Genomic DNA, 56,077 nt, shown 5'->3' on the forward strand with positions numbered 1-56,077 from the left:
ACGACAGCCCCAGGGGTGCGGCCTTCATTCAGCGGATGAACGCTATCCACGGCCACTACGCCATCGCCAATGAGGACTTTCTCTACGTGCTGTCTACCTTTATCTATGAGCCGATTCGCTGGGTCAATCGCTTTGGCTGGCGGCCCCTGGGTGAAGCAGAACAGTGGGCTTGCTACTACTTTTGGGTGGCGGTGGGAGAACGCATGGGTCTGCGAGACATTCCCCCTAGCTACGCCGACTTTGAGCGCTTTAACCGCGATTATGAAGCCCAGCGGTTTGCCTATGATCCCAGCAACCAGCGGGTGGCCAACGCCACGCGGCGCATGATGCTGTCCTGGTTTCCGGTTCCGCTGCGGCCCCTGGTGCAGGCTGGCATTCCGGCCTTACTGGATGAGGCGTTGTTGACCGCCCTAGGTTGGGAACCCGCCCCGGTTTGGCTTCAGCGCACCGCCGTCATGGCCCTCACGAGCCGGAGTCGCCTGCTCCAACGCCTGCCGCCAAGCACCAAATCCGATTTTTTCATCGATCAACCCATCCGCACCTACCCCAATGGCTACACCCTAGAGGACATCGGCCCCGATGCCCTGCGGGATCGCCTTTCGCCACCCACCTAGTGCCGGAGGCTTGTAGGTCAGGAGGCTTTCAGGTCAGGGGGCTTTCAGGTGTCGATGAATTGTGTACCCAGGCTGACTGAGGGCGAGTGAGGGATTCGGTTCGCCGCAAGTGTTAACTTAAATGAAGCAATGAGAGGGCGCGATGGTAACTGCGGCACTGGCCAATCCCCAAATCAAAACCTGGCAATGGCAGGGGTTTTCCATTCGCTATCAGCAGGTGGGCGAGGAGGGCGTACCGATCCTCTGTATTCACGGTTTTGGGGCCTCCAGCGACCACTGGCGCAAGAATTTACCCGTCTATGGCCAACGGCATCAAGGCCAAGTCTATCGGGCCTACGCCATCGACCTGATTGGCTTTGGCTTGTCCGACAAACCCACCCCCGGTCAGCCGCTCCCCTACCGTTTTGAAACCTGGGGCCAGCAAGTTCTCGACTTTTGCCGCGAGGTGATCGGTCAGCCCGCCTACCTGGTGGCCAACTCCATCGGTTGTGTTGTGGCGATGCAGGCGGCGGTGGATGCCCCAGAATGGGTACGGGGCCTGGTGATGATGGACTGCTCCCTGCGGCTGTTGCACGAACGGCGGCGGGATCAAATTCCTTGGCACCAGCGGGTGAGCACGCCGATCATTCAACAACTGCTGGGCTATCCAGCGGTGGGGCGCTTTTTCTTTAGCCGCATTGCCCGCCCCCAGGTGGTTCGCAACCTGCTGAAGCAGGCGTATCACGATCACACAGCCGTCACCGATGAGTTGGTCAACGCCATCCTCACCCCGGCCCAAACCCCCGGAGCCGCCGAGGTCTTTTTGGCCTTCGTGCGCTACTCCCAGGGGCCGCTGCCGGAGGATTTGCTGCCGCACCTGTCCTGTCCGGCTTGGCTGATTTGGGGACAGGCCGACCCCTGGGAACCCGTCGCCCTGGGTCGTACCCTGGCCCACTATCCCGCCGTAAAGGCCATGGTAGAACTGCCCAACGTGGGCCACTGCCCCCAAGATGAGGCCCCCGACCAGGTGAACCCCCTGGTGATGGACTGGATTACGGCGGACTGGGCCAAGCAACAGGCTGGGCCGGATACTGAGTCGAGCGATCAGCCAGACGCTGGGCCGAACGCTGGGCCGAACGCTGAGCCAGACGACCAGCCGTGACCATGGCAGAAGAACCCTCGCATGCCGCCACTCCAGCCCGCCCGGTATCGTCGCCACCGACAACGGGCGAGCAGATTTCCGGCACCGTTTTGGCCCAGTGGCGCGAGCGGGCCATGGCTGAAGCCCAGGCCGCAGGGATCGACCCCCTAGAGGTGGACTGGTTCCTGCGGGCCATCAGCGACCTAGATGGCCTGACCCTGCGGTTGGGGACGCTCGCCCAGCGGCCCAGTGTCGGGCTCAGCCTCTCCCTGGCCGACCTAGAACAGCGTTGGCAGCAGCGGATTCAGCAACGGGTTCCCGTGCAGTACCTCGTTGGTGAAACGCCTTGGCGGCAGTTTTCTTTGCGGGTGTCTCCAGCGGTGCTGATTCCCCGGCCCGAAACGGAATTGATCATTGATCTGGCGATGGATGCGGTGAAGCGCAGCCCCCAGCAGGACGACCTCGCTACAGGGCTGTGGGCCGATCTGGGTACGGGCAGCGGGGCCATCGCCATCGGGTTAGCCGACGCCTTTCCCCGGGCGCACATTCTGGCGGTTGATCATAGTGCCGAGGCCCTTGCCATCGCCGAGGAGAATATTCAGCGCTATGGCCTCACTGACCGCATCACCCTCTGCCACGGGTCTTGGTTCCAGCCCTTGGCACAGTACCGAGGCCAACTCAGCGCCCTGGTGTCTAATCCGCCCTACATTCCTTCGGGGCTGCTGCCCAGCCTTCAGCCAGAGGTGATTGGCCACGAACCTAAAGCTGCTCTCGATGGCGGCGACGATGGCCTTGATGATCTGCGTACCCTGGCTACCCAGGCCCCGGATTACCTGATCTCCGGTGGATTGTGGCTGGCGGAAATGATGGCAGGACAGGGGCAGGCAGTTGCCGACTTACTCGCCCAAGGAGGGGCCTATCGGGATATTCAGGTCATTGAAGACCTAGCCGGACGGGATCGCTTTACGGTGGCATGGCGGCGATGAGCAAAAGAACGGCGACGGGGACGAAGGCCCGTGGGGGCGCAGTTGTGACGTTCCCGTGGAACTGAGGACCCCTGCCTTGTTAGAGGGGAGAATAGCAAGGCCAGGTATTCGGTATCCAACGTCACAATTAGCCCTGGCTAAGCCGCTAAGCTGGCTATGGTTTTGCTGGTGGAACTGCCTCAATGACGCGCTTTATTTCCGCTGATCCCTACCCCTATCCCTACGATGGCGACCTGCGCCCCGACAATACAGCCCTGATTATCATCGACATGCAGACGGACTTCTGCGGCAAGGGGGGCTATGTAGACAAAATGGGCTACGACCTCGCCCTCACCCGCGCCCCCATCGCACCGATCCAGACCGTGCTGGGGGTGATGCGAGACCAGGGATTCACGATCCTCCACACTCGCGAAGGCCATCGGCCCGACCTGTCTGACCTTCCTGCCAATAAGCGATGGCGATCCCAGCAAATTGGCGCAGGCATTGGCGACCCCGGCCCCTGCGGACGCATTTTGGTGCGGGGAGAACCGGGCTGGGAGATCATTCCCGAATTGACCCCCAGGGACGGCGAAATTATCATCGACAAACCGGGCAAGGGATCGTTCTACGCCACGGATTTAGACTTGATTCTCACCGTCAGGGGCATTCGCAACCTCATCCTGACGGGCATCACCACCGATGTGTGTGTTCACACCACCATGCGCGACGCCAACGACCGAGGCTATGAATGTCTGCTGCTGTCAGACTGCACCGGAGCCACCGACTACGGCAACTACCTCGCGGCCCTCAAGATGATCAAAATGCAGGGGGGGGTGTTTGGCTCGGTGGCCACCTCTGCCGATCTCCTGCAAGGCTTGGCCTAGGACTGGGCTGACGTTGACAATCTCCTCCCTGGAGACTTGCTGAATCCCCTAACCGTGGTCTATCGTGCCTGTGCCTGCCTTTAGTGCAGGTTAATAGTTCGGTTTGGCCGTTTATCCCAGGACGCTGCCCCTATGATGCTCCCCCTTCTTCCCCTCCCTCCCTTCCCCTTGGCGGTTGAGTCAATGCTGGAGGATCCCAGCATTGAGGCCCATCTGCGCCAGTTTTGCCTGGTGTTGTCGGTATCCTTGGGGGTGGCCACCCTGTCGCGGGTGTTTAGCGTGCTGCGGAATATTCCCTACACCCTGCTGCTGCTGCTAGTGGGGCTGGGGTTGGCCCTGGTGGATGTGCGGCTGATCAACCTGTCGCCCCAGTTGATTTTGTTTATTTTTTTGCCGCCCCTGCTGTTTGAGGCCGCCTGGAACCTGAACTGGAAAAGTCTGAAGCAGTACGCGGTGCCCGTGGTGCTCTACGCCATCTTTGGGGTGGTGATCTGCGTGGGCAGTTTGGTGTGGGGGCTGCAAGCCTTTGCCGGAGCCTCCCTCGCCACGGCGCTGCTGGTGGGGGCCAGTCTGTCGGCCACGGATCCGGTGTCGGTGGTGGCGCTGTTTCGGGAGTTGGGGGTGGATAAAAAACTAACGACCATCATGGAGGGGGAGAGTCTCTTCAACGACGGCGTGGCGGTGGTCGCCTTCAACCTACTGCTGGGGCTGGCCCTGGGGCTAGAGCAACTGGATGCAGCGGTGACGGTGGCCCGATTTTTGGTGTTTGTGGGCGTGGGCGTCAGCATTGGTGGGCTGATTGGCTTTGGCCTTTCCTTCCTCACCCAGCGCTTTGACATTCCCCTTGTGGAGCAGTCCCTCACCCTGGTGTCGGCCTACGGCACCTACCTGGTGGCGGAGGAGTTGGGCGGGTCTGGAGTCATCGCCGTGGTGACAACGGGGCTGATTTTGGGCAACTTTGGTTCCCGCATTGGCATGAACCCCCGCACCCGCCTGGTGGTGTCAGAATTTTGGGAGTTTGTGTCGTTTTTTATCAACTCCATTGTCTTTTTGCTGATTGGTGATCAGGTCGAATTCGCCGGACTGATGGCCAACCTAGACAAAATTTTTATCGCCATCGTGATTATGCTGACGGCCCGCGCCATCAGTGTCTACGGCCTCGGAGCCCTCAGCAATGCCGTTACCGGGCCGAATATGGATCTGCCGCTGGCGGGGCAAACGGTGCTGTGGTGGGGCGGGCTGCGGGGGTCGGTCTCTGTTGCCCTGGCCCTCAGCGTGCCCGCTGTCCTGGGTGATCGGCAGGAGGTGATCGGCATTGTGTTCGGGGTCATGCTGTTTACGCTGCTGGTGCAGGGATTGACCACCAAGCCCCTGCTAGAGGCCCTCAATCTCCTGGGCGACCAACCGCTGCGGGTGGAGTATCAGCAAATGAGTGCCCATCGGGTGGCCCTCACGCGGGTGCTGAAGCGCCTGGATGAGGCCGACGACAATCAGGAGTTTGACTCAGAGTTTGTGGCCTATCAGCGGGCTTTGGTGGAGGGCCAGCTCAAGGACGTGCAAGAAAAACTGGCCAAGCTAGAGCGTCAGCATCCCGAAATTCAGCACTATGCCTTTGAACAACTGCGGGAGGAGCTGCTGGCCATCGAATCTGACACCTACGCCGAATTTATCCGGGCCGGACAACTCAAACAAGACCTTGCTCCGCTGCTGGAGGAACTGCCAGATCGGGGCGCGGAAACAGCCTAACCCAGAAATTCTGTGCGGTTTCGCGGTTCCTCGGCTATACTGACCCTGAAAATTTGGCCCGTCCATTCCGCTCGGCCCATTCCATCCAGCCCGTTCAGCTCACCATGGAGGGACAATCCGTTGAAACTCACCCACGTCATCCCCTGGTTTGATGCCACGGTGCCTGAATGGTCGGCGGAGGCGCGTTGGCTGCGTTGGCTCACCTTTTTGTGGCTGGGCTTTGGGCTGCTGATTCTGTTCTCGGCCTCCTACGCCGTCTCGATGACCGAGCAAGGCCATGGGCTGCACTATGTGCTGGTGCAGGGGATGTGGATGACGGTGGGCCTCGTTATCTTTAACCGCATTGTCCACACGCCCCTAGATCGGCTGCTGCGGGGGGCGGGCATGGTGCTGTTGGTGATGTTTGGCCTGGTGCTGCTCACCCTGGTTCCGGCCCTGGGGGTGACGGTGAACGGCGCTACCCGCTGGCTACCCTTGGGGCCATTCATGATTCAGCCGTCGGAGTTGCTCAAACCCTGCCTGGTGCTGCAAGGGGCACGACTATTCGGGCGGTGGGATCAACTCACCTGGCGCAACCGCCTGACCTGGCTGGGTATCTTTGTGGCCATTGTGGCGGCGATCTTGCTCCAGCCCAACCTCAGTACCGCTGCCATCTGCGGCATCATGCTCTGGCTGATTGCCCTAGCGGCGGGGTTGCCCTATTCCTACATTGGCCTCGCGGCTGTCAGCGGATTAGCCACCGCCACCCTCAGTGTCAGCCTCAAAACCTACCAGCGTCAGCGCATTGTTTCCTTCCTCAACCCCTGGGCCGACCCCGGCGATCAGGGCTACCAGCTCATTCAAAGCCTTCTGGCCATCGGATCGGGCGGGCTTTGGGGCCAAGGCTTCGGGCTCTCCCACCAAAAGCTCTACTCCCTCCCCATTCAATACACCGACTTCATTTTTGCGGTCTATGCCGAGGAATTTGGCTTCATCGGCAGCTTGGCCTTGCTCGGATTCCTCTCAATCTATGCCACTGTGGGCCTGGTGGTGACGCTGCGTCTTACCCATCCTCTCCACAAACTGGTGGCAGTGGGGGCCATGGTGGTGCTGGTGGGGCAAGCCCTCCTCAACATTGGCGTGGCTAGTGGGGTGCTGCCGACCACAGGGTTGCCCTTTCCCATGGTGAGCTATGGGGGGAGTTCCATGGTGGCTAGTTTGGCCACAGCGGCGCTGTTGGTGCGGGCCGCCCGCGAAATCCATGCCGATGATCCCCTGACGCTGCCCCTGCCCCGCCAGTCGCGTCTACGGCTGATGAACCAGCCCAAATCTTCGTCCCAAGGATGATTCCGAACAATCCATACAATCCATCCCCCGATGAATCTTGGGCGGCCCCGATCCATCCATCACCATCGTCTAGGGCTGGGTCTCATCGTCAAAGCACTTGCCGTGACGTCATGGGGCATAGTTCTAATTCTGCCCCTGACCTAGCCACTGTTGCAGTTGATTCCATAGCTCCGCAGGCCCAACGCCCCAAAGGACGTAGAGGGCGGTAAACAAAAAAGCCACCAGCAGAATGGTTTTGACGGTATTTTTAATCAGCTTAAACACCCAGCCCACAATCAGCAGGGCCAGGATGATGGCTCCCAAAACAATGGCCCATTCCATCGGAACCCTCCCTAGCGCAATGGATGTTAGTGGGATACCACCGTGGCCCTCGTGAGGGACTGGCTGACGCTGATGGCCTCAGATCTGGCCCATTGGTCAGCCGCCAGAATATCGGCCAAAACAGGCTGATCGACGTTGTGGGACTGGTGCCGCTCACAGACCCCTTCGATTACCTTGGGAATATCCAGGAAGCGGATTTTCTCATCGAGGAAGAGGGCGACGGCCTGCTCGTTGGCGGCGTTGAGCACGGCGGTCATGGTGCCCCCGGCCCGTCCGGCGGCGTAGGCCAGTTCCATGCAGGGATATTTGGCGTGGTCGGGCTCGCGGAAGGTGAGGTTGCCTGCTTTCACCAAATCCAGCGGCTCCCAGTCGGTGTAGATCCGCTCTGGCCAGGAGAGGGCGTAGAGCAGGGGCAGGCGCATATCCGGCCAGCCCAGTTGGGCCAGCACCGAGGTATCTTGTAGCTCAATCAACGAGTGAATAATGCTCTGGGGATGGATGACGATGTCGATGTGGTCGTAGTCCATGCCGAAGAGGTAGTGGGCTTCGATCACCTCCAGCCCCTTGTTCATCAGGGTGGCAGAATCAACGGTGATTTTGCGCCCCATCGACCAGTTGGGATGCTTGAGGGCATCGGCCACGGTCACTTGAACCAGCTTTTCCACGGGCCAATCTCGGAAAGCACCGCCAGAGGCCGTCAGCAAAATGCGCCGCAAACCGCCCTGGGGCACCCCCTGCAAACACTGGAAAATGGCAGAGTGCTCCGAGTCGGCGGGCAGCAACTTTACCCCATGCTTTTCCACCAGGGGCAGCACCGCTGGGCCTCCGGCAATCAGGGTTTCCTTATTAGCCAGGGCGATGTCTTTTCCGGCCTCAATCGCCGCCAGGGTGGGCAACAATCCGGCACAGCCCACAATTCCGGTGACGACGGCTTCCGCATCGCCGTAGCGGGCCACTTCCACCACGCCCTCTTCCCCGGCCAAAATTTGGGGCATCGGGTCTAGCCCCGCCAACGCCTCCCGCAGTTCGCCCACCCGTTCTGCATTGCAAATCGCCACAATTTCGGGCCGAAACTGGCGCACCTGCTGGGCCAACAGCTCCACATTATTCCCCGCCGCAATCCCCACCAGGCGAAACTGGTCGGGGTGGTGCTCCAGAATATCCAAGGTCTGGGTACCAATCGACCCGGTCGATCCAAGCAGGGTGATAGCTTTCACAGGCGTCCTCAGGGCTAGGTGGGCAATGACTCTAGAATCTCATGTTCCGGGATCAGGGATCACCACCCCGGAGCTTTCCCTAGGACGTTAATCGTCGTCGTCGAAAATGCCCCGGAAAAATTCCAGGGTGTCCTTGAGGGCGGCGATGAACTTATCCACCTCGGCCTTGGTGTTGTAGAAATAGAGGCTGGCACGGGCGGTAGAATCGACCCCCAACAGACGGTGTAGGGGCTGGGTGCAGTGGTGGCCAGAACGAATGGCGATACCCGACTGATCCAGCAATGTCGCTAGATCCTGGGCGTGAACGCCGTCAATCGTAAACGTGGCCAGGGCCGCCCGACCGCTGCCGTCAGCCTTGGGATCGGGGCCGTAGAGCTTTACCTCAGGGATGGCCCGGATTTGCTGATACAGGTAAGCAGTCAGTTCGTGCTCATAGGCGGCAATGTTGTCCATGCCTACGGAAGCCAGGTAATCCACCGCTGCACCGAGGGCAATGGCTTCGGCAATGGCCGGGGTGCCGGCCTCAAACTTGTGGGGCAGGTCGGCGTAGGTGGAGTGATCGAAGTACACGTCGGCAATCATTTCCCCACCGCCCAAAAAGGGAGGCATTTCCTGGAGCAGAGCCAGCTTGCCGTACAAAAAGCCGATACCCGTGGGGCCACACATTTTATGCCCAGAGGCCACAAACCAATCACAATCCATCGCCTGCATGTTCAAGGGCAGATGGGGCGCACTCTGGCACCCGTCAATCAGCACCTTGGCCCCGTGGTGATGGGCGAGGGCGATAATCTCTTCTACCGGGTTGATGCAGCCTAGGGCGTTGGAAACATGACCCACCGCCACTAGGCGGGTTTTGTTGCTGACCAGGGAGCGGTACTGTTCCAGGTCAAATTCCTGGGTGTCCGTCAGCCCTACAAACTTCAGCACCGCTCCGGTGCGCTGGGCCACAAACTGCCAGGGCACGAGGTTGCTGTGGTGCTCCATCACCGAAAGGATGATTTCATCCCCCGCATTCAGGGCGCTCATCCCCCAGGCGTAGGCCACTAGGTTAATGGCCTCGCTGGCGTTGCGGGTAAAGACAATCTCATCCCGGCTGGCGGCGTTGACAAAGGCCGCGACCTTATCCCGCGATCCCTCGTAGGCATCCGTGGCCCGCGCACTGAGGGCATGGATCCCCCGGTGGACGTTGGCGTTGTCCAGTTGGTAGTAGTGGTTCAGCGCCTCCAGCACCGCCCTCGGCTTTTGGGAGGTGGCCGCATTGTCCAGATACACCAGCGGGTGATCGTTCACCTCCTGATGCAGAATCGGGAAGTCGGCACGAACCTTAGCAGCCAGGGAAAGTTCTTGGGCGACGGTCATAGGAGGGCAGGGGGTAGTGGGTAGGGTGGGCACCGCCCACCGGGATCAGCATTCAGAGGGATAGCTTGAGGGTTGTTGTCCGACTCCCCTCTCCCACGGGGAGAGGGGCTGGGGGTGTAGCTTGCTTCCCGCAGGGTGGGCAACCTACGCCCATTGAGTAATCCGTTCGGCCAAGGTGGCACGAAGCGATTCTAACGGGATCCGCTCTAACATTTCCATGGCAAAGGCGTAGATCAGCAACCGCTGGGCCTGGTTGGCGCTGATGCCGCGACTTTGCAGATAGAAAATCTCATCGGCCTGGAGTTGGCTGATGGTGGCTCCGTGGGCGCATTTCACGTCATCGGCCACGATTTCAAGCTGGGGCTTGGTGTCCACCCTGGCCTTGTCCGACAGCAGCAGGTTGCGGTTAAGCTGACTGGCGCTGGTTTGTTGGGCCTTTTGGGACACCACCATGCGCCCGTTAAAGACACTGCGGGCCTTGCCGTCCACGATGGCCTTGTGTTGCTGCTCCACGGTGCCGTGGGGATGGCTGAGGGCCACCAGGCTGTGGGTATCGGCGTGCTGGGTGTCGGTGATGGCTCCTAGGCCATAGAGTTTGGTGGTGGTTTGTTCCCCGGTTTGGTAGGTTTCCCAGTGGTGACGGGCTAGCTTCGCGCCAAAATCTACCGCCGTACCGAGATACTGGCTGTCGCGGGCTTGGGTGACAACCGTTTTGCCGATGTGGTAGGTGCCTGTTCCCTCCCGCTGAATGCGGCTGTGGGTGATCTGGGCGTTGGCCTCTAGCCACAGTTCGGTCACGGCATTGGTGAATCGGACTGCCTCACCTGTGCCCCAAAAGTCTTCTACCAGGGTCAGCGCACTGCTCGTTTCCGCCACCACCAGACAGCGGGGCTGGGTCAGGGTGTCTTGGCCTTGGTGGACGTAGAGAATCTGCACCGGGGTATCCAAGACCACGTTGCGGGGCAGGTAAATCACCACGGCATCCTGAAAACCGACGGTGTTGAGGGCGGTGAAGACCTCGTGACTGCCGCTGGCTTGGCCCAGGCGTTCCTGAAGTTTGGCCATCAGGTCAGCATCCTGGCTGAGTTGACGCAGGCTACCCAGCGTTGCGCCTTCCGGCAGTTGCTCTAGTTGGGACAGTTCAGCATTAAAAACGCCGTTGACCACCACGATTTGTGCCCCGGTGGTTTCGGGCAGACGCAGGGCATTGATGGCCGTTTCCGTGATGGTGGAGGACTCCGCCACGGCAAAATTCACCGACAGCAGGGCCGACAGGTCGGTAAAACGCCAGTCTTCTTGGCGGGTGGAGGGGAAGGTTTCTTCCTTCAGCAGAGCTTCGGCGCGGGTGCGGAGATCGGCGAGGGCCAAGTCGGCGGGGACAGCGGCTTTGGCAGTGGCGATCAGCGCCTTCAGGTAGGCATCCCGTTGTTCGGTAAGGCTAGTTGAAGTGGGAATATCTAGGGTTGCATTCATCTCAGAAGAGTTTGCCATTACGCCACAGCCTCCGCACGGTGTTCGGCCAAAATCCACTCGTAGCCGCGAGATTCTAGTTCCAGGGCCAATTCTTTGTCGCCCGTGGTGATGATGCGGCCCTCGGCCATGACGTGAACGTAGTCGGGCACGATGTAGTCCAGCAGCCGCTGATAGTGGGTGATCAGCACCACGGCGTTATCGGGGGTGGTGAGTTGATTCACGCCGTTGGCGACGATTTTGAGGGCGTCAATGTCCAGGCCGGAATCGGTTTCGTCTAGGATGGCGAGGGCGGGTTCTAGCAGCGCCATTTGCAGAATTTCGTTGCGCTTTTTCTCGCCACCGGAGAAGCCTTCGTTCACGCTGCGGTCGAGGAAGGAGGCATCCATTTTCACTACGGACAACCGTTCGTCCAGCAGGTCGTCGAAGTCGAACACGTCGATTTCCTCTTCGCCCCTGGCCTTGCGGTGGGCATTGTAGGCCACGCGCAAAAAGTCGCGGTTGCTGACCCCAGGAATTTCGAGGGGGTATTGAAAGGCCAGAAATACCCCAGCGGTGGCGCGTTCGTGGGGTTCCAGTTCCAGGATATTTTCACCCTTGAAAATCACTTCCCCAGCGGTCACTTCGTAATCGGGATGACCCGCCAGAACTTTAGAAAAGGTGCTCTTGCCAGACCCGTTCAGGCCCATGATGGCATGGATTTCTCCAGCCCGTACCTCTAGGTTTAGCCCCTTGAGAATTTCGGTACCGTCCACGTTGGCACGGAGGTTTTTGACGGAAAGAATAATGTCGCTGTTTTCGTTAATCATGGTGGTTCAATGGGTGGGCCTGGTTGGCAATGTCCGGTAGGCTTCAGGGCAAAAAATAATCGGAAATATCCTTCATTCGTAGGGTGCATTCGCGAAGCAATGCACCATCTTCGAGGGATTCGGCGGGGTGGTGCATTGCTGGCGCGAATGCACCCTACGGTCTTTTCGGCTCCCCTCTCCTCCCTGGGAGAGGGGCTGGGGGTGAGGGCTACCCCACGGAGTTCTCCAGCTTGAGGGCCAGCAGCTTGTCGGCTTCGGCGGCAAATTCCATGGGCAGTTTGTTGAACACATCACGACAGAAGCCGCTGATGATCATCGACACCGCATCTTCGGGGGAAATGCCGCGCTGGGCGAAGTAGAAGAGTTGGTCTTCCCCAATCTTGGAGGTGGAGGCTTCGTGCTCGACCTGGGCGGTGCTGTTTTGCACTTGGATGTAGGGGAAGGTGTTGGCGCTGGAGGTGTCGCCGATTAGCATGGAGTCGCACTGGGAGTAGTTGCGGGCACCTTCGGCTTTGGGGCCAATTTTCACCAGGCCTCGGTAGCTGTTTTTGGACTTAGCCGCCGAAATACCCTTAGAAATAATGGTGCTGCGGGTGTTTTTGCCCACATGCACCATCTTGGTTCCGGTATCGGCCTGTTGCAGGTTGTTGGTTAGCGCCACGGAGTAGAACTCACCGACGGAACCTTCGCCCACCAGCACGCAACTGGGGTACTTCCAGGTGATGGCGGAACCCGTTTCTACCTGAGTCCAGGAAATCTTGGAGTTCTTCCCGGCACAGAGGCCGCGCTTGGTGACGAAGTTGTAGATGCCGCCCTTCCCGGTTTCGTCTCCGGCGTACCAGTTTTGCACCGTCGAATAGTTGATGGTGGCATCGTCCAGGGCGACCAGTTCCACAATGGCGGCATGGAGCTGGTTGCTGTCGTACATGGGGGCGGTGCAGCCTTCCAGGTACGTCACCGAACTGCCGGATTCCGCCACAATTAGCGTGCGCTCGAACTGGCCAGAGTCGCCGTTGTTGATGCGGAAGTAGGTGGACAAATCCATCGGACAAACCGTGTCCTTGGGAATGTACACAAACGATCCGTCGCTAAACACCGCCGAATTCAGGGCCGCAAAGTAGTTATCGCCGATGGGCACCACGCTACCCAGGTACTTTTCCACCAGTTCCGGGTGTTCCTGAATGGCTTCGGAAATGGAGCAGAAAATCACTCCGACTTCCGCCAGCTTTTCCTTAAAGGTCGTCGCCACAGAAACGCTGTCGAAGATGGCATCCACCGCCACGTTGGCCAAGCGCTTTTGCTCGGAGAGGGGAATGCCCAGCTTCTCGAAGGTTTCTAGTAGGGTGGGGTCAACCTCATCTAGGCTGCCCTTTTTCTCTTTAACCTTGGGAGCCGAGTAGTAAATGATGTTCTGGTAGTCGATGGGCGGATAGCTGACGTTGGGCCATTCCGGCTCCTGCATGGTCAGCCATTTGCGGTAGGCCTTGAGGCGAAACTCCAGCATGAATTCCGGCTCGTTTTTCTTGGCCGAAATCAGCCGCACCACGTCCTCACTGAGGCCACGGGGGATAACATCGGCCTCAATGTCGGTGGTGAACCCGTACTTGTAGGGCTGGCTAACGAGGGACTGAACAGAAGCACTCATAGACTCGACTCTCTAGGACTGGCCGGGAACGGTGGATGGATGGCACTGGAGACGTTCCGCCAGCGCCACCGGGATCTATTGATACTTGTTGGTCTCGGTACGAATGGTCTCGAAGGCAATCTCTTGCTGATCTCCCGCAAAGGGGTTATCGGGCGTGAGGAAGAGCATACAGTGACACTCTTTGCGCTCCTGCATGGGCACACAGGGGCAGTTCCAGTAGATGGACTTCACCTCGGCCTCTTTGTCCTCGTAGTGGCGGCAAGGACACAGGGGGGAACCCAGGTCATCCTTGTGCTTGGCCAACCCTTCCAGCACCACCGCCGTCACGCCGGGATCCGCACAGAAATAGGTACCCGTGCGCTTGGCGTAGCTTTGGGCAAAGCTGCGCATCATTTCGAGGTTTTTGTCGGAGGCTTGGGTGGGAGGGGTGACAGTCATCGCAGGACAAAGATATGGCTACACAGCCCATTAATTCTATACAATTAAAGCAACATTTAGGTTGTCTAACTCAATCTTAGGGTAGTTTAGCAACATTGATGTTGTCAAAGTATAGGCTGTTAATGTTTGCAAGTCCTTCACGTTGGCCGATGCCATGACCTTTGTGCAGCAACCCTCCTCTACCAAGGACGACATCCTGATCTACCTGCTAAAACGGGGCGAGGCCACCGCCCAAGCCTTGGCAGAACATTTCGAGGTCAGCGCCCAGGCCATCCGTCGTCATCTCAAGGATTTGGAGGCTGAGGGGTTGATCGAACACCGGGCCGTCCACGAGGGTATGGGTCGCCCCAACCATCTCTATCGCCTCAGTGCCAAGGGCCGCGACCGTTTCCCCGCCCAGTACGACGAGTTTGCCATTTCCCTGTTGGATACCCTGGCGGAAACCGTGGGCCGAGATCAGGTGGGCACCATCCTCCGTAAACAGTGGGAGCGCAAAGCTTTGGAATATCGAGCCCAGGTGGGGACGGGCACCGTGGCGGAACGGGTGGCGAAATTGGTGAACCTGCGGCAGGCCGAGGGCTACATGGCCGAATGGCACGAGGTTGATCCTGCCGAAATGCAGCCCCACATCGCCGTAGATCATCCCGGCCCCTGCTACATCATTACGGAATATAACTGCGCCATTTCCCACATCGCCGAGTCCTTCCCCAGTGTCTGTGGCCACGAGCTAGAGATGTTTCAAATCGCCCTGTCGGACTGTGCCGTGCAGCGCACCCACTGGATTGTCCAGGGAGAACACCGCTGCGGCTACCTCATCTCCCAACGCTGAATCTCAATCCTCGTCTCCCCAAGCACAGCCGCTCCCCACGGTTATTCATAGATGCTTTACAGATCACCCTACGGCGGAGAAGGTTGCTCCGTGTCAGTAGGAATCGGTCGCCGAGGCCGCATTCGGTAGCCGCCGTAGATTAGCAGCGCTAGGGCAACCCAGTAAGGACTGTAGGCCAGCAGCCAGAGGCCGATTTTCAGTCCGCCCACGGTGAACGCCTGCACCGATTGGGTGGCCGTTTGCCAGGTATTGCCCAGGGTTTCCCGGACGGGGCGTAGGGGGGGCACCGCTGTCATCGGGCTTTGCAGGGTGAGGTCGATGGTGGAGTAGGCCACTTGGCGCTTCAGGTTTTGCTCCTGGGCCGACAGCCGCTCGATGGAGTCGCGCACGGTGCTGAGTTCTCGCGCCACCTCTAGCACATGGGAAATTTCCCCCGACCGCTCCATGATGCCTTGCAGGGCGACTTCGGACTGACGCAGATTTTTAATTCGGGCGGATAAATCCACCAACTGCGACGACACATCCTCAGCGCTGAGGGCCTGGGATTGCACCGTGCCGAGCTGCCGCAGAGCTGTGAGGGTGGGCTCAAGCTGGGCCTGGGGCACCCGCAGGGTCATGTACACCTGGTGGGCGGTGCCTTCAGGGTTACGGATATCCTCCATGCTGAGCAGATCCCCCTGGGCCTGACGCACCACGGTTTGCACCTGGGCTATGGCTCCATCAATATCCGTAAGAGTCAGCACCAGAGTGGCCCGTTTGACCAGTTGGGGGGCAGCTTGGCCAATTTCGGTTCCTGGCATCGGGGGAGACTCTATTCCCCGCTGGGACTCCATCATCATGTCCGCCGCCGGAGCCGCCATCTCTGGGCTAGGAGCCTCCATCGCTGCTATGCCCGATTCGTCGGCCTTGCCCCCGTCGCTGGTGGTTTCCATCACCGAGGCCCCGGCACAGCCACCCATCAGCACTAGCCCCGCCAGCCCCAAGCCCAAGGTCAAGGGCCGAAAGTCTTGCAATCTACAACGCCATATCCAACTTGCCATGGCCCGTCTACTAACGCGATACCTTTACTATCGCCAATCCCTATGGTCGTTGGGGGCTGGTTACACAATGTGCAACGAGGGGGCCGAGGCAACGGGCAAAACATTAGAGGCCGTCGCTAAAGGCCTGAATCATTTGATCAAGGTAGCCGTTGATCATCAGGGCTCCTTCGGCGGGAAAGGTGGCCAGAACTTCCTGCTGCAAGGTGCGATAGGCGTCAATGGCAGAGGTTTCCTTGTGCAGAGCGCGGGTGATGTTCTGCATCCACAGCACATACTCTTCCATGAAGCCCTTGGGGTTATCCATCAAAATAGCCTGGGCAATGCACTGTAGGGTGTAGGTCATGTCTCGCTGACATTTTGAGCCATGCTCGGTAATGACTTTGCGGTGGGACGTTTGCATCAGGCGTCGCAGACTATTCAACACCAGACTCTTGCCCTTTTCCTTGAGGATGGCGTAGGTGGTAAAGCGGGTTTCATAGGAGGCCACAAACTGAGCAAAGGGACGTAACTCAATGTCGCTCAGGTAGCGACCGTCGGACTCTTTAATGGATTCGAGCAGAACTTTGTTCATAGGTAGGTGGTGAGAGTGAGAAAAGAGAGTGTTGACGGTGAGTCCCGGACGATTACAGTAAACTTTTCTAACCTTCTCAAATTTTCCAGAAAATAGAACCGTAAATCTACCTTTTGGAGGATGCAGTAGACTACCGACAATAGGGGACGTTGGTAGATGATCTCCCGGAGTTGTGTCCCCTCACCCCATCGGACTCCACGGACTCAAGGTTCCCTTGGGGGGCTTCTGAAGCGCCATAGGTGGAAGTCTAACGTAGCTAGTTTCCCTTCAACACCGGGGCAAAATTGGCTGCGCCCCCAAGCGATCACCCAGACGCCAATCCTAGACCGTGCAGGGGAACCGCAGGGCATTGGCGCTATCCTAGGCAAAGAGGCCGCCGGGGTCTGCGGCGATATGACATTAGAGGAGCCCGCCATGGTAAAAATCGTTAGCCGTCAATCTTTGGGGGTGCAGCCCGTCTACGATATTGGCGTCGCCCAGGATCACAACTTTTTGCTGGCTGATGGCATGGTAGCCTCCAACTGCTTTAACAAGTCTCACTCCACCGCCTACGGGTTTGTCACCTTCCAAACCGCCTACCTCAAGGCCAACTACCCCGTGGAGTACATGGCGGCGCTACTGACCTCCAACAGCGGCGACCAAGACAAGGTGCAGATGCACATTGCCAACTGTATCTCCATGGGTATTGAGGTGCTGCCGCCGGATATCAACCGTTCCCTGGTGGACTTTACTCCAGAGGATCGCAATATTCTGTTTGGTCTGTCGGCGGTGCGCAATGTTGGCCTAGGGGCGATTGAGTGCCTCATTAAAGAGCGCGATCAAGACGGCCCCTTCCAATCCCTGGCTGATTTGTGTGACCGCATTGACCTCCATGCCGTCAACCGCCGAGCGTTGGAGTCTCTGATCTTGGCGGGAGCCCTGGATAAAATTAACCCCAATCGCAACCAACTCATTCAACACCTGCCCCTGATGATCGACTGGGCGCAGGGGCGAGCCAAGGATCGGGCCATTGGCCAGGGTAGCCTGTTCGATATGATGGGTGGCGGCGCAGCTTCTTCAGCTTCGGTGCCTGGTAGCCATGAGGGGTCTCCCGACGCCCCCAAGGTCGCAGACTTTGATGACCAAGAAAAACTTCGCCAGGAAAAAGAAATCCTTGGGTTCTATATCTCCAACCATCCCCTCAAGTCTGTGCAGCGTCCGGCCCGCATTTTGGCCCCCATCAGCCTCTCAGAATTGGGGGAACAGCCCGATAACGTGACCCTCAGCGCCATTGTGCTGCTGTCGTCCGTCAAGCCTGTGATCACCAAAAAGGGCGACCGCATGGCCATCGTGCAGATCGAAGACCTGACAGGACAGTCGGAAGCTGTCGTCTTTCCCAAGTCCTTTGAGCGCATTGGCCAACACATCGTGGCCGACAAGCGCCTGATGATCTGGGGCAAGGTAGACCGTCGAGACGACCGGGTACAGTTCATCATCGACGACGCCGAACCCATCGAAGACGTGCGGATGGTCATCGTCGAACTCGATCCCAAATGCGCCGATGACATTACCCAACAACACCGCCTAAGAACCGTCCTCCGCGATCATCAAGGGGAGGATGCCCGATCAGCTCACGTCCCCGTTATTGCCAACATCAAAACCGCCCATCAGTCCAAGCTCGTTTGCCTGGGGGCTCAGTTTCGGGTCAGCGACCCAGAAGCCGCCGTCAACGCCCTTGTCAAAGCTAACTTCAATGCCAAAGCCACTCCCCTTGTCTCTACCTAGACCTGGCTATGGATAGCCTAAAATCCCCGTCACAGTGATGGATAGGAGCTTGAGTAACACCCTTGACAGGCCCACCAGGGGCACAAATGGCTTCATTGGTGTAACGAAATGTAAAGAAAATGACGTCATAACGTTAAGCTGGCTTGACAGCATCGGGAGGCCGTCGCTAAGGTAGCTACATACCTGGGTCATCCCTACCTAGACCTCACTAAAAGCGCGTTATGGAAGAGCAAAAAGCGACCAAAGTTACCCTCTATCTACCGCCAGAACTGCATCGTCAACTGCGGATTCGCTCCGCCGTTGAGGGAGAAGCAATGTCTTCCATTGCCAAACGCGCCCTTGATTTCTACCTCGCCCATTCTGAATTGGTGGATGAAGGTCTTGAGGTAGCCCACGGACATTCTCACCAGGTCTACGACTGCCCTAGTTGTTCAACGGCGGTGGTCGTGCGAGAAGGGGAACTGGTGGAGTTAGCTCGCATGGCCGCTTTGTCGGCATCCAGCAGCGCAACCCTCGACGATGCTGATCTCCCTGAAATGGTGGGTGCCCCAGGGCAGCGAGGTGAAGGCGAACTAGTCGTTTGCTAAAGCCAACTCTTTTTTGCTTGGATTGTTGTTTGGAACTCTCTCGAAAAGTGGCCTAATGCTTTGGCTGCTTAGCTTCTAGCAACCCTGCTGCTGTTTAAAGAAAAAGAGGTTAAGGTTAAGAAAACTAACAAGTAATTGAAAATAGTGTTGTCTTAAAAACAGAATCAAAAAACGGATTCGGTTACTTCTAAGAGACGGATTATTCCACCAGAAAAGCTGACGTCGTTAATGATTCGTTAACTGCCCCCTAGGGTAGCTGTTGCGTCCCTCACCCTCAAACAGGTATCGGCCATGAAAGAGGATTTAAATGTACTTATACAAGCCCAATATCCTCTGATCTACTTGGTCACGTTTGAGGAAGAGCGGGCAGAACAAACCATCGCCACCGTGGCTCGCCGCTTGGCCCATGAGCAGAATATCAAGAATCCCCTCAAGCTCTACACCTGGACGATGACCCGTGGCATGGTGGAGTATGGTAACTCTGGCTCTGGTAGTCAGCACAACAACACCGTTTCTCCCGAAGCTGCTGTGGAATGGGTGATTCGTCAGCGGGAACCGGGCATCTTCATCTTCAAAGATTTACATCCCTTCAAGGACTCTCCAGCGGTGACGCGCTGTTTGCGGGATGCCATCATCGCCCTGAAAGGAACCTCTAAAACCATCGTGCTGATGTCTCCGGTTCAGGAAGTCCCCATCGAACTGGAAAAAGAAGTGGTGGTTCTAGATTTCCCCATGCCCGACATGGTGGAACTGGATGAAGTGCTTTCTACCGAACTAAATCGGGCCAGAAATGGCAGCATCACCACCGAAGACCGAGAAAAGCTGCTTAAAGCGGCCCTAGGATTAACCCGCGATGAGGCCGAAAAGGTCTACCGCAAAGCGCGGGTGATGGCGAAGAAACTCACGGCAGAGGAAGTGGAAATTGTCCTCTCCGAAAAGAAGCAGCTCATCCGTCGCAACGGCATCCTAGAATTTATGGATGTGGATGAAACCATTGACTCTGTGGGTGGCTTAGAAGAGCTAAAGCATTGGCTGTATCAGCGTTCCGATGCCTTCACCGAACGGGCGCGGGAATACGGTTTGCCTCAGCCCAAGGGGATGCTGATTTTGGGGGTTCCTGGTTGTGGTAAATCCCTAATTGCCAAAACCACTTCCCGACTCTGGGGTTTGCCCCTGCTGCGATTGGATTTGGGCCGGGTTTACGATGGCTCCACCGTAGGCCGTTCGGAAGCCAATTTACGCAACGCTCTGCGTACCGCTGAATCCATTTCTCCCGCGATTTTGTTCATCGATGAAATCGACAAAGCCTTTGCCGGAGCGGGTGGTTCTTCAGATTCTGATGGTGGTACCTCTAGCCGGATCTTTGGCACTTTCTTAACCTGGATGCAGGAGAAAACCTCTCCGGTATTTGTGATGGCTACGGCCAACCGAGTGGAGCGTTTACCTGGGGAATTCCTACGGAAAGGGCGCTTCGATGAAATCTTCTTCGTAGACCTACCCAACGCCGAAGAACGCAAAGATATTTTCCAAATCCATCTGCAAAAGCGGCGGCGCGACATTGACCGCTTTGACCTCGATCAACTTACCAAGGTCTGTGATGGATTTTCGGGCGCAGAAATTGAGCAGGGCTTGATTTCTGCTATGTATGAAGCCTTTGCCCAAGGACGAGAGTTCACTCAGCTCGATATCATTGCCGCCATTCGAGCCACGTTACCGCTGTCAAAAACCATGAGTGAACAAGTGACCGCCCTGCGCGATTGGGCGCGTCAACGAGCTCGTCCGGCAGCAGCCTCCGTCGCTGAATATCAGCGGATGGAGTTCTAAAAGCTTTCCTCCCGGCTGCGGCTGGGGGAAGGGCTAGCGGTTTTTCGCTAGCAGTCCGTAGCCAGAAAACCTGCCTAGGCGATCTGGTGTCGTTACCTCTCAAAACCTCGTTGTTGTCTCTCTCAATTCCCCTACAGGAGGAAATCCTATGTCTCACTTCAGCACCCTTCGCACCAAAGTGACCGATGCTGAAATCCTCAAGCAGTCTCTCTCTGACTTGGGTATTGCTACCAAAACCGAGGCTGATGTTCGCGGTTACAATGGCCAGCGCGTCCGCGCCGACCTTGTCGCCGTTCTCGATGGTGAATACGATCTGGGCTGGTCTCGCAATGCCGATGGCTCCTTCGATCTGATCGCGGATCTGTGGGGTGTGGCCAAAAAGCACAACCAAACCGAACTAATCAACGCCATCAACCAAAAGTACGCTGTCAACAAAACCCTGGCTGAGGTGAAGCGCCCTGGCCTGCAAAACGCCAACGTGAAGCTGGTACTTCAGTAAGCACCAGTCTACCGTCTACGCGTTCCCTAAGAGTGGGTGGGCTAGCCAGTCTAGTCCACCCATTTTTTACGGACAGAGTGCCCTGGTGCAGCTAAATATCTAGAACAATTAGGATCAACTTTGGCACAGAACAGGAAACCAATCAGGCCCTAGTCCAAGAGCCCAATGGCTGACTGCCTGACACATCTTTATGCGGCCTCCCAAGGGGGTAGCTGACAGCGCATGGACTGGATCCTAGAGAACCAGATGCGGTCATAATATCGGGCTTCTGCCTTTTTAGATGCAAAACAGGGATCTGGGTCAACGGTCAATAGGGGGATGGGGTTGAGCAACGGACGCCCTTTGTTGACCACCCCTCTAAGCCAGCGGAGGCCGATTTTGAGATAGCTGATGCCCCGTGTCCAATGAGGGTCAACCTGAGAGCGGAGACCGTCGAGTTGAGCGGCCATGCCCTGGGTGGTGCCATAGAGGATGGCGACTGCCGCGACGAGGTAGAGACGTTCGAGGGCTTGGGCGGAGCGGATGCCGGAAGATTCGAGGGCAAAGGCCCCGGATTTTGAATCGAGGAACAGTTCCTCAACTCGGAACCTGAGGGCATATTGCCACAGGGTATTGAGGGTCGGCGGCTCATCGGTGATGACCGCCCAGGGCTCCTTAACGCCTTTGACGTTAGCCAGAACCAGGTTGCAGCGCCAGCGCCCATCGGCCCACAGGCCAATGCCCTCATAGAAACGAACTTCGCCCTTGGGGGGCCACAGAACACCTACCTCAATCGGCTGACGGCGGGGGCCATGCACCACCACATCACTGGGCAAGCGTAAAGCATAGTGCCATCGACTGTCGCTGAGCCACGCCAGCAGGTCATGGTTGGCAAACCCTCGGTCGGCTAACAGCATCACATCGGGATAAGCCTGCAACAGTCGATGGGCTAAGCGCAGCATCGGCAAATACCGTTGGGCACTGACCGTGGCACTAGGATGCTCTAACACCCGCCACAGCAGGGGCACCGCCCGCCCACAACAGGTCACGGACAGGTGAATCATGCAATACCGATTCCACAGCACCGTCGTATCGAGGGCTAGGTAGAGTCGCCGTCCTTTCCACCGATGAATCGCCGCTAACGCCAAGGGCACGTACAGACTTTTAATCCGCACCCGGTGATTGCTCATAAACCGTTGCCATCGTCGTTCGGTGCTTTGCGCTTGGCGGGCGCGACTGGGAACATAGGCCTCCCACTCCGGCAGGCTCAACCGACCACTGCACACCAGCGCCGTCACCATCCACGCCAGCGCTTTGAGGTGCCGTAAATCCCGACGATGGCTATATTGACGCAGCAAGGACAGCACTTGATCATAGAGACAGGTGGTGGATGACATGGCAAAGACCCTGAAATACGCAAATTCCAGCGTCTCATGTCACCTCACCTTTTCCCCTCCCACCACGAGGTTTCAAGCCTTTCACCCACTTCTGTCAGGCAGTCAGGCCCAATGGTCGCTAGGGCAATAGATCTGAAGTTGTATACAAAATATCAATAGGTCGAAAAATCGTAAATTCTCTGTAATTTTCGTCATCATTGCTTAACACGAGTTGGTAAAGTCCCGATCTACGATGGACAGGAGGAAACGGTGTTTTTAGACACAATTTTCTCAGGCATCGTTTTTTTGTAAGACACACGAGAGGTTGACGGCTAAACATTGAACGAACCAGGCAGAACCCGCCAACGGTGGCGCTGCCGGGGCCAAGTCTTGGGGAATTTCCCCTGTTGTCTGTTGGGTCTGGATGTGCTGCGGTGGGTCGTCGATGGTCGGGGAATCGTTCCATGCCGGGTTGCCGACTTCACCACGCACTACTTCAGAGGTCGAAGTATGGGAATTGCCAGCATTAATCCAACCACCGGAGTCACCATTCAAGTTTTTGACGAGATTAGCGAGGCTGACCTGGAGGCCAAGTTGGCCCAGGCGGCGGAAACGTTTTTGACCTACCGTCACACATCCTTTGACCAGCGGGCCGAATGGATGCAGGCAGCGGCTACGGTCTTGGAAAGAAACAAGCAGGCTTACGCCAAGCTGATGACCCTGGAAATGGGTAAGCCATTGGCCTCAGCGGTGGCCGAGGTGGAAAAAAGCGCCTGGGTCTGTCGGTTCTATGCCGATCACGCCGAGGACTTTTTGGCCGACGTGCCCGCCAGCACCGATGCCAGCCGCAGCCTGGTGCGCTATCAGCCCTTGGGGGCCATTTTGGCGGTGATGCCGTGGAATTTCCCCTTTTGGCAGGTGTTTCGCTTTGCGGCTCCGGCCTTGATGGCGGGGAATGTGGGCCTGTTGAAGCACGCCTCCAATGTGCCCCAGTGCGCCCTGGCCATTGAGGAGGTGTTCCAAAAGGCGGGATTCCCCACCGGGGCGTTCCAAACCTTGCTGATGGGGGCATCTCGGATTGCGGACTTAGTGGCCGATGACCGGATTAAAGCCGCTGCCTTGACTGGGAGTGAACCTGCTGGAGCGAGTCTCGCCTCGGCCTGTGGTCGCCAGATTAAAAAGACCGTCCTGGAATTGGGGGGCACCGATCCCTTTGTGGTGATGCCCAGCGCCGATTTGGATGAAGCCATTGCCGCCGCTGCCACCGCCCGGATGTTGAACAATGGCCAGTCCTGCATTGCGGCTAAGCGGTTCCTGGTTCACGAAGCCATTGCCGATGCCTTTGAAGCGGGCCTGCGGGATAAATTTGCGGCCCTGACCGTGGGCGACCCGATGGCGGAGGGCGTCACCGTGGGGCCATTGGCGACCCCCTCGATTTGCGAGGAACTGGAGCAACAGGTGAACGCTTGTCTAGACCAGGGGGCCACGGCGTTGATTGGCGGCGATGTGGCGGCGTTGAAAGCCACCTTACCCGCCGAGTTTCAAACAGGCAACTGGTTTCCGCCCACGATTTTGACCCAAATCCCCCCCGGTACCCCCGCTGACCAGGAGGAATTCTTTGGCCCCGTGGCCCTGGTGTTTCGGGTATCCAGCTTGGACGAGGCCATCCAGATCGCCAACTCCACTCCCTTGGGGTTGGGGGCCAGCGGATGGAGCCAGGCTCCTGCCGAGCAGGAGCGGATGATCAACGAACTAGAGGCGGGGGCGGTGTTTATCAACAGCTTTGTCAAATCCGACCCCCGTTTGCCCTTTGGCGGCATCAAACGATCCGGCTATGGGCGTGAACTGGGGCGGGAGGGCATCCTGGAATTCGTCAATACCAAAACGGTTTGGGTGAAGTGAGTTTGGCCCTCACCCTAGCCCTCTCCCCGTGGGAGAGGGAACCGGAAGGATGGATCGGCCCCCCTCTCCCCCCTGGGAGAGGGGCGGGGGGTGAGGGCTTCCGAAATCAGCGCAATTGTCCGAAAACAAAACATGAGGGGCTATGAATACTGCGGAATTGTTGGTTCAGTGTTTGGAAAATGAGGGTGTGGAGTACATTTTTGGCCTGCCGGGGGAGGAAAATCTCCAGCTTTTGCAAGCCCTGCGGCGGTCGTCGATTCAGTTCATTACCACCCGCCACGAGCAGGGGGCAGCGTTTATGGCCGATGTCTACGGACGGCTGACCGGGAAGGCGGGGGTGTGCCTGTCTACCCTGGGGCCTGGGGCGACGAACCTGATGACCGGGGTGGCCGATGCCACGCTGGATCGGGCTCCGCTGGTGGCGATTACGGGCCAGGTGGGTACTGACCGGATGCACATTGAGTCGCACCAGTACCTCGACCTCGTGGCGATGTTTGCCCCGGTGACGAAGTGGAACGCCCAAATTGTGCGGCCCAGCAACACGCCGGAGATCGTCCGCAAAGCTTTCAAACTGGCCCAGACCGAAAAGCCCGGTGCCGTCCACATTGACCTACCGGAAAACATCGCCGAAATGGATGTGGAAGGCTTGCCTCTGCGGAAGGACAGCCAAGAGAAAACCTACGCCTCCCTCCAGAGCATTCAGCAGGCGGCGGTGGCGATTTCCCAGGCCAGCAACCCGATGATTTTGGTGGGCAATGGGGCGATCCGGTCTCGCTCCAGCGAAGCCCTGACGGAGTTTGCCACCCAGCTCAATATTCCTGTGGCCAACACCTTCATGGGCAAGGGCGTGATTCCCTACACCCATCCCCTGGCCCTGTGGACCTTTGGTCTCCAACAGCGGGACTTTATCGCCTGCGCCATGGAAGCGGCGGACTTAATCATCGCCGTGGGCTACGACCTGGTGGAATATTCCCCCAAACGCTGGAACCCCGATGGCAAGCTGCCGATTCTGCACATCAACCTCACCCACGCCGAGGTAGACAGCAGCTACATCCCCAAGGTGGAGGTGATTGGCGATATTTCTGATTCTCTGCACGAAATTTTGCAGCGGGTGAAGCGGCAGGATCATCCTGAACCTGCGGCCCTCAAAGTCCGCGACGAAATCCGGGCCGATTACGAGCAGTACGCCGACGACTACGGCTTTCCGGTCAAGCCCCAAAAGCTGATCTACGACCTGCGCCAAGTCCTCGGCCCCGACGACATCGTGATCTCCGATGTGGGTGCCCACAAAATGTGGATGGCCCGCAACTACCACTGCCTGCGGCCCAACACCTGCCTGATTTCCAACGGGTTCGCGGCCATGGGCATCGCTATTCCCGGTGGGCTGGCGGCCAAGCTGGTGCATCCCAACCGCAAGGTGGTGGCGGTGACGGGGGACGGCGGTTTTATGATGAACTGCCAAGAACTGGAAACGGCCCTGCGGATTGGCACCGCCTTTGTCACCATCATCTTCAACGACGGCGGCTACGGCCTGATCGAGTGGAAGCAGATGAACTACTATGGCGAGTCAGCCTATATCCACTTCAGCAACCCTGATTTCGTCAAGCTGGCGGAAAGCATGGGGCTGAAGGGCTATCGGGTGGAATCCACCGAAGACCTGATTCCCACCCTGAAGATGGCCCTGGAAGACAATGTCCCCGCCGTGATCGACTGTCCGGTGGACTATCGGGAAAACCTGCTATTTAGCCAAAAAACTAAGGATCTGAGCTGTCTAATCTAACCTAGAAGATGTCAAACCTAGGTCAAGATCGATGGCCATGATCACCCACGGCACCCAATCCGGCCTAAACCAAGGCTGGACATACCGAGACCGAATTACGGTGGCCCAGGCTGGGGTTTCCGTTGTGGCCTACTATGCCGACCGCTATCGCCATTCCAGCCGGGAGGAATGGGCACAACGGTTGGCGGCGGGGCAGCTTTACCGCAATGGGCAGGCTCTTCAACGGGATGCGGTACTGGCTCCTGGGGATCACCTGGAGTACCACCGCCCTCCCTGGGTGGAGCCCTCGGTGCCGCTGGATTTCGACGTAATCTACGAAGATGCCGACCTGCTGGTCATTGTAAAACCCGCCGGGTTGCCCGTGCTGCCCGGTGGGCCATTTCTCACCCATACCCTGCTGCATCAACTGCGCCACCGCTATCCCGATGAGACGCCCTACCCGGTTCATCGTTTGGGGCGGGGAACGTCTGGGCTGATGCTGCTGGCCCGGTCGCCCCTGGCTCGGTCGGTGCTAAGCCAACAACTACGGCAGGACACCGCCACTGCCGAGGATCCCCAAGCACCCCACCACATTGTCAAAACCTATCGTGCCCTAGCGGAACCCGGAGACTTGCCGAATCGCTTCACCCTGACCACCCCCATCGGCCCGGTGGATCATCCCTGGCTGGGCCAAGTCTATGCCGCTAGCCCCGATGGACGCTTTGCCCTCAGCCATGGCCAGGTGATTCAGCGATCTCCCACCGCCAACCTGGTTGAGGTCACAATCCGCACGGGACGCCCCCACCAAATCCGCATTCACCTAGCGGCGGCGGGCTATCCGCTCTTGGGCGATCCCCTCTACGGCGTAGGCGGACACCCAAAAATCCGTAGCGTTCCCGACCAGAGAATTCCCGTCCCTGGGGATTTGGGCTACTGGCTCCAGGCCCATCACCTCACCTTGGCCCATCCCCGCACCCAAGCTCCCATGGCGTTCACCTGTCCGCTGCCTATGCCGGAGCCGGAAGCCGTCGTTGTTAGGCCATTGCCCTAGAAAAAAGAGGGTGACTAGGAGGGAGTTTAGGGAGACTGATGACTAGGAGGGAGACTGTCGCCAACGCCAGCGCTGATCAAGCAGGGTTTGGCTAAGCACCCGCAGCGGCTCGTTGGTTTCTCCAGAAAACAGGGCGAAATCTACTGGCCCCCAGGTTTGTTCGGCCTGTTCGGCCAAATCTAGCAGGGCGGGGTCATCCAAAGAAATGCGGTGATTCAGCCGTAGGGTGACGAGCGGGAGACCGTTGTGGCCCGCCCCAGAAACCAGCCCCCAATCGTACTGATCGAGCAGAGACTGAAGGACTTCACCGGAAGCCGACCGAAAGGACTCTAGTTGTTGCTGCTTCTGCTGAAGCTCTTGCAGGAGTTGGTGATCGGTTAGCATCGTACTCCTCTGCCCAATGACTATGTTGACCCTACCATGAGTGTAAAGGGCGGCTGGAGGTCTAGAGATAAAGACTTTCTGTTGCTATTGTGCCCTAGCCCATTGGAATCTGCCATGATCAGCAGCATCGTGCTGAGCCCATTGCCGCGAGAATGCGGATAACTTTGTAGACTTAGCGATTGTTCGTGATTCCCCATCAGCCTATGTCTTCCTTTGACCACATCAAGCTCGATCAGTTCCTCAAGCAAATGCAGGTGGTAGCCAGTGGTGGCCAAGCCAAGGTCATGGTGCAGGGGGGAGAAGTCCAGGTCAACGGCGAGGTGGAGATCCGCCGGGGCCGTAAGTTGGTTAACGGCGACCGGGTGGAGGTGGCCGGGGAGGTTTTTACAGTAGATCTACAAGGGTTACTTTAGGGATTACTTTAGGGGTTACTTTAAGGCGACCTCCAGGTTGCATGGGGGCGAATCGGGAAAGCTTTGGGGGGAAATCCAGCGCTGCACCGTACCCTCATGCGTCCATGGATCCGCGAATCCAATGCTGAATCTAGATACGCTCTAGACACTATGAGGAAAGCAAGCAATGGCCGACTGTGGATGTCACGTGGAGGCGCAAACCGCTGCCCAGCGACGGGTGCTGGTGTGGCTGTTGCTGATTAACGCCACCATGTTTGTAGCCGAGGGCCTGGTGGGCTGGTGGGCACAATCCACCGCCCTAACTGCGGATGCGCTGGATATGCTAGCCGATGCCACCGTCTACGGCATTTCACTCTATGCGGTGGGGCGGAACCAGAGCCACAAACGGCGGGCAGCAAGGCTGAGCGGCTATTTCCAGATCGCCCTCGCAGCGGTGGTGCTAGGGGATGTTCTGCGTCGATTTTGGGTGGGCAGCGATCCTCAGTCGGTGCTGATGGCGGTTGCGGGGGCAGTGGCCTTGGTGGCCAATGTGGTTTGCCTGGTGCTGATTGCCCGTCACCGCCAAGGGGAAATTCACATGCGGGCCAGCTGGATCTTCTCGCGCAACGATGTGTTGGCCAACCTGGGGGTTATCCTCGCAGCGGGGCTGGTGGCTTGGTGGCAATCCCCTTGGCCCGACTTAGTCATTGGGCTGGCAATTACTCTGCTGGTGCTGTGGGGGGGCTTCACCATCCTCAAAGAGACGACCCTAGCCCCTGATGCCAAGTCCCCCAAGTCTCCCTAGTCCCCCTATCCTGGGCTGTCCATAGCCATGGTTCTACACAGCATTCTTAAATTGCTGCTGGAATTTACCGAAGAATTTACCCAAACGTCCGGCCTTAACCGGAACAATGGGGACGAGAGTTTTACCATCACGGAGTATCGCCATGGGCCTGCCCAATTTGCTACAGAACGACGCTACCCGCATCAGCCTGATCCACGCCTGTGCTGACTTGATTGATACCCAGGTCTCCAGCAAGGGAGGTCTGGGTGGCATGGCCCTCAAGGCGGCCTATGGGGTGGTGAAGGGAATCGGGCCAGACTATGTACCGGGGGCCGTCGAGCGATTGTTGCCATCGGTTTTGACCGCATTGGATCCCCTCTGGAGTGAGGGGGTATCCACCGGAGACCCTGCCGCCTACCTCCAGGAACAAAGCACCCGTACCGCCGATAGTCTGCTCAGCGTCACTGATGCCCGCATTGCCAACAGCAGCAATGGCCTGATCAAAACCACCTACCAACGGCTGCGCCAGTCCGTAAAGGGCGATGTGGAGGCAGCGGTACCCGGTTTGGCCAAAATTTTGGCCACCCATGCTGTCCAAGCCTTGCCCCAGTAAGAGCGCAGCAAATCTCAAGTCCACGCTTTGAGTTCTCCAGCTCTCGCCCCCGACCCCTCTCCCATCAGGGAAAGGCTTTACAGTCCCAAATCGGCCCTGGCTTGGGCGGCAGCAGGCAGCACTAAATCATCGGGTAAGTCTTCCCAGGCGGTTTGCCCCACTTGGGCATAAAAGGTGCTGTCGTAGGGACGGGTACGAACCACGACGGGCATGGGCACCGCATGGCCAAGGATCAGCGCCTGTTGTTTAGAGTCCAACTTAGCGAGAACAGAGCGCAAATTTTGACCGCCAGAAACCCCGGTAAAGATAGCGTCAATGTCCTTTTCGTCGTTGAGCAGGGCAGTGATGCGGGTGCCAATTTGGGACATCACTTCGTTGTCAATGCCGGAGGGCCGCTGATCCACCACTAATAGGGTAACAAAGTACTTCCGCATCTCCCGCGCAATGGTGCCAAAAATGGTTTGTTTGGCGGTGGCAGGGTCGAGGAAACGATGGGCTTCTTCGATGGTAATCATCAGTTGACGAGGACGATCTACCGGGTTTTTGGTCTGCAAAAATCGGTCGGCCTTATGGACATAGCTGGCATGGATTCGCCGCGCAATCACATTAGTCGCCAGCATATAGGCCAGCATTGTAGACTGGGAGCCAAATTCTACAACGACATGCTGCCCTTCGTCTAATGCGGCCAGAATCTTGTTGACATAATTCGTTGTGCTGGTATTTCGTAAATACTTCAAATCTGCTAGACGAGTTAGTTTTCGTTGCAGGGCCATAATGGAAGACTTGCTGCCCATTTTGGTTTCGCAAAACTCCTGGATTTCCTCATTCGTCATCATCAATAGACGGTTAATCCAAGACTTGCCAAACTCGTTACGGAGGATAATCGCGTTTTCTAAACTCGCCTCAGAAAGGTTGAGTTCTCCTCGCACCAAGGCTAAATCTTCTACATCAATTTGGTCAAAGCCGATAAATAATTCCTGGGCATCGTTTACTCCTCGGCGCTGGGTAGAGTCTGGATCGAGGGTAAAGATTTGCACTTGTCCAGGAAACAGTTGTCGTAGCCCTTTGACTGTACTAAAGTGCTTGCCCTCGCTAACGGCCTCCCAACCGTATTCTGAGTGCATGTCAAAAATGAGGTTAACCGCCGCTCCCCGCTGGATGGTACCCGCTAAGAGCAGCCTGGTCAGAAAGGACTTTCCAGTACCCGATTTACCAAAAATACCGTTGCTGCGCTCCACAAATCGATCTAAATCTAAACAAACAGGCACCTCCATATCAATCGGCTGACCAATGGCAAAATTACGCCGATGGGGATCATCCTCCCAACCAAAAATGATCCGAAAATCCCGCTTGCTGGCTTCGTAGACCTGGCTAAAGTGGGCTGGAATGGTCTTCACCGGGAGCAGATCGACCTCTGCACTGCTCTGCGCCACATAGCTGCCCCCGCCATCCTGGACAGCATTATTTCGGCCTCTGCTTCCTGATCCCTGTTCCCTAGTTCGTGTGTCCTCCGTAAACATCAGCATAGGAATTAAGCTCAAGGTTCCGTAGGTACCCGTACCCGCCAACACCTCCTGCAAAAAGAGATTTTCCGGTTCTGGGGGATGGGCCAAGATTCGCTGACTTCCTGTCCCCAAGGCCACGTCGGTCAGCATACAAAAGAACTGAGATCGCCGTCCCCGCACCACCAAAAACTTACCCACCCGCATCTCCTCCACCGAAATATCAGGATGCAGGCGGATTTCAAGCCCTTGACTAAGGGAGCCTTGAATGACCGAACCGAGGGGATGGGGTGTCGTCATAACAGATTTTGTTTAGTACAAGAATACCTCAGTTCACGAAACTTGCCTAGTCCGTGGTTCTAAACTCGTAGAATAACGGACTCAGTCTGCCCAGCCTATATGTCTCAATAGGTACAATAAAGATACAATCCTTAGCTGCATCTCAAACAGGTATTTTTTCAATCAAAATGCCTGTATAACTACCCCAAAGTTACTCAAAGCTGAAATCTTAGTTCAAAGGTCAACGATGTCAGACCCCACTACAGCAGAGCTTCAGAGCCTTGAAAGCCGTTGGTTAGAAGAACTGCCTTCGAATCAGTCAATCCTCCAGCGGATTTTTGATGCTCTGCCCATTGCGACGGGTCTTTATCAGATTTTTCCCGAAGGGAGAATGCTGCACCTTAACCGAAGATTTACGGATCTCTTCGGCTATACTATCCGTGATCTCCCGCCCTTAGCGGAGTGGATTTCCCCAGCTCATCATGAGCCCGATCATTGTCAGCAACTGCAAAGCCAGTGGTCAGCCATGGTTCATCACATGCAGCAGACTCAGAAGCAGGTTGAACCCAAAGAATTTAAGGTTCTTTGCCAGGATGGTTATGCCAAAAATGTCTTGATTAGCCTTGCTCCTATCTACGACCTTGCCTTAATATCTTTTGTTGATATTACAGACTTTAAAGATCAGGAGAGGCAGCTAAATCTCGTTCAAGACGAATATCTTAAAATTCTTGAAAATGCTCCCATTGCCATTGCCAGTTACCTTGACTTAGAACCTGATCCTACGATCACGTTTATGAATAAGCGATTTCAAGAACTGTTTTCCTTCAATCAAAGCGAAATTTCTACCGTATCTAAATGGTTTGAACAAGCTTATCCTGATTCACAGTATCGCCATGAGGTATTTGTGAAATGGCATGATCTAATTGATCGACAACAAACTACTGGTAAAGTAGAGTATCTGCAATGCAAGGTCACGAATAAACGTAGTGAAGAATTAGAAATTCTATTTGGTGCGATCATCTCTGATGATCAAGTAATCGTGACGATGCAGGACTTGACGGAACTTAAAACCGTTGAGTCAGAACTAGATCAAGCTCGTGAAGCATTAGCTAAAACGGCTCTAGCCATTACTGAGGCGATCCCGGTAGGGACGTACACCATGGTAAAGCAGCCCGATCAACCTTTAGCGTACTTTTCCTTTATGAGTGAGCGGTTCCTTCAACTCACGGGATTAGAGCGTCAAGAAGCCGAGTCTGATCCGCTCAAGGGGTTTGCCTGCGTTCATCCAGAGGACTACGAGGCTTGGGTCGCCCTCAATGCAGAAGCATTTGCCCAAAAGAGACCTTTCTATGGTGAAACCCGAGTAGTCTTGGATGATGAAATTCGCTGGATTACGGCTGAGTCTATCCCTCGCGATCTACCCGATGGCACAACTGTATGGGAGGGCGTTTTAACAGATATTACTAAAACCAAACGCTATGAGGAAGAATTAAAGCAAGTTCACAACGAGCTTTCAAAGGCTAATCAACATTTAGAGGAGAAAGTCAACAAGCGTACGGCAGAGTTAGAGGCTAGTCGTTCTAAATTTCAGAGGCTTCTGGATGATATCGGAGATAAGTTTGTCGTGTTTAGTCACACAGACTCCATCATCACCTATGTGAGTAATGGTATTAGTCATATTTTTGGTATTAGTCCTGATGACATTATTGGAGAATCTTGGATAACTGCTATTCATTGGCATCCTGAAAGTCTCAAAATAGCCGAAATTGAATTAGCTAGGATGATTGCTCGCCGTAGTGATCTTCAGTTAGAGCTCTCCTTTACTCGACCGGATGGAGTACCAAAAACAGTTAGCGTTTTACAACATGGAGTTTGGGATCAATCTGGTAATTTAGTTGCGGTTGATGGCTTAGTTGAAGATATCACTGAACGAAAGAAGGCACTATCGGCCTTAGAAGCTAGCGAAGCTAAATATCGCAGCTTTATCGAAACAGCCAATGATATTATCTATAGTATTAATCCAGAAGGATATTTTATCTATCTGTCTCCCAACGTGGAAGACATTCTTGGGTTTTACCCAGAGGAATTACAAGGACTTCCTTTTGTAGAAGTCTTACATCCCGATGATGCCGATCACTGTCAGCAGTTTTTCAATGCTGTCATTAGCGGTGAGAGGAAACGAGGCTTAGAATATCGTGTGAAGCATAAGGATGGCTCTTGGCGCTGGCATACTAGCAGTGCTTTCCCTCAGGTAAATGAGCAGGGGGAGGTCGTGGCCTTCATGGGTTTTGGTTACGATACAACAGAACGAAAAATTGCGGACTTAAAACAGCAGGAACTCAACCAAGCGCTCATTAAAGCTAATCGCCTCAAGGATGAGTTTTTGGCCATGATGAGTCATGAACTACGGACACCCCTCAACGCTATTTTAGGTATGGCAGAAAGTCTTCAAGAGAATGTTTTTGGCGACATCAACTCACGGCAAGAGCAGGCCATTAGAATTATCGAAAAAAGTGGCGATCATCTACTCTCACTGATTAACGATATTCTTGATATGGCCAAGATTGAAGCGGGGAAAATCGAGCTAGACCTACAGCCTGTGGCGGTTCATGCTCTCTGCGACTCTAGCTTGGCCCTAGTAGATTCCCAGGCTCAGAAAAAACAAATTCAGCTTAAGGTTACTCTTCCTTTTCACCTGCCTAAAATTTACGTCGATGAAGGTCGAATCCGTCAGGTATTATTAAACCTTCTCAATAATGCCGTGAAGTTCACCCCTGACCATGGCCAAGTTATCCTAGAGGTGATTTATCCTGCTACCAGTGAGGATCAGGATTCTAGTCAACTTCGCCTTGCCGTGAAGGATACGGGCATTGGCATCTCTGCTGAAGATATGGCGCGACTCTTTCAGCCCTTTGTACAAATTGACAGTACCCTTAGTCGTCAACATGAAGGTACAGGACTAGGCTTGGTGCTCGTGAAGAAAATTGTGGATCTCCACGGGGGCAAGGTGTCTGTGACTAGTGAAGTCGGAATCGGCAGTTGCTTTATGGTTGATCTTCCCATTACATCTCCCTCCCAAGACCTTGTCCCTTTGCCTTCTGAGGTTCAGATGCAATCCAAGACTATGGTGGAGAATCGACCTTCCCGGAAATTACCCCGAATTTTGATTGCTGAAGATAACCCAACCAACGTTCTTACGATGAAGAATTACCTGGAGGCTAAGGGATATCGCCTATTAATTGCGAACACTGGAGAAGAAGCTATTCAATTGGTGAATACCGCAAACCCTGACGTAGTAATTATGGATATTCAGATGCCCAAGCTAAACGGCATTGACGCCATTACTACCATCCGTGCTAACCCTGAGTTTCAGCACCTGCCGATTATCGCGTTAACGGCACTCGTGATGGAGGAAGATCGGGAAAAATGCCTTGCGGCGGGTGCTAATGAATACCTGCGTAAGCCCGTTCGTCTGAGGGCATTATGGGAGGCGATTGAGCATCTCTATCAGCCAGAAACCTGATTGATGCAACGCTGAAAAGCCTTTATTTCTTGTAGATTAGGTGGCACGATAGCCGAACCTAACTCGCCCGAAATTCTCGGTACCGTTGCCCCTATTGATCTTGAGAATTCCGAAAGCCTATTATCACTTCACTCTGGCGAGAAGCAAGCTACACCCCTAGCCCTTCTCCCTCAGGGTGAGAGCTAGCGGCGCACCTGGAAGCGGATAGCTTTCCCCTTGCCTGTTTGGCGTAACCCAAACTCCGGTGAATTTAGAAGACCTCAACCCTCCGCCAGGCAGATAGACAAGAGGAAACCTCTCCCATCGGCAAGGCTGCAATGGCTGAGTCTAGGGAACTTGCCATGCCCGCTGGTGATAATCCTCTGGCTGAGGGAAGAGATCTACGGGTTCGCCATGGTGGTGATGGCCGTGATCGTGGCCATGGCCGTGGGCGTGACCATGATCGTGGCTATGGCTGTGATCATGACCGTGACCGTGATCGTGGCCGTGGCTGGCACCCGCCCCCACAGCGGCGAGGCGAAATTTGCACATTTCGCAGTTCATCTGCACTTGGCCGAGCTGGGTTTCAATTTCGCGCTCTCGCAAAATTTGCATCAGCCGGGGGTGGCTCCCCATTTCAGGCAGGTAGGTGACGGTGATATCGGGATGTTGGGCCTGTTCTTGCTGGGTGATATCGACGATCTTTTTCACCAGCACCCCGGTAAACAGGAAATAGGGCAATACAATGATGCGCTTGGGCTGGTACAGACGGGCGCGGCGAAAGCCTTCCTCTAGGCGGGGGTGGGTGATGCCGATGAAGCAGATTTCGACGGTGTGGTAGCGGCTCCCTTCCCACAAAATTCGGGCCAGTTTATAGACATCGCCGTTGGCGTCGGGGTCGCTGGCTCCGCGTCCCACAAACAGCAGTACGGTGTCTTCGCGGGCAATGCCCTGGGGGTTAAAGGCGGGGGTATCCAGTTCCTCTAGGCGATCTTGCCAGAGGCGAATAATTTCGGGGGTGATGCCAAAGTGGCGACCATAGTGAAACGTGACCTGGGGATGGCGCAGGCGGGCACGGTCGAGCTCGTTGGTGACGTCAAACTTGTTGTGGCGGGCGGCAAACAGCAAAATGGGCAGCACCGAAATATCGGTATAGCCCTGGGCTACGCATTGATCCACCCCGTCCTGGATGGTGGGTTCCGTCAGTTCCAGAAAGCAGGGGATCACGGGACGGGAGGTATCCAACGCCTGGTAAGCGGCGGCGAACTCCAGCAGGCGATCCCTGCCATCGGTGTCGCGGCTACCGTGCCCCACCAACAACAGGGGACGCTTCATCGGCAGGGGCTCCCATGGGGCCAGGGCGGGCGGGGTAAAGTCCTCTGGGGCGGTAATGATGGGAGCGATGGCCATAGCTGCGGTGTCTGCCTCGATAAAACTCTAGCGAGATAAAAATCCCGTTGTTCGGTTATCTTAGCCCACTCCACCCCCCAGAACCATCCTGGGGGTAGGGATTGACTTACAAACAAATGCTCTGACTGCCCCATACGCCAAAGACTTTCGACCAATCGCCATAGATCCTCAAAATTGCAGGTTGATTTTTTCTTGCCAGGTCGCCCTAATCTGGGCTGCATCATCTGTTGTGATCTTCCCCATCTGGACGATCAGTAGTCGTTGTTCTAGACAATCCAGTCGAGAAAGGCGAACGGTAGAAGGAACCCGTAAACCGCCCTCCTCCCAGGCTTGTAAGGCCACATCGGTTGGGGTGCGCGGTGGGGCCGAGGTCACAGCCGCAACGACAGCATCAAAGCCATCGAGCCACAGCACCAAAACAGGCCGTTTCTTGGAGGCTTTGCCATTGGTAAAGGGAATATCAGCAAGCCAAAATTCACCCGCCGAGATGGTCATAAAGTCCCTCATCTTCAGCGGTGTAACTGTTTAGGAAAGCGCTATGGTCTCGTGGAGCCGTGGCGTCAGGTTCCGGGTTTAACACAGGCTCGATGGTGATTTTCCAGCGTCCAGCCCCCAGGGATGGCTTCCAGTCATCGGGAAACACGAAGGCTTCACCGGGCTGTAGCTCGATTTCGTAGGTGAGGTTGAGGAGTTGGCTTTTCATAGCGCAAAGAGCAGGGTGAGGCCGTGGCTTTTCCTTAAGGATAGGCGAAACCCTTGAACCGCTGGTCGGGGATGGCTAAGCCATGCCGGGGAAATGGTCAATTTGGGCGTAGCCGCTGAAGACTAGCTGATTGCCCTTGGTTTCCAGACGGTTGACCCGCAGCAGGACGCCATCGAGGTTAAAGCGCTCCAGATCCACCATGCGGTTGAGGACGGTGGCAAAGCCCTGAGTCAAAACGGCGGAGAGAGACTTGATCGTGTCGGGGATGCCGTCAGCCAAAAATTCGGCATTGGCGAAGATAATTCGTCGCCGCTTTTCCACGGTGATGGTGGCCGTGAGCTGGATGGGCACGTCTTTTTTATTGGGCAGGTCGGTTTTGGCGGCAATCGTCACCTGCTGATCGGGCTGGAGGGTGATGTGAATATCGCGGAAGGTGAGGGGTTCGCCGCCGGAGAGGTTGGTGAGCGCTTCGTCGTTCACCCCTTCCAGGTGTTGGCGCACCAGTTCGGCCCCAAAGGCGCGGTTAATGGCGTCTTCGGTGAGCACCACCTGGGCGATGGCCTGGGTGGGCTGGCGCAGGCGAATTTTGCCGCCGATGGCCGCCCCCACGTCAATGGCGACGGCATCGGTTTCAAACATCATTTCTTCGGTTTCAAACTCGTTGCGGATCACCAGTCCGCGTCCTTCCATGCGGAAGCTGTCTACGGTGCCCTGCAAGAGCTTGCTGGGGGGCGAACAACGCACCGCCACGTCGATGGAATCGCTACGGCTGAACATATGCCGAAGGGACTGCGTGACCACGGAATTGATCATCCGTTCGCCGAAATCATTCGCTGCGTTTGGCTGGAACCCGGTAAAGCCGCCGAACATAGAGGTTAATACCAACCCAACATCTCTACTTGTTGTAACAAAGTATGAAGCATTTCGACACCTCCATTCTAGCGGGGGATGGCCGAAACCCACGGATTATCCCCCTGAAAGCCATGGAAGTCTTCTATGGCCTGCATAGTTTAGGCACCCACAGCGCGGCCCAAAACGCAATGGTTAAATCTTCTGGGCGCTGGGGCAAAAGCGACCCAAACAGGGGCTACACTGTGGCCGACCTATCTAACCTTTCCTCCCTAAGATGTCTGATTAGTCAAGGAGTTCGGGTTCCTTGTATGATGGCCTTTTGGCGGTTTGAGTGCTTTTGCCTAGGGCAGGAGGATAATTACCGCCGAACCAGGGTTTTCAATTGCCCGAAGGCTAACCTTTACACACCGTTCTATGACCTTCACCGCTGCCCCCTTCGCCATCACCACCCCGCTCTACTACGTCAACGATTTGCCCCACATTGGCAGCGCCTACACCACCATCGCGGCGGACGTGGTCGCTCGGTTCCATCGCCTGACGGGGCGACCCGTGCTGATGATTACGGGCACCGATGAGCACGGCCAAAAAATCCTCCGCACCGCCGAAGAACGGGGTGTGTCGCCCCAGGATCACTGCGATCAAGTGGTCGCTGGGTTTGAAAGCCTGTGGCAGAAGTTAAATATCCAGTGGGATCGATTTATTCGCACCACGTCGCCCCGCCACGAGGTGATTGTGCGGGAGTTTTTTCAGCGGGTGTGGGACAAGGGAGACATTTACCAAGGCCAACAACAGGGCTGGTACTGCGTGTCCTGCGAAGAATTTAAAGAAGAGCGGGATTTGTTGGACGACCACCGCTGCCCCCTGCACCCCAATAAAACCGTGGAATGGCGGGACGAGCAAAACTATTTCTTTCGCCTCTCCAACTACCAGGAAAAACTGGAGCAACTCTACGCCGAACGGCCCGATTTCATCCAACCCGAAACCCGCCGCAATGAGGTCTTGAGCTTCGTCAAACGCGGCTTGCAAGACTTTTCCATTTCCCGCGTCAATTTGGATTGGGGCTTTCCCGTCCCCACCGATCCCGACCACACCCTCTACGTCTGGTTTGATGCCCTGTTAGGCTACGTCACGGCCCTCCAGGATGCCGATGAAGCCCCCAATTTAGAAGCCGCTGTCGCCCACTGGTGGCCGATCAACATTCACCTAATTGGCAAGGATATTCTGCGGTTCCATGCCGTGTATTGGCCCGCCATGCTGATGTCAGCGGAATTGCCCGTGCCGGGACGAGTCTTTGGCCATGGCTTTTTGACCAAAGACGGCCTAAAAATGGGAAAAAGCCTTGGCAATACCCTCGATCCCGTGGAGTTGGTCGATAAATATGGCTCTGACGCCGTTCGCTATTATTTCCTTCGCGAGATTGAATTCGGCAAGGATGGAGACTTTAATGAAACCCGATTTATCAACGTTCTCAATGCTGATTTGGCCAATGATTTAGGAAATCTGCTAAATCGCACCATTAAGATGGCGGCGCGTTATTGTGGAGGAAAGGTACCCCATGGGGAACCTATGTCTTTAACGGATGATCATCGGTTGAAGGGCATGGGAACAGGCTTGGGAGAAACCGTTGCCGAGGCCTATCAACAGTTGAAATTTAGTCAGGCTTGCAGCGCTATTTTGGCACTGGTGCAGGCGAGCAACAAGTTTCTAGACGAAGAAGCCCCCTGGAGCCTCTTTAAGCAGGGCAAACAGGCGGAGACGGAATCGGTACTCTACGCCGTGTTGGAATCGGTACGTTTAGCGGCCTACCTGCTTTCCCCCGTAGTGCCGGGGTTGAGTAATGAGATCTATCGGCAATTGGGCTACTCGGTGGACTTTAACCAGCGATCCATCGGGGATCAATTGGTCTACGGAGAACACGCCGCCTGGGGTACCTTGCCACCGGGTCAGCCCCTAGGAGAAGCCAAGCCCATTTTTCAGCGCATTGAGATGCCTGAAGCGACAGCTTAGGGCATGGCAACGACGCTGAATAGGATGGTCAAAATCGCCCCCAAACCTTCCCTGAATGCCCCCTTACAAGTCCCCTTAGGTACATTCCCTTAGCCCCCATAAAAGCCCCTTTAACACACCCTCGATTTAATACAACTGGATAACACGCCCATGCTAGATTCCCATTCTTTAATTAGCGAAGACGCCATTTTTACCCCTGAGCAGGTGCTTGGCAACCGAGGTCGGGTAGCGATTTTCATTGATGGATCCAACCTGTTCTATGCTGCTCTGCAACTGGGTATTGAAATCGACTACACCAAGTTACTCTGTAAGCTCACCGCTGGATCCCGCCTGTTTCGGTCGTTTTTCTACACAGGCGTAGACCGCAGTAACGAGAAGCAGCAGGGCTTCTTGCTATGGATGCGCCGCAACGGCTATCGGGTGATTGCTAAGGATTTGGTGCAGTTGCCCGATGGCTCGAAAAAGGCCAATTTGGATGTGGAAATTGCCGTCGATTTGGTCGCCCTCGTAGACTATTACGACACCGCTGTTTTGGTGAGCGGCGATGGCGATTTGGCCTACGCCGCCGATGCCGCCAGCTATCGGGGTGCCCGCATTGAGGTCGTTAGTTTGCGATCCATGACCAGCGACAGCTTGATCAACGTGGCCGACCGCTACATTGACCTGGAACTGGTCAAAGACGACATTCGCAAAAATCCCCGTGCCCCCCAGCACAACTACACCTATCGCCCCCTCACCCCCGGCGTGGGTGGCACCGATGACCTGCCGCCAGAGTCTGCGACAAGGGGCTAGGATAGGTAGCGGTAACATGAGTGCGGGGATAGCCCTAGGGAAATCACGATGGTAAAGGCACGGCAGGTTGCCGTTGGAGGGATGGTCGTGGCTATACTCGGCCTGGGCGCATACTGGCTGGGCATCGGGCCGCTGGCTCCGCCGCCCCCGCTGCCCCCGCCGGAGGAGGAGGTGGAAACCGGGCTGACCCTACGCAATGTGACCCTAGAACAACCCGACGAAAACGGAGTCTTGCTGTGGCGGGTGAAGGCCGAAGAAGCGACCTACAGCCCGGATCGCTCTGTGGCGACGTTTACCCGCCCCGATGGCGAACTATTCCAAGACGGCGAGGTGATCTATAACGTCACTGCCGACAGCGGGGAAATGCGCGACAACGGCAACACCATCGTGCTGCGCGGCAATATTGTGGCTAGGGGTGTTCAAAATGGGGCTATCCTGCGCGGGCAGGAGATGGAGTGGCGACCCCAAGAGGACATCCTCGTGCTGCGCCAGGATGTCACCGGAAGTCACCCCCAACTGCGGGCCACGGCGGACGAATTTCGGGTGTTTAACCGCGAAAATCGGATGGAATTGCAGGGCGACGTGGTGGCCAATACCGTGGTAGAAGACCCCAGCACCGAACCCTGGCTGAAACTCCAGGCCCAAGAACTGGCTTGGGACTGGGATCAAGAACAAATCGATAGCCCCGAAGCCCTACGAGTTGAGCAGTTCAAGGACACGACGATTACCGAAGTGGTGCAAGGCCAGCGTGGGCAGGTGGACTTGGCCGATCAGGTGGCGACGCTCCAGGGAGCTGTGACTATGCAGTTCCTCACCCTACCCTTGTCCGTCCGCAGCGAGGCGCTGGAGTGGCGGGTGAAGGAGGAGCAAATTAACCTCAACCAACCGCTGACCGTAGTGCGCCCCACGGAAAATTTGGTAGTGACGGCCCGCCAAGGCACCATGAACCTGGCTGATGAGGTGATTACCGTTAGCCAAGAGGTGGTGGCCGTACGCCAAGATCCCCAATCCCGCCTCACCACCGACCGCCTCACCTGGACAATTCCTAGCCAAACCCTGTTGGCTGAGGGCCAGGTTAACTATCAGCAGACTAACCCCGCCCTAAACCTCAACGGCAGTCGGGGCATTGGTCGCTTGCAAGAGGGCATCTTTACGGTGGATGGCGGCGCTAACAATGATGGCCAAGTCGTCACCGAGATTGTGCCGAATTGAAGCTAGGCCGAATTGAAACTCAGTCAAATTGAAACTCAGTCAAATTGAAATTAGACCCAAGGGAAATCAGGCCGAACTAGGCCCACTGCCCCCGTCAACCTGGATACACTAGAAATTCAGTGTGATCAACCAGGAGGTGTAAAACCATGGCCTACGATTTTGATTTGTTTGTGATTGGAGGCGGATCGGGGGGCATTGCCGCCGCTCGCCGCGCTGCCGAATATGGGGCCAAGGTGGGGTTGGCCGAGGCCGGACGCCTAGGCGGCACCTGCGTGAATCGGGGCTGCGTTCCCAAAAAGCTGATGGTCTACGCCTCCCATTTTCCCGACCAGTTTGAGGCGGCGGCGGGCTACGGCTGGACGGTGGGCGACCGTCACTTCGATTGGCCCACGTTGATCCAGGCGCTGGATACGGAAGTGACCCGCCTCAACGGCATTTATGGAACCATGCTGGACAAGTCCTCGGTGCAACTCTTCCCGCACTATGCCCGCTTTGTGGACGAGCACACCCTGGAGGTGGGCGATCAAAAAATCACCGCCGAAAAAATCCTCATCGCCGTGGGGGGCAAGCCCGTCAAGCCCGACGTTCCCGGCATTGAGTACACCATCACCTCCGACGATATTTTCCATTTGCCCCAACAGCCCAAGCGGGTGGTGATCCTCGGCGGCGGCTACATCGGCAGCGAGTTTGCCTGTATTCTCAACGGCCTGGGTACCGAAGTGGTGCAGGTGATTCGGGGCGACAAAATTCTGCGCGGCTTTGACGAGGAACTGCGCACCGAAATTCAAAACGCCATGGCCCAGCAGGGCATCACCCTGATGACCCACTGCGAACTGATCGCCATCCACAAAACCGAAACAGGCGTGGACATCACCATCGCCACCCCCGAAAAACAAGAGCACATCCTCGCCGATGCCGTCAGCCTAGCCGCCACCGGACGCCGCCCCAACATTCAGGGGCTCGGCCTAGACAATACAGGGGTTAAAACCCACCAGGGGGCAATTGTTGTGGATGAACACCACCGCACCGCCGTGCCCCACATCTTTGCCGTGGGCGATGTCACCGACCGGGTCAACCTCACCCCCGTCGCCATCAAGGAAGGACGCATCTTTGCCGATACCGAATTTGGCAATAAGCCCGGTCTGGTGAGCCACGCCATTGTGCCCACCGCCGTTTTCACCACCCCCGAAATGGGCACCGTGGGCATGACTGAGGAACAGGCCAAGGCCAAGTACGGCGAGGAGACCATCAAAATCTACCGATCCCGCTTCCGGCCCATGTACTACACCATCCCCGGTATGGAAGCCCGCACCCTGATGAAGCTGATCGTCCATCAGCCCACGGACAAAGTGCTGGGGGCACACATGGTAGGCGACTATGCCGCCGAAATCATCCAGGGCGTAGCCATTGCCGTGCAGATGGGGGCCACCAAGGCCGATTTTGATGCCACCATCGCCATCCATCCCAGTTCTGCCGAGGAGTTTGTTACGATGCGGTAGCCCTAGCCTGAGACTCCCTGGGCCTTTGGGCTGGGGAGTCTCAGTACGAAGGCGGTGGTTAAATGTCCTGAAATAGTTGTGCCGAAATTTTGGCCATAGAGTAAGCTTAACGGCAAGTGTTCAGGAGAAGACACATGAGCCGCCTTGGGTGTTGGATCGAAAAGACAGCATATGCTTCGCTGTTGGCGACCGTCGTGGCAGGGAGCTTGGCTCTGCGTCCAGAGGCTGCTCAGGCTCAGGTGGCCTATGGTAGCTATGTGGGCCTAGGGGCTGGGGTTGGCCTCACCCGTGATGCGGCGACCAATGATGGTAGCGGTATCCAAGGGGTAATCGCCGGACGCTATCGTTTCCTGACTATGCCCATTTCCGCCCGTGCCCAGGCCTTTGTGTTTGGCGATAGCTTTGCGGTCGTGCCCACGGTCTCCTACGATTTTCCCCTCAGTTGGAATGCCGACGCCTACATTGGGGCCGGGGTCTCCATTCCGAGCGGCGGCAACACCCCCAGCGTTGTGGGCGACAAAACCGCCTTCGTGCTGCAACCTGGGGTAGACTACATGTTCCCCAACAGTAACCTGGTGGCCTTCGGCAATGCCATCTTTGCCTTCGATGCCTACCGCGATGGGGGCAACACCGCCATCTCTGTCCAAGGTGGTGTGGGGATTCAGTTCTAGGCCCCATCCTTTTTCGTTTCCCCAATCCAAGCGCCTGACTCCTTCCCCGTGGTGTTCACCCTAGGCCCAAATTAGCCCGTGCCGTCAGTAATTGGGATTCTCTCGTTTATTATCATCGGCTACTTAATTAGCTCGGTGCGCATTATCAACCAGGGCGAAGAAGCGCTGGTGGAACGCCTAGGCCGCTACCACCGTAAGCTCAAGCCCGGCCTGAATTTTATTGTGCCAACGCTCGACTACATCCGCCTCAAAGACAGCGTGCGGGAACGCATCCTTGATGTGGCCAAACAGGGAGCCATCACCAAGGACAACGTCTCCCTAGAGGTGGACGCTGTGGTCTATTGGCGCATCCTAGAATTAGAACTGACCTACTACGCCATTGAAGACGTAGAGAAAGCGATCCAAGAATTGGTGATTACCACCCTGCGCTCAGAAATTGGGAAAATGGAGTTTGAAAACACCTTTTCCTCCCGCGATGAGCTGAACCGGGCGCTGCTCTCCCAACTCGATGAAGCTACCGAACCCTGGGGCGTGAAGGTGACGCGGGTGGAGGTGCAGGAAATTGTCCCCCCCGAAGAAGTGCGCCGCTCTATGCAAAAGCAGCAGGCCGCTGAACTCGAACGACGGGCCACCGTCCTCAAAGCTCAGGGGGATCAGGAAGCCGCCATCAAACGAGCCGAAGCCACCGTGCGATCCATCCAAATGCTGTCTGACGCGCTGCAACAGCGGGACAATGCCCCCAGCATCCTACAATTTTTGATCGCCCAAGACTACGTCGAAGCCAACCAAAAGCTGGGGGCCAGCGAAAACTCCAAGGTTGTTTTTATGGATCCTAAAAATCTCACCGAAGGTCTGGCCCGCCTGATTGAACCCGACATCCCCAATAAACCCAAGGCCGACGACGACGACTTCCCCAGCCGCCGCCGCCGTTCGGGTTCCTAGGACGTTTGTCTGAGTACAGGGTTACAGTTATGGGTAAAACGCATTTCGACTTCGCTTAATGCCCCCCCAAGGCAACAGGAGGGTTGAGCGCAGTCGAAACCCGGAGCCAAACTTAATTTTAATTTAGCCATTCTACTTATCAAAAACCTGGGTCTAAAACCCCGTCCTTTTAGGACGGCTTTTCTTGATTCTCAATATAGTCTTTGAGAACATCTAGTGGCGCTCCGCCGACAGATGAGGCAAAGTAGCTGGGACTCCACAACGATGGCTTGCCATAGGGCTTAGGATGCCCAGCCTGCCCATATCGCCGACTCGAAACCCCTTTAAGGGCATTCACCATCTGCGAAACAGAGAGCTTGGGTGGATATTCTAGGAGCAGATGTACATGATCAGCCTCTCCATTGAACTCCTTTACCTCAAAGCCCATTTTTTGCGCCACATCGGAGAATGCGCCCTCAAGAGTTTTAAGGCTTTCTGCGGTCAAAATCTTCCTGCGGTATTTCACCACGCAGACCAAATGTAGATAAAGACTGGAAACGCTATGTCTTTCGCGTCTTAGAGGTGTTGTCATTGTACGGCTTAATGCTGTACAATGTAGGCATGGAAGCACAAACCGAGAAAATCACTATCAGGCTAACTAAGGCCGAAAAACTTGCATTAGTTAGTTACTGTCGCGCTGTAGGACGGAATCAATCCGATGTCATTAGGGAATTTATAAGGAGATTGCAAAATGATTAAAAGCTTGGAAGATGCCAAGTTGCTCAATCCCCTAGATCTCTCTTTCGTTAGTTTCAATCATAAGCCAAGACAATACCCTAGGCAGAGTGGCGTGTATTTCATTGCGGAGGGCACAAAGATTCTTTATGTAGGTAGAGCCTTGAACTTGTATTCAAGGTTGTCTAATCATTCTAGAAGAAAGCAGTTTTCTGAAAACAACTACTCAATTTCTTGGATATTGGTTGACAAGAAAGTTCCGGACGTTGTAGAGAATTTTTTGATTTCAAAGTTTACGCCTCCCATAAATGAGAGTCCTACAGGAAAAGATGATGACTCATGGGCTTTACATTCTTTAATTGCTGATTTAGGCTACGACAACCCAGATCTCCTAAATCAAAGAGAGGACGACATCAAGCAATCTTTTCTAAGCATGGTGCAACTATTTAAGGATGGCTCCCATCCAGCGAGTTATTTAATCAATTAGCATATACCAATGAAAGCCCGCTATCAGTACCGAATCTACCCGACCAACCAACAGAAGCAAAGTCTTGCTCAACTGTTCGGCTGCGTTCGGGTAGTTTTCAATGATGCGCTGGCATTCTCGAAGGAGTCTGGAAAATACCCAGGGGTTAGTGTCCTGTCATCTCAGCTCACGCTGTCTAAGAAGACGGCTGAACGGGAGTGGCTTAAGGACGTGTCTTCCGTGCCATTGCAACAAGCCCTGCAAGACCTGGATGTTGCCTATCGCAACTTCTTCAAGTCGATCAAGGGTGAGCGTAAAGGGCCGAAGGTCAGTCCCCCTCGGTTCAAAAAGAAGACCAGTCAGCAATCAGCTAGATTTGCGAAAACAGCATTTAAGCTGAAGGCATCCAAGGTCTACTTGGCTAAAATTGGGGATCTAAAAACCAAGTGGTCTAGGCCACTACCTTCTGAACCCAGTTCAGTCACGGTCATCAAAGACTGTGCAGGGCGGTACTTCCTGAGTTTTGTAGTCGAGATTCTACCTGTCACCGTCGAGCCTGAAAACCAAGGGGTCGGCGTGGATCTGGGAATCAAAACTTTTGCCGTGCTAAGCACTGGCGAGAAGGTGTCCTCCCCGAATTACGACAAATTGAACCGCAAGATTCGCCGTGAACAGCGAAAGTTGGCAAGACGGATTAAGGGATCAAAGCGTCGTGAACGGGTTAGACTCCGTATCGCTAAACTGCAAGCGAGAAAAGCCGATATTCGCAAAGATTTTCTACACAAGCTGTCTACTCGTCTAGTTCGAGAAAACAGTGTTGTGGCCCTAGAAGATCTCAACGTGTCGGGAATGGTCAAAAACCGCTGCTTAGCCCGTGCTATCAGCGAGGCTGGTTGGGGGACATTTAGGGCAATGTGCGAAGCTAAGTCTACGGTAATTGAGGATCGGCAAACGGTGGTGATTAGCCGCTGGGAACCCACTTCTCAGATTTGCTCAGGCTGTGGCTATCGCTGGGGCAAACTAGATCTCTCTGTCCGAGAGGTGGTCTGCTTGAATTGTGGTTCTATGCATTGTCGTGATGGCAATGCCGCCAAAAACATCGAAAAATCTGGGCTGGAGCTAGCCCAAGATTCAAACTGGACGGGGAGGGTATGTAAGACTGGCTTGCCAGCAATGCCTGCTGAACCGTCTACCTGTCTGGACGTAGCCTAGCTATTCCAGCGAATCCCCGCACCTTTAGGTCGGGGAGGATGTCAACGCTGATCTAGCGTTTGATGGCTGTGTGATCTACTGTGACTCACCCTGGGCTGCGTCATCGTTAGGTAAGTCCATCGACCCTAGGCACGCCCTCTAGGGCCGAACTGACCTGGGGAGTAATGCCTAAACCATCGCGGCTGCTGGTTAGTACCTCTACGGCTCGCTTCAGCTTGGCCTCTAGGTAGCGCTTTTGATCGACCAACTGACGCAGCTTTTGATGGCGGGCGATGGCCAAACTGAGGGTTGAGACTTGCTCTGGTGGGCAGGGCATACACTGCAACTGACCATCGGCATTGAGGCTACAGAGGCGGTAGCTGGGCGGCGCGGCGGATGCTGAAGCCTCCTGGCTCTCCTGTCCCTGAGTTTCCTGGGATTCGCATAGCCGATCCACATAGCCCGAAAGCGCCTGGGGATCGGCATGGCGCAGGAGGGCCGCTGCATCCTGGGTGGAGGGGGCGGGGCCGTCCGTGGCCTCTAGCCAGCCATCGACAATCGGGCCTTCCAGGTACAGGTTTTGAATGATTTGCACCGTTTGCCGCAGTTCGCTGTGCCAGCTTTCCACCGCCAGATGAATATCCTGAAGCACCTTGAGGGCAAGGGCTGGGTTGGCATCGTGGCGGTGGCGGCTAAAGGTAGGACGCTTCGCCGTCGAGGCTCCCGCAATCAGGGCGACATCTCCGAGGGGCAGCGACAAACCCTGAGGGCTCTGGCCTGCTTCCCCTGGTTGTGGCCCCTGACGGCCCAGGGCGGATGTTCTGGGGGTGAGGTCAAAGGACACAGGCCGCTGGGGAGGCCGCAGCATATGAGGCCCAACTCCATGGGGGGCGGTGGGCCGAGAAGGATCGAGATTGGGCAAACTGGCCATGGCAATAGGGGATAACAAGGCCGGAAAAACAAGGCCGACAGCAGCCACACCGCCACCGAAATCGAGCTTGGGGCAAAATTCCCCTAGAACAAGCTGATTTCGATAAAAACCTATGGTCAATTTATACCTGAATCTCTGGATTCTGCGCCACTGGATCGCAACAGCTCAGAAAACCAGTCAAACCCTAGGAGCAACCCAATAGAGACGCTTGATGGGTCTGGGCCGTTGCTTGCCCTGGGGCACGACCTACCAGAGATGATCGATAATCACCGCCGAAATGGCCGAAAACAGCGTGATCCCTAACCCCACGAACGGATTTTGGCCCTGGCTAACAGCCAATGTCGTAATGACGCCAGCGCCGAGGGCGGCAATGGCGATGGCGCTAATCCAGTCTTTTTGGGCGTTGTGCATGGGTATGATCAGGGATAATTGGATGTTATTGAGTCTTAAAAAAGGAAAATTCACCAAAACCTAAGAAAATCAACCTGAGAACAGCGATTTACGTCGCTAGACTTGCATTTCTTTGGCCTAGACTTAGTGGTTTCCACGGGTCAGATCCCGAATCTATCACTCCGATCAGCGGGAAATCAGCGGCTCCGTCAAAACTGCAACCAAGCGTTAGAGTTAGTCAAATTAGTTAACATTTCCCCAAAACCCGGTGGAATGGCCCCGATTACTGAGGCCCACCCAGAATGCCAAATGCCGATAGATTCCACGGAATCGGGGTGCTCGACAATCTGTGGCTCATCCGGGGGCTATCCGAGATATGCCATCGGCGATCCATCCGAGATACAATGGGGGCTGAGTTTTTCTAGGTAAGGGTCTCCATGCTCAAGCGCTCTCACTTCGACAGCACACAAATCATGCGCCGCAGCGAGGAACTCATTCGAGCCGCTTCTAACCGCTACCGAATTACCGTCCAGGTCGCCACCCGCGCCCAGCGCCGCCGATTTGAAGATTTTGAGAACTACGAAGATCCCAAGATGAAGCCCGTTCTCCGCGCCATCATTGAAATGTCCGACGAACTAACCCAGCCGGAAATCATCGGCGAGTAGATCGTCGTCCGCACCCCGCCAAGGACTCGCAATCGATGGGACAACGATCCATCCAAGAGGGAGAGGGCTGGCGCATCGGCTGGGATGAGGGCGCACCCCACTATCCCGGCTTACTGGCAGGATCGACCTGGGCGATGGAGCTGACAGCCCCTGAGTTTGGGGAGGTCTGTCGCCTAGCCCAGCAGTTGGCCCAGCAGATGCAGGCCATGGCAGAGGTGTTGATGGCAGAAGAAACCCTCACCTGCGATGCGGAGTCGGATCTGGTTTGGGTAGAAGTCACCGGATTTCCAGCGGCCTTTACCCTGCGGTTTATTCTGCAATCGGGGCGACGGGGGGAAGGATCGTGGGATGCAACGGCCACCCAGGCCCTGCTGCGGGTCATGGCAACGTTTTCGACCCAGCCGTTTTAGCCCCCCGCGATGGAAGATAGAAGTGACCCTGCCTCGGCGGGACAGAAGGCGCTGGGATTGCTTGAGGGGCGGCAGAATCAGGTTTCCGGCGAATCCTAGGTGGGGGGCTTAATGCAGGCGACGGCCTGGAGATGGATAGCGATTAAGGAGCAGGTTGAATGGCCTACGAATTGGAGAAACAGGTGGCGGTGGCAGCGGTGCGGCAGGCGGCGCAGTTGTGTGAGGCCGTACGCCAAACCTTGGTGCCCGAAGCCATCGAAAAAAACGACAAAAGCCCCGTCACCGTGGCAGACTTTGGTGCCCAGGCGCTGATCTGTCGGGCCTTGGCGGAGGCGTTTCCCCAGGATGCGGTGGTTGGCGAAGAAGACGCCAACGACCTGCGCCAGCCGGAGATGGCAACCCCTTTAGCCACCGTGACGACGCAGGTACAGCGCCATGTGCCGACGGCCACCCCTGACGACGTCCTAGCCTGGATTGACCACGGCAACGGCACGGTGTCCTCCCGCTATTGGACGCTAGACCCCATCGACGGCACTAAGGGCTTCCTGCGCGGCGACCAGTACGCCATTGCCCTGGCCCTGGTGGAAGATGGCGATCTAAAAGTGGGGGTGTTGGGCTGTCCCTATTTGAGCTTTGACGGCGGTGAGCAAGGGCTGATCTTCGTGGCGGTGCGCGGTGAGGGGGCGGTGATGATGCCCCTAGCGGGCGGCGATCCGCAACCGTTGCAGGTCGTGCAAGATCCGCAGTCGGAGCGGTTCCGGTTTGTAGAAAGTGTGGAATCGGGCCACGGCGACCAACGCCAGCAAAGTGCCATGGCCCAGGCCGTGGGGATTCAGTCCCCCTCCATGCGGATGGACAGTCAGGCCAAGTATGCGGCGGTGGCGGCGGGACAAGCCGCTCTATATTTACGGTTGCCTTCCCCCAAAACCCCCAACTACCGAGAAAAAATCTGGGATCACGCTGCTGGCACCCTGGTCGTCCAGGAAGCGGGGGGCTGCGTGACGGACATGCACGGTAAACCCCTCGACTTTGGCAAGGCCGCTCGGTTTGAGGACAACCGGGGGGTGGTGGTCAGCAATGGCATGATCCACACCGATGTTTTGGCTGCCCTAGCTGCCAAGTAGAGATAGATCCCGGACGGCGGTTACGGGGTCTGGGATGAAGGTGAATCCCTGGAGTCTGCGGTGAGATCGCCAAAGGTGGGGTGCTGGAAAGTGTAGCCAGCGGCCTTGATCTTTTGGTTGGAGACTCGCACGTTGTAGGGACGAGCACTGGGCTGGGTGGGATCCCACGGGGTGGGGGCGAGGCCGTAGGTTTGGCTCACCCGGTCAATCAACTGGCGAACGGTGGGGATTTCGTCTTGCACCAGGTTGTAGAGCCCGCTGAGGCCCTGATCTTTGGCCCAGTCGATGGCCCCCACAATGTCCTCCTGGTGAACCCAGTTACTCGCCTCGTCTCCGCTACCAGGGCGGGTGGTGCCTGCCGAACGACCGTAAATCTTCGCGAGTTCCCGCCCTGGGCCATAGATGCCGCCCAGCCGCAGCACACACACCTGTCGCTCTGCCGTCGCCGCCGATAGCAGAACGTTTTCGGTATCTAGCATAATGCGCCCGTTGTCTGTGGCGGGCTTGGCGGGATCGTCCTCCCGCACCCAGGATCCACCGTAGTTACCGTAGACCGAGTAGGTGCTAGTGAAGATAATCTGCCGTAAATCTGGGGCTTGATCGAGGGCCTGCACCACGGTTTCGGCAGTGTTGAGGTAGGTCTCGGTGTAGTTGGCCTGTCGTCCGGCCCCAACGCAGATCAGCAGCACCTGCTGCCCTGCCAGCAAATCCGCCACCGCTGCCCCATCATTGCCCCGCACCACCATCGCTCGATCCGCCACCCTCTGCAATGGGGGCAAACGGTCTGGGTGGGTCGTTGTGGCAGTGACCGTTATCCCCTGGGCTTGCCACAGTTCTGCCACGGCTTGGCCCACGTATCCACATCCTAAAATAGCCGCGTAGCGATAGCCCATGGGTTCACTCTCCAGAGGGTTCTGTACCCCAATACCAGATTACCGAATGGAGGCACCATCCCGGATAGCCAACTCCCATTGGCCTAGATCCCATCGACCTAGATCACATCAGCAAAGGTACGCTCCATGCGGCGGAAGTAGAGGATTCCGGTGAACAGCAGCACGAACACCAGCAGCAGCGACAGCAAAAATCCCGGCCAAAACAGCTGTACCTCACCGCCAATGATGGCCCACCGAAAGCCGTCAATCACCCCCACCATGGGATTGAGGGAATACAGCAATCGCCAGCGGTCGGGCACGATGGCGCTACTGAAACCCACCGGGGAGATATAGAGCTGACTGCCTGACAGAAGTGGGTGAAAGGCTTGAAACCTCGTGGTGGGAGGGGAAAAGGTGAGGTGACATGAGACGCTGGAATTTGCGTATTTCAGGGTCTTTGCCATGTCATCCACCACCTGTCTCTATGATCAAGTGCTGTCCTTGCTGCGTCAATATAGCCATCGTCGGGATTTACGGCACCTCAAAGCGCTGGCGTGGATGGTGACGGCGCTGGTGTGCAGTGGTCGGTTGAGCCTGCCGGAGTGGGAGGCCTATGTTCCCAGTCGCGCCCGCCAAGCGCAAAGCACCGAACGACGATGGCAACGGTTTATGAGCAATCACCGGGTGCGGATTAAAAGTCTGTACGTGCCCTTGGCGTTAGCGGCGATTCATCGGTGGAAAGGACGGCGACTCTACCTAGCCCTCGATACGACGGTGCTGTGGAATCGGTATTGCATGATTCACCTGTCCGTGACCTGTTGTGGGCGGGCGGTGCCCCTGCTGTGGCGGGTGTTAGAGCATCCTAGTGCCACGGTCAGTGCCCAACGGTATTTGCCGATGCTGCGCTTAGCCCATCGACTGTTGCAGGCTTATCCCGATGTGATGCTGTTAGCCGACCGAGGGTTTGCCAACCATGACCTGCTGGCGTGGCTCAGCGACAGTCGATGGCACTATGCTTTACGCTTGCCCAGTGATGTGGTGGTGCATGGCCCCCGCCGTCAGCCGATTGAGGTAGGTGTTCTGTGGCCCCCCAAGGGCGAAGTTCGTTTCTATGAGGGCATTGGCCTGTGGGCCGATGGGCGCTGGCGCTGCAACCTGGTTCTGGCTAACGTCAAAGGCGTTAAGGAGCCCTGGGCGGTCATCACCGATGAGCCGCCGACCCTCAATACCCTGTGGCAATATGCCCTCAGGTTCCGAGTTGAGGAACTGTTCCTCGATTCAAAATCCGGGGCCTTTGCCCTCGAATCTTCCGGCATCCGCTCCGCCCAAGCCCTCGAACGTCTCTACCTCGTCGCGGCAGTCGCCATCCTCTATGGCACCACCCAGGGCATGGCCGCTCAACTCGACGGTCTCCGCTCTCAGGTTGACCCTCATTGGACACGGGGCATCAGCTATCTCAAAATCGGCCTCCGCTGGCTTAGAGGGGTGGTCAACAAAGGGCGTCCGTTGCTCAACCCCATCCCCCTATTGACCGTTGACCCAGATCCCTGTTTTGCATCTAAAAAGGCAGAAGCCCGATATTATGACCGCATCTGGTTCTCTAGGATCCAGTCCATGCGCTGTCAGCTACCCCCTTGGGAGGCCGCATAAAGATGTGTCAGGCAGTCAGGATATAGAGGCCAAACTGCACCAAAAACGGTACGACGTAGCGAAAGTCGCGGTATTGCACATTGAGGGCGGCTAGCCACAGCCCCGCCCCCATGGCAGCGGCAAAGGCAACGGCGGTGAACAGGGGCAGGGTGAGGATGCGCCAGGAGGGCAGGGCATTGTACCAAGCCATCAGCCCCAGCAGAATAATGCCGGAAATTAAGAAGTCTACAAAGCTGACGATGACGGCACTGGTGGGCACCACCAGCCGGGGAAAGTACACCTTAGAAATCAGGTTAGCGTTGGTAATTAGGCTGTTGCTGCATTCCGCCAGGGCATTGGCAAAAAACTGCCAGGGCAGCATGGCCGAAAACACCAGGATCGGGTAGGGCGCATCTCCCTCGCTGGGGAGGTTGGCGAGGCGACCAAACACTACGGTAAACACCACCATAGTCAGGAAGGGCCGAATCAGCGCCCAGGCTACCCCCACGGCGGTTTGCTTGTAGCGGACTAAGATATCCCGCCATGCCAAAAAGTAAAACAGCTCCCGGTAGCGCCACAGATCCCGAAAATACTGGGCTTCTGTGCGCCCCGCCTCAATCACCAGTTCAGGAATCGGTTCCGTCATGGGTATCTCCCTACGCCTACTGCCTCTAGGCTACCCAGAAGCCCGAATTCTGCCCGCGCTCTGTCAAAAGTTGAGACATCCCCCGTCTGCCGGACGGTAAACCGCTCTCCCTAAGCCCCTAGACCATCCCCCTGGGCGCTAAAATCAGAAAGCCCATGGGCACAGATTGACATTAGATTCACATTAGCCGTTCGTTCGAGAGTAACTCCATGTCACAAGGTCAAGGATTTGGGTTTGGGTTAGGCAAAATGAAGGAGCTCACCGAAGCCTTCAAAAAAGCCCAGCAAATTCAAGAGGGAGCGAAGCAACTTCAGGAAGATCTCGAACAAATGGAGATCGAAGGGGAAGCGGGTGGTGGCTTGGTGAAGGTGATCATGAGCGGCAACCAAGAACCCCGTGGTGTCACCATTGCCCCGGAGGCGATGAACGAAGGCGCGGAGGTGTTGTCCGATCTCCTCACAGCGGCCATGAAAGACGCTTATCAAAAGTCCACCTCCACCATGCGCGACAAGATGGAGGAACTGACTGGGGGGCTCAATCTCCCAGGGCTCTAGGGGCTGGGGATGGCGTGGCTAGGGCCTCATCCTAGGGGCGTCAGGCCAAGAGGCTCTTGCGGTAGATGGGTTTCGGTGTCTGCCCGTGCGTGGCCCCTGGTTCTAACAACTACCCTGGATATCCCCCGTGGTCGCTGACGAGAATCTCGCTACGGGTGAGTTTTGAGGGCCTAGTCACCGCTCTGCATGTTTTTGATCCTCTATTCTGCATATCCCTTCCTGAATGGCTATGAGCACTCGCGTATTATTTGTGTGCCTCGGCAACATTTGTCGGTCGCCCTCCGCCGAAAATATCATGAACCATCTCGTGCAGCAGCGACAGTGGACGGATCGCGTCACCTGCGATTCAGCCGGAACCGCCAGCTACCACATTGGGAGTCCACCAGATCGACGGATGACCGCCGCCGCCAAGGACTTTGGCATCACCCTCCGAGGACAAGCCCGCCAGTTTGATCCCGCCGATTTTGAGCGCTTCGACTGGATCCTAGCCATGGATGCCCAAAACTATCGCGATATTTTGGCCCAGGATGTCACCCAAGTCTACGGCCACAAGGTCAAATTGATGTGCGACTTTTGCCGTACCCACACCGACCGGGAAGTGCCCGATCCCTACTACGGTGGCCCTGAGGGGTTTACCTACGTCATTGAGCTGCTCCTTGATGCCTGTGAAGGATTTTTGGATCAGGTGATTGATCATGGCGCTACTCCCTAGGGATTGCCCGCCGTCGGAGCCCAGGCTTCGCCCCCGATGCTGTCGCCCCTGGCGACGGTGGCGCTGGGGACTGGCGTCCTTAGCGGCGGCAGGATTGTGCCTGGTGGCGGTGCCCAGTCGGGCCGCAGAACGGCTGATTATTTCCTACGGTGCCCTAGAACGCACGATTCCCATTGCCGACATTGAAGCCTTTGTGGCCACGGGGCACCTCACGCCCCAGCTTCAAGCCTATAACCGCCATTTTAGGCTCCCCCAGGCGCAGCTCGATCAGGCTCGACAGGTGTTGGCCACCCCCGCTGAGATGCTACGTCCGGTGGGCATTGCCCAGTTTCTCTATACCCAGCAGGGGGAACGGCTGCTGCAAGAACTAACTAGAGTAGTGCGGACTCCGGCGCGGGTGGGGGATTTTTCGGCCCTGCGAGCGGCCATTATCCTAGGGGCGGTGCGGGTCGAGAGCGGGGTCACGCTCTTGGATGTGCTGCGGGCCTATCCCCTGGAGGCCATTCGCATCGACTTGGCGGAGGGCTTTGCCGTGGCCTCCGAAATTAACCGGGCTATTTTCCAGTCTTCCCAGGCGGTTGACCTAGTGCAGCGCCTGTCTCGCCAGGAGGCGGAGGCCGATCCCCTCACCCCAGCAGAGTTGGACGCCCTGCATCAGTTGCGGCAGGACAGCCGCATTTATGGAGTCAACCTAATCAGCCGCAACCTACCTGGCTTAGCCAATCCAGCCAACCTTTACCTGCCCCAGGTATCACCCGGACAAGTTCCTCCGCCCCAGGGCTTTCCCTTAATTTTGATTTCCCACGGGCTGGGTAGCAATCGCCACAGTTACGACTACCTGGCTAACGATTTGGCCAGCGCTGGCTTTGCGGTGGTGGCCATTGACCATGCTGGCAGCAATGACGAGCAGCTCATGGCTCTGCTGGAGGGGCGTACCGCCGACGTGGTGCCCGATGAGGAATTTCTCCGCCGCCCCCAGGAAATTAGCCTCGCGATAGATTCCCTCAAAGCCCTCCAGGCCCACGGATCGGTCTTGCCTGTGCGCTTCAACTTTGACCGCATTGGTGTGGTGGGGCAATCCTTTGGAGGCTATACGGCCCTAGCCTTAGCGGGGGCCACCTTTGATCTCAACAC

55 protein-coding genes (2 of these 55 cut by a window edge) are annotated in these 56,077 nt (G+C 56.4%); 33 read left to right on the forward strand and 22 right to left on the reverse strand.

The features are described from left to right. The 6 genes from GFS31_RS05135 to GFS31_RS05160 form a co-directional block, all read left to right on the forward strand. On the forward strand, window positions 1–614 hold the 3' portion of the coding sequence (locus tag GFS31_RS05135; protein ID WP_198807173.1) for an oxygenase MpaB family protein. 253 nt of this gene lie to the left of the window's left edge; only the last 614 of its 867 coding nucleotides appear in the window; the start codon falls outside the window, past its left edge; its stop codon occupies window positions 612–614. 142 nt (window positions 615–756) lie between these two features. Continuing rightward, window positions 757–1,755 (forward strand): alpha/beta fold hydrolase, encoded by a 999-nt coding sequence (locus tag GFS31_RS05140; RefSeq protein ID WP_198807174.1) that lies wholly within the window; start codon window positions 757–759, stop codon window positions 1,753–1,755. A gap of 2 nt (window positions 1,756–1,757) precedes the next feature. Next, window positions 1,758–2,720, forward strand: coding sequence for a peptide chain release factor N(5)-glutamine methyltransferase (gene prmC / locus GFS31_RS05145; protein WP_198807175.1), 963 nt, complete (start codon window positions 1,758–1,760; stop codon window positions 2,718–2,720). 182 nt (window positions 2,721–2,902) lie between these two features. After that, a complete protein-coding gene (locus GFS31_RS05150) occupies window positions 2,903–3,583 on the forward strand; it encodes a cysteine hydrolase family protein (protein WP_198807176.1) in 681 nt (226 codons plus the stop codon). A 132-nt stretch (window positions 3,584–3,715) separates the two neighbouring features. Continuing rightward, on the forward strand, window positions 3,716–5,329 hold the full coding sequence (locus GFS31_RS05155) for a cation:proton antiporter (RefSeq protein ID WP_317135079.1): 1,614 nt from the start codon (window positions 3,716–3,718) through the stop codon (window positions 5,327–5,329). Window positions 5,330–5,449: 120 nt separating this feature from the next. Then, entirely contained in the window at window positions 5,450–6,655 is a 1,206-nt protein-coding gene (locus GFS31_RS05160; RefSeq protein WP_198807177.1) for an FtsW/RodA/SpoVE family cell cycle protein, read from the forward strand. A 123-nt stretch (window positions 6,656–6,778) separates the two neighbouring features. Here the strand turns inward: GFS31_RS05160 and GFS31_RS05165 are convergent, their stop codons facing one another. The 7 genes from GFS31_RS05165 to GFS31_RS05195 form a co-directional block, all read right to left on the reverse strand. Continuing rightward, window positions 6,779–6,976: a hypothetical protein gene (locus tag GFS31_RS05165; RefSeq protein WP_198807178.1), complete on the reverse strand. Its 198-nt coding sequence runs from the start codon at window positions 6,974–6,976 to the stop codon at window positions 6,779–6,781. Between the two features lie 26 nt (window positions 6,977–7,002). Further along, window positions 7,003–8,193 carry a 1-deoxy-D-xylulose-5-phosphate reductoisomerase gene (gene dxr, locus GFS31_RS05170; protein WP_198807179.1) on the reverse strand — a complete coding sequence of 397 codons (1,191 nt, stop codon included), beginning with the start codon at window positions 8,191–8,193 and terminating at the stop codon, window positions 7,003–7,005. 87 nt (window positions 8,194–8,280) lie between these two features. Further along, on the reverse strand, window positions 8,281–9,552 hold the full coding sequence (locus GFS31_RS05175; protein WP_198807180.1) for a SufS family cysteine desulfurase: 1,272 nt from the start codon (window positions 9,550–9,552) through the stop codon (window positions 8,281–8,283). Window positions 9,553–9,696: 144 nt separating this feature from the next. Then, window positions 9,697–11,043: a Fe-S cluster assembly protein SufD gene (sufD, locus tag GFS31_RS05180; protein WP_225907573.1), complete on the reverse strand. Its 1,347-nt coding sequence runs from the start codon at window positions 11,041–11,043 to the stop codon at window positions 9,697–9,699. Then, window positions 11,043–11,831 carry a Fe-S cluster assembly ATPase SufC gene (gene sufC / locus GFS31_RS05185; protein WP_198807181.1) on the reverse strand — a complete coding sequence of 263 codons (789 nt, stop codon included), beginning with the start codon at window positions 11,829–11,831 and terminating at the stop codon, window positions 11,043–11,045. The genes sufD and sufC overlap by 1 nt, the downstream gene beginning before the upstream one ends. 208 nt (window positions 11,832–12,039) lie before the next feature. Continuing rightward, window positions 12,040–13,476 (reverse strand): Fe-S cluster assembly protein SufB, encoded by a 1,437-nt coding sequence (sufB, locus tag GFS31_RS05190; protein WP_198807182.1) that lies wholly within the window; start codon window positions 13,474–13,476, stop codon window positions 12,040–12,042. 75 nt (window positions 13,477–13,551) lie between these two features. Further along, window positions 13,552–13,914: a ferredoxin-thioredoxin reductase catalytic domain-containing protein gene (locus GFS31_RS05195; protein WP_198807183.1), complete on the reverse strand. Its 363-nt coding sequence runs from the start codon at window positions 13,912–13,914 to the stop codon at window positions 13,552–13,554. A gap of 154 nt (window positions 13,915–14,068) precedes the next feature. Between GFS31_RS05195 and sufR the strand changes: the two genes are divergently transcribed. Next, window positions 14,069–14,743, forward strand: a complete 675-nt coding sequence (sufR, locus tag GFS31_RS05200; protein ID WP_198807184.1) for an iron-sulfur cluster biosynthesis transcriptional regulator SufR — start codon at window positions 14,069–14,071, stop codon at window positions 14,741–14,743. 68 nt (window positions 14,744–14,811) lie between these two features. On the opposite strand, the gene GFS31_RS05205 is transcribed toward sufR, so the two are convergent. Further along, a complete protein-coding gene (locus tag GFS31_RS05205) occupies window positions 14,812–15,756 on the reverse strand; it encodes a DUF4349 domain-containing protein (protein ID WP_198807185.1) in 945 nt (314 codons plus the stop codon). A gap of 130 nt (window positions 15,757–15,886) precedes the next feature. Then, complete coding sequence (locus GFS31_RS05210; RefSeq protein ID WP_198807186.1) at window positions 15,887–16,354, reverse strand: hypothetical protein; 468 nt, start codon at window positions 16,352–16,354, stop codon at window positions 15,887–15,889. Between the two features lie 414 nt (window positions 16,355–16,768). Here GFS31_RS05210 and GFS31_RS05215 point away from each other — a divergent pair, with 414 nt between their 5' ends. The 4 genes from GFS31_RS05215 to GFS31_RS05230 all read left to right on the forward strand — a co-directional run bounded on the left by GFS31_RS05215 (window position 16,769) and on the right by GFS31_RS05230 (window position 21,028). Then, on the forward strand, window positions 16,769–18,118 hold the full coding sequence (locus tag GFS31_RS05215) for an OB-fold nucleic acid binding domain-containing protein (RefSeq protein WP_198807187.1): 1,350 nt from the start codon (window positions 16,769–16,771) through the stop codon (window positions 18,116–18,118). Window positions 18,119–18,339: 221 nt separating this feature from the next. Further along, complete coding sequence (locus GFS31_RS05220) at window positions 18,340–18,705, forward strand: hypothetical protein (RefSeq protein ID WP_198807188.1); 366 nt, start codon at window positions 18,340–18,342, stop codon at window positions 18,703–18,705. Between the two features lie 291 nt (window positions 18,706–18,996). Continuing rightward, window positions 18,997–20,529: an AAA family ATPase gene (locus GFS31_RS05225; RefSeq protein ID WP_198807189.1), complete on the forward strand. Its 1,533-nt coding sequence runs from the start codon at window positions 18,997–18,999 to the stop codon at window positions 20,527–20,529. A 148-nt stretch (window positions 20,530–20,677) separates the two neighbouring features. Then, window positions 20,678–21,028, forward strand: coding sequence for a DUF1257 domain-containing protein (locus GFS31_RS05230; RefSeq protein WP_190492423.1), 351 nt, complete (start codon window positions 20,678–20,680; stop codon window positions 21,026–21,028). A gap of 188 nt (window positions 21,029–21,216) precedes the next feature. On the opposite strand, the gene GFS31_RS05235 is transcribed toward GFS31_RS05230, so the two are convergent. Then, complete coding sequence (locus GFS31_RS05235; RefSeq protein ID WP_198804897.1) at window positions 21,217–22,404, reverse strand: transposase; 1,188 nt, start codon at window positions 22,402–22,404, stop codon at window positions 21,217–21,219. 489 nt (window positions 22,405–22,893) lie between these two features. On the opposite strand from GFS31_RS05235, the gene GFS31_RS05240 reads away from it, so the two are divergent. The 3 genes from GFS31_RS05240 to GFS31_RS05250 all read left to right on the forward strand — a co-directional run bounded on the left by GFS31_RS05240 (window position 22,894) and on the right by GFS31_RS05250 (window position 27,095). After that, window positions 22,894–24,285, forward strand: coding sequence for an NAD-dependent succinate-semialdehyde dehydrogenase (locus GFS31_RS05240; RefSeq protein ID WP_198807190.1), 1,392 nt, complete (start codon window positions 22,894–22,896; stop codon window positions 24,283–24,285). Between the two features lie 142 nt (window positions 24,286–24,427). Beyond that, complete coding sequence (locus GFS31_RS05245; RefSeq protein WP_198807191.1) at window positions 24,428–26,065, forward strand: acetolactate synthase large subunit; 1,638 nt, start codon at window positions 24,428–24,430, stop codon at window positions 26,063–26,065. Between the two features lie 31 nt (window positions 26,066–26,096). Beyond that, window positions 26,097–27,095: a pseudouridine synthase gene (locus GFS31_RS05250; RefSeq protein ID WP_225907574.1), complete on the forward strand. Its 999-nt coding sequence runs from the start codon at window positions 26,097–26,099 to the stop codon at window positions 27,093–27,095. A 42-nt stretch (window positions 27,096–27,137) separates the two neighbouring features. Here the strand turns inward: GFS31_RS05250 and GFS31_RS05255 are convergent, their stop codons facing one another. Continuing rightward, on the reverse strand, window positions 27,138–27,479 hold the full coding sequence (locus GFS31_RS05255; protein ID WP_198807192.1) for a hypothetical protein: 342 nt from the start codon (window positions 27,477–27,479) through the stop codon (window positions 27,138–27,140). A 203-nt stretch (window positions 27,480–27,682) separates the two neighbouring features. On the opposite strand from GFS31_RS05255, the gene GFS31_RS05260 reads away from it, so the two are divergent. The 3 genes from GFS31_RS05260 to GFS31_RS05270 all read left to right on the forward strand — a co-directional run bounded on the left by GFS31_RS05260 (window position 27,683) and on the right by GFS31_RS05270 (window position 29,268). Next, window positions 27,683–27,892 carry an RNA-binding S4 domain-containing protein gene (locus GFS31_RS05260; protein WP_198807193.1) on the forward strand — a complete coding sequence of 70 codons (210 nt, stop codon included), beginning with the start codon at window positions 27,683–27,685 and terminating at the stop codon, window positions 27,890–27,892. 166 nt (window positions 27,893–28,058) lie between these two features. Then, the gene (locus tag GFS31_RS05265; RefSeq protein ID WP_198807194.1) at window positions 28,059–28,676 is read left to right on the forward strand and encodes a cation transporter; all 618 of its coding nucleotides are present in this window, start codon (window positions 28,059–28,061) and stop codon (window positions 28,674–28,676) included. Window positions 28,677–28,818: 142 nt separating this feature from the next. Then, complete coding sequence (locus tag GFS31_RS05270) at window positions 28,819–29,268, forward strand: DUF6918 family protein (RefSeq protein WP_198807195.1); 450 nt, start codon at window positions 28,819–28,821, stop codon at window positions 29,266–29,268. 77 nt (window positions 29,269–29,345) lie between these two features. Here GFS31_RS05270 and GFS31_RS05275 read toward each other — a convergent pair whose 3' ends face one another. After that, a complete protein-coding gene (locus GFS31_RS05275) occupies window positions 29,346–31,070 on the reverse strand; it encodes a helicase HerA domain-containing protein (protein ID WP_198807196.1) in 1,725 nt (574 codons plus the stop codon). 226 nt (window positions 31,071–31,296) lie between these two features. Here GFS31_RS05275 and GFS31_RS05280 point away from each other — a divergent pair, with 226 nt between their 5' ends. After that, window positions 31,297–34,572, forward strand: coding sequence for a PAS domain S-box protein (locus GFS31_RS05280; protein ID WP_198807197.1), 3,276 nt, complete (start codon window positions 31,297–31,299; stop codon window positions 34,570–34,572). Window positions 34,573–34,899: 327 nt separating this feature from the next. On the opposite strand, the gene GFS31_RS05285 is transcribed toward GFS31_RS05280, so the two are convergent. From GFS31_RS05285 to GFS31_RS05300, 4 genes are all read right to left on the reverse strand, one after another. After that, on the reverse strand, window positions 34,900–35,961 hold the full coding sequence (locus GFS31_RS05285) for a sirohydrochlorin chelatase (RefSeq protein ID WP_198807198.1): 1,062 nt from the start codon (window positions 35,959–35,961) through the stop codon (window positions 34,900–34,902). A gap of 168 nt (window positions 35,962–36,129) precedes the next feature. Further along, the gene (locus GFS31_RS05290) at window positions 36,130–36,456 is read right to left on the reverse strand and encodes a type II toxin-antitoxin system PemK/MazF family toxin (RefSeq protein WP_198807199.1); all 327 of its coding nucleotides are present in this window, start codon (window positions 36,454–36,456) and stop codon (window positions 36,130–36,132) included. Beyond that, complete coding sequence (locus tag GFS31_RS05295) at window positions 36,437–36,664, reverse strand: hypothetical protein (protein ID WP_198807200.1); 228 nt, start codon at window positions 36,662–36,664, stop codon at window positions 36,437–36,439. The genes GFS31_RS05290 and GFS31_RS05295 overlap by 20 nt, the downstream gene beginning before the upstream one ends. 75 nt (window positions 36,665–36,739) lie before the next feature. Next, a complete protein-coding gene (locus tag GFS31_RS05300) occupies window positions 36,740–37,534 on the reverse strand; it encodes a DUF2993 domain-containing protein (protein ID WP_198808049.1) in 795 nt (264 codons plus the stop codon). Between the two features lie 396 nt (window positions 37,535–37,930). On the opposite strand from GFS31_RS05300, the gene metG reads away from it, so the two are divergent. The 6 genes from metG to GFS31_RS05330 all read left to right on the forward strand — a co-directional run bounded on the left by metG (window position 37,931) and on the right by GFS31_RS05330 (window position 44,639). Then, window positions 37,931–39,523, forward strand: coding sequence for a methionine--tRNA ligase (gene metG, locus GFS31_RS05305; RefSeq protein WP_198807201.1), 1,593 nt, complete (start codon window positions 37,931–37,933; stop codon window positions 39,521–39,523). A gap of 150 nt (window positions 39,524–39,673) precedes the next feature. Continuing rightward, the gene (locus tag GFS31_RS05310) at window positions 39,674–40,315 is read left to right on the forward strand and encodes an NYN domain-containing protein (RefSeq protein WP_198807202.1); all 642 of its coding nucleotides are present in this window, start codon (window positions 39,674–39,676) and stop codon (window positions 40,313–40,315) included. Window positions 40,316–40,396: 81 nt separating this feature from the next. Continuing rightward, window positions 40,397–41,527: an LPS export ABC transporter periplasmic protein LptC gene (gene lptC / locus GFS31_RS05315; protein WP_198808050.1), complete on the forward strand. Its 1,131-nt coding sequence runs from the start codon at window positions 40,397–40,399 to the stop codon at window positions 41,525–41,527. A gap of 146 nt (window positions 41,528–41,673) precedes the next feature. Beyond that, window positions 41,674–43,026: a glutathione-disulfide reductase gene (gene gor, locus GFS31_RS05320; protein WP_198807203.1), complete on the forward strand. Its 1,353-nt coding sequence runs from the start codon at window positions 41,674–41,676 to the stop codon at window positions 43,024–43,026. A gap of 182 nt (window positions 43,027–43,208) precedes the next feature. Continuing rightward, window positions 43,209–43,697 (forward strand): hypothetical protein, encoded by a 489-nt coding sequence (locus GFS31_RS05325; protein ID WP_225907575.1) that lies wholly within the window; start codon window positions 43,209–43,211, stop codon window positions 43,695–43,697. A 78-nt stretch (window positions 43,698–43,775) separates the two neighbouring features. After that, the gene (locus tag GFS31_RS05330; protein ID WP_198807204.1) at window positions 43,776–44,639 is read left to right on the forward strand and encodes an SPFH domain-containing protein; all 864 of its coding nucleotides are present in this window, start codon (window positions 43,776–43,778) and stop codon (window positions 44,637–44,639) included. Between the two features lie 169 nt (window positions 44,640–44,808). Here the strand turns inward: GFS31_RS05330 and tnpA are convergent, their stop codons facing one another. Continuing rightward, window positions 44,809–45,210 carry an IS200/IS605 family transposase gene (tnpA, locus tag GFS31_RS05335; protein WP_198807205.1) on the reverse strand — a complete coding sequence of 134 codons (402 nt, stop codon included), beginning with the start codon at window positions 45,208–45,210 and terminating at the stop codon, window positions 44,809–44,811. A gap of 159 nt (window positions 45,211–45,369) precedes the next feature. Here tnpA and GFS31_RS05340 point away from each other — a divergent pair, with 159 nt between their 5' ends. Further along, window positions 45,370–45,840 carry a hypothetical protein gene (locus tag GFS31_RS05340; RefSeq protein ID WP_198807206.1) on the forward strand — a complete coding sequence of 157 codons (471 nt, stop codon included), beginning with the start codon at window positions 45,370–45,372 and terminating at the stop codon, window positions 45,838–45,840. Window positions 45,841–45,849: 9 nt separating this feature from the next. After that, entirely contained in the window at window positions 45,850–47,031 is a 1,182-nt protein-coding gene (locus tag GFS31_RS05345; RefSeq protein ID WP_198807207.1) for an RNA-guided endonuclease InsQ/TnpB family protein, read from the forward strand. Between the two features lie 106 nt (window positions 47,032–47,137). Here the strand turns inward: GFS31_RS05345 and GFS31_RS05350 are convergent, their stop codons facing one another. Both GFS31_RS05350 and GFS31_RS05355 read right to left on the reverse strand, forming a co-directional pair. Continuing rightward, the gene (locus GFS31_RS05350) at window positions 47,138–47,941 is read right to left on the reverse strand and encodes a hypothetical protein (RefSeq protein ID WP_198807208.1); all 804 of its coding nucleotides are present in this window, start codon (window positions 47,939–47,941) and stop codon (window positions 47,138–47,140) included. 246 nt (window positions 47,942–48,187) lie between these two features. Beyond that, a complete protein-coding gene (locus GFS31_RS05355) occupies window positions 48,188–48,352 on the reverse strand; it encodes a hypothetical protein (protein ID WP_198807209.1) in 165 nt (54 codons plus the stop codon). Window positions 48,353–48,768: 416 nt separating this feature from the next. On the opposite strand from GFS31_RS05355, the gene GFS31_RS05360 reads away from it, so the two are divergent. The 3 genes from GFS31_RS05360 to GFS31_RS05370 all read left to right on the forward strand — a co-directional run bounded on the left by GFS31_RS05360 (window position 48,769) and on the right by GFS31_RS05370 (window position 50,530). Beyond that, complete coding sequence (locus GFS31_RS05360) at window positions 48,769–48,996, forward strand: DNA-directed RNA polymerase subunit omega (protein ID WP_198807210.1); 228 nt, start codon at window positions 48,769–48,771, stop codon at window positions 48,994–48,996. A gap of 35 nt (window positions 48,997–49,031) precedes the next feature. Beyond that, window positions 49,032–49,406 (forward strand): DUF1818 family protein, encoded by a 375-nt coding sequence (locus GFS31_RS05365; protein WP_198807211.1) that lies wholly within the window; start codon window positions 49,032–49,034, stop codon window positions 49,404–49,406. 158 nt (window positions 49,407–49,564) lie between these two features. Continuing rightward, window positions 49,565–50,530 (forward strand): 3'(2'),5'-bisphosphate nucleotidase, encoded by a 966-nt coding sequence (locus GFS31_RS05370; protein ID WP_198807212.1) that lies wholly within the window; start codon window positions 49,565–49,567, stop codon window positions 50,528–50,530. Window positions 50,531–50,550: 20 nt separating this feature from the next. Here GFS31_RS05370 and GFS31_RS05375 read toward each other — a convergent pair whose 3' ends face one another. Then, window positions 50,551–51,423 (reverse strand): SDR family oxidoreductase, encoded by an 873-nt coding sequence (locus GFS31_RS05375; RefSeq protein ID WP_198807213.1) that lies wholly within the window; start codon window positions 51,421–51,423, stop codon window positions 50,551–50,553. A gap of 98 nt (window positions 51,424–51,521) precedes the next feature. Continuing rightward, window positions 51,522–51,866 (reverse strand): hypothetical protein, encoded by a 345-nt coding sequence (locus GFS31_RS05380; RefSeq protein WP_317135080.1) that lies wholly within the window; start codon window positions 51,864–51,866, stop codon window positions 51,522–51,524. Between GFS31_RS05380 and GFS31_RS05385 the strand changes: the two genes are divergently transcribed. Next, complete coding sequence (locus GFS31_RS05385; protein WP_198804897.1) at window positions 51,865–53,052, forward strand: transposase; 1,188 nt, start codon at window positions 51,865–51,867, stop codon at window positions 53,050–53,052. The genes GFS31_RS05380 and GFS31_RS05385 overlap by 2 nt on opposite strands. 7 nt (window positions 53,053–53,059) lie before the next feature. Here the strand turns inward: GFS31_RS05385 and GFS31_RS05390 are convergent, their stop codons facing one another. Further along, window positions 53,060–53,677, reverse strand: coding sequence for an ABC transporter permease (locus tag GFS31_RS05390; protein WP_317135081.1), 618 nt, complete (start codon window positions 53,675–53,677; stop codon window positions 53,060–53,062). 209 nt (window positions 53,678–53,886) lie between these two features. Between GFS31_RS05390 and GFS31_RS05395 the strand changes: the two genes are divergently transcribed. The 3 genes from GFS31_RS05395 to GFS31_RS05405 all read left to right on the forward strand — a co-directional run. Continuing rightward, window positions 53,887–54,231: a YbaB/EbfC family nucleoid-associated protein gene (locus GFS31_RS05395; protein WP_198807214.1), complete on the forward strand. Its 345-nt coding sequence runs from the start codon at window positions 53,887–53,889 to the stop codon at window positions 54,229–54,231. Window positions 54,232–54,460: 229 nt separating this feature from the next. Then, window positions 54,461–54,943 (forward strand): low molecular weight protein-tyrosine-phosphatase, encoded by a 483-nt coding sequence (locus tag GFS31_RS05400; RefSeq protein ID WP_198807215.1) that lies wholly within the window; start codon window positions 54,461–54,463, stop codon window positions 54,941–54,943. Further along, on the forward strand, window positions 54,927–56,077 hold the 5' portion of the coding sequence (locus tag GFS31_RS05405) for an alpha/beta hydrolase (RefSeq protein ID WP_198807216.1). 568 nt of this gene lie beyond the right edge of the window; 1,151 of the gene's 1,719 nt are visible here — the first part of the coding sequence; it begins with the start codon at window positions 54,927–54,929; its stop codon lies beyond the right edge, outside the window. The genes GFS31_RS05400 and GFS31_RS05405 overlap by 17 nt, the downstream gene beginning before the upstream one ends.

The sequence above is a fragment of the Leptolyngbya sp. BL0902 genome (assembly GCF_016403105.1).
Taxonomy (GTDB): domain Bacteria; phylum Cyanobacteriota; class Cyanobacteriia; order Phormidesmidales; family Phormidesmidaceae; genus Nodosilinea.

Bases quoted from the DNA above. Each gene is read 5' to 3' on its own strand.
- GFS31_RS05265 (WP_198807194.1), top strand. From the start codon at position 28,059: ATGGCCGACTGTGGATGTCACGTGGAGGCGCAAACCGCTGCCCAGCGA.
- GFS31_RS05345 (WP_198807207.1), top strand. From the start codon at position 45,850: ATGAAAGCCCGCTATCAGTACCGAATCTACCCGACCAACCAACAGAAG.
- GFS31_RS05155 (WP_317135079.1), top strand. From the start codon at position 3,716: ATGATGCTCCCCCTTCTTCCCCTCCCTCCCTTCCCCTTGGCGGTTGAG.
- GFS31_RS05375 (WP_198807213.1), bottom strand. From the start codon at position 51,423: ATGGGCTATCGCTACGCGGCTATTTTAGGATGTGGATACGTGGGCCAA.
- GFS31_RS05275 (WP_198807196.1), bottom strand. From the start codon at position 31,070: ATGACGACACCCCATCCCCTCGGTTCGGTCATTCAAGGCTCCCTTAGT.
- GFS31_RS05215 (WP_198807187.1), top strand. From the start codon at position 16,769: ATGGTAAAAATCGTTAGCCGTCAATCTTTGGGGGTGCAGCCCGTCTAC.
- GFS31_RS05385 (WP_198804897.1), top strand. From the start codon at position 51,865: ATGTCATCCACCACCTGTCTCTATGATCAAGTGCTGTCCTTGCTGCGT.
- GFS31_RS05285 (WP_198807198.1), bottom strand. From the start codon at position 35,961: ATGGCCATCGCTCCCATCATTACCGCCCCAGAGGACTTTACCCCGCCC.
- GFS31_RS05290 (WP_198807199.1), bottom strand. From the start codon at position 36,456: ATGACCATCTCGGCGGGTGAATTTTGGCTTGCTGATATTCCCTTTACC.
- GFS31_RS05350 (WP_198807208.1), bottom strand. From the start codon at position 47,941: ATGGCCAGTTTGCCCAATCTCGATCCTTCTCGGCCCACCGCCCCCCAT.
- GFS31_RS05150 (WP_198807176.1), top strand. From the start codon at position 2,903: ATGACGCGCTTTATTTCCGCTGATCCCTACCCCTATCCCTACGATGGC.
- GFS31_RS05260 (WP_198807193.1), top strand. From the start codon at position 27,683: ATGTCTTCCTTTGACCACATCAAGCTCGATCAGTTCCTCAAGCAAATG.
- GFS31_RS05355 (WP_198807209.1), bottom strand. From the start codon at position 48,352: ATGCACAACGCCCAAAAAGACTGGATTAGCGCCATCGCCATTGCCGCC.
- GFS31_RS05210 (WP_198807186.1), bottom strand. From the start codon at position 16,354: ATGAACAAAGTTCTGCTCGAATCCATTAAAGAGTCCGACGGTCGCTAC.
- GFS31_RS05280 (WP_198807197.1), top strand. From the start codon at position 31,297: ATGTCAGACCCCACTACAGCAGAGCTTCAGAGCCTTGAAAGCCGTTGG.
- GFS31_RS05310 (WP_198807202.1), top strand. From the start codon at position 39,674: ATGCTAGATTCCCATTCTTTAATTAGCGAAGACGCCATTTTTACCCCT.
- GFS31_RS05255 (WP_198807192.1), bottom strand. From the start codon at position 27,479: ATGCTAACCGATCACCAACTCCTGCAAGAGCTTCAGCAGAAGCAGCAA.
- GFS31_RS05220 (WP_198807188.1), top strand. From the start codon at position 18,340: ATGGAAGAGCAAAAAGCGACCAAAGTTACCCTCTATCTACCGCCAGAA.
- GFS31_RS05400 (WP_198807215.1), top strand. From the start codon at position 54,461: ATGAGCACTCGCGTATTATTTGTGTGCCTCGGCAACATTTGTCGGTCG.
- sufC (WP_198807181.1), bottom strand. From the start codon at position 11,831: ATGATTAACGAAAACAGCGACATTATTCTTTCCGTCAAAAACCTCCGT.
- GFS31_RS05340 (WP_198807206.1), top strand. From the start codon at position 45,370: ATGATTAAAAGCTTGGAAGATGCCAAGTTGCTCAATCCCCTAGATCTC.
- GFS31_RS05360 (WP_198807210.1), top strand. From the start codon at position 48,769: ATGCTCAAGCGCTCTCACTTCGACAGCACACAAATCATGCGCCGCAGC.
- GFS31_RS05390 (WP_317135081.1), bottom strand. From the start codon at position 53,677: ATGACGGAACCGATTCCTGAACTGGTGATTGAGGCGGGGCGCACAGAA.
- GFS31_RS05300 (WP_198808049.1), bottom strand. From the start codon at position 37,534: ATGTTCGGCGGCTTTACCGGGTTCCAGCCAAACGCAGCGAATGATTTC.
- sufD (WP_225907573.1), bottom strand. From the start codon at position 11,043: ATGGCAAACTCTTCTGAGATGAATGCAACCCTAGATATTCCCACTTCA.
- GFS31_RS05175 (WP_198807180.1), bottom strand. From the start codon at position 9,552: ATGACCGTCGCCCAAGAACTTTCCCTGGCTGCTAAGGTTCGTGCCGAC.
- lptC (WP_198808050.1), top strand. From the start codon at position 40,397: ATGGTCGTGGCTATACTCGGCCTGGGCGCATACTGGCTGGGCATCGGG.
- GFS31_RS05195 (WP_198807183.1), bottom strand. From the start codon at position 13,914: ATGACTGTCACCCCTCCCACCCAAGCCTCCGACAAAAACCTCGAAATG.
- GFS31_RS05225 (WP_198807189.1), top strand. From the start codon at position 18,997: ATGAAAGAGGATTTAAATGTACTTATACAAGCCCAATATCCTCTGATC.
- tnpA (WP_198807205.1), bottom strand. From the start codon at position 45,210: ATGACAACACCTCTAAGACGCGAAAGACATAGCGTTTCCAGTCTTTAT.
- prmC (WP_198807175.1), top strand. From the start codon at position 1,758: ATGGCAGAAGAACCCTCGCATGCCGCCACTCCAGCCCGCCCGGTATCG.
- GFS31_RS05165 (WP_198807178.1), bottom strand. From the start codon at position 6,976: ATGGAATGGGCCATTGTTTTGGGAGCCATCATCCTGGCCCTGCTGATT.
- sufB (WP_198807182.1), bottom strand. From the start codon at position 13,476: ATGAGTGCTTCTGTTCAGTCCCTCGTTAGCCAGCCCTACAAGTACGGG.
- GFS31_RS05235 (WP_198804897.1), bottom strand. From the start codon at position 22,404: ATGTCATCCACCACCTGTCTCTATGATCAAGTGCTGTCCTTGCTGCGT.
- GFS31_RS05140 (WP_198807174.1), top strand. From the start codon at position 757: ATGGTAACTGCGGCACTGGCCAATCCCCAAATCAAAACCTGGCAATGG.
- gor (WP_198807203.1), top strand. From the start codon at position 41,674: ATGGCCTACGATTTTGATTTGTTTGTGATTGGAGGCGGATCGGGGGGC.
- GFS31_RS05245 (WP_198807191.1), top strand. From the start codon at position 24,428: ATGAATACTGCGGAATTGTTGGTTCAGTGTTTGGAAAATGAGGGTGTG.
- GFS31_RS05380 (WP_317135080.1), bottom strand. From the start codon at position 51,866: ATGGCAAAGACCCTGAAATACGCAAATTCCAGCGTCTCATGTCACCTC.
- GFS31_RS05270 (WP_198807195.1), top strand. From the start codon at position 28,819: ATGGGCCTGCCCAATTTGCTACAGAACGACGCTACCCGCATCAGCCTG.
- GFS31_RS05230 (WP_190492423.1), top strand. From the start codon at position 20,678: ATGTCTCACTTCAGCACCCTTCGCACCAAAGTGACCGATGCTGAAATC.
- GFS31_RS05370 (WP_198807212.1), top strand. From the start codon at position 49,565: ATGGCCTACGAATTGGAGAAACAGGTGGCGGTGGCAGCGGTGCGGCAG.
- metG (WP_198807201.1), top strand. From the start codon at position 37,931: ATGACCTTCACCGCTGCCCCCTTCGCCATCACCACCCCGCTCTACTAC.
- sufR (WP_198807184.1), top strand. From the start codon at position 14,069: ATGACCTTTGTGCAGCAACCCTCCTCTACCAAGGACGACATCCTGATC.
- GFS31_RS05250 (WP_225907574.1), top strand. From the start codon at position 26,097: ATGGCCATGATCACCCACGGCACCCAATCCGGCCTAAACCAAGGCTGG.
- GFS31_RS05365 (WP_198807211.1), top strand. From the start codon at position 49,032: ATGGGACAACGATCCATCCAAGAGGGAGAGGGCTGGCGCATCGGCTGG.
- GFS31_RS05295 (WP_198807200.1), bottom strand. From the start codon at position 36,664: ATGAAAAGCCAACTCCTCAACCTCACCTACGAAATCGAGCTACAGCCC.
- GFS31_RS05395 (WP_198807214.1), top strand. From the start codon at position 53,887: ATGTCACAAGGTCAAGGATTTGGGTTTGGGTTAGGCAAAATGAAGGAG.
- GFS31_RS05240 (WP_198807190.1), top strand. From the start codon at position 22,894: ATGGGAATTGCCAGCATTAATCCAACCACCGGAGTCACCATTCAAGTT.